At 65.7% G+C, this 54,641-nt stretch carries 58 protein-coding genes and 1 tRNA gene (2 of these 59 only partly in view); 36 read left to right on the top strand and 23 right to left on the bottom strand.

Annotated features, from left to right (window positions below):
- The 3 genes in view from AC0L6G_RS09875 to AC0L6G_RS09865 are tightly spaced (at most 17 nt apart) and all read left to right on the top strand, a layout consistent with a single transcriptional unit that may run on beyond the window.
- Positions 1-349 carry the 3' portion of a 7-cyano-7-deazaguanine synthase gene (locus AC0L6G_RS09875; protein ID WP_024896895.1) on the top strand. The gene continues 242 nt to the left of window position 1, outside the view, so the window shows 349 of its 591 coding nt (coding positions 243-591); its start codon lies off the left edge, out of view; its stop codon occupies positions 347-349.
- Position 350: 1 nt separating this feature from the next.
- A complete protein-coding gene (locus AC0L6G_RS09870; RefSeq protein ID WP_024896896.1) occupies positions 351-818 on the top strand; it encodes a TIR domain-containing protein in 468 nt (155 codons plus the stop codon).
- A 17-nt stretch (positions 819-835) separates the two neighbouring features.
- Positions 836-1,720, top strand: coding sequence for a DUF4231 domain-containing protein (locus tag AC0L6G_RS09865; protein WP_024896897.1), 885 nt, complete (start codon positions 836-838; stop codon positions 1,718-1,720).
- Positions 1,721-1,753: 33 nt separating this feature from the next.
- On the opposite strand, the gene AC0L6G_RS09860 is transcribed toward AC0L6G_RS09865, so the two are convergent.
- The 4 genes from AC0L6G_RS09860 to AC0L6G_RS09845 are packed head-to-tail and all read right to left on the bottom strand — an operon-like array spanning position 1,754 to position 5,564.
- Entirely contained in the window at positions 1,754-3,076 is a 1,323-nt protein-coding gene (locus AC0L6G_RS09860; RefSeq protein WP_003497293.1) for an AbiJ-related protein, read from the bottom strand.
- The gene (locus AC0L6G_RS09855) at positions 3,066-3,947 is read right to left on the bottom strand and encodes a hypothetical protein (protein ID WP_024896898.1); all 882 of its coding nucleotides are present in this window, start codon (positions 3,945-3,947) and stop codon (positions 3,066-3,068) included. The genes AC0L6G_RS09860 and AC0L6G_RS09855 overlap by 11 nt, the downstream gene beginning before the upstream one ends.
- 14 nt (positions 3,948-3,961) lie before the next feature.
- A complete protein-coding gene (locus AC0L6G_RS09850) occupies positions 3,962-4,978 on the bottom strand; it encodes a nucleotidyl transferase AbiEii/AbiGii toxin family protein (RefSeq protein ID WP_003497288.1) in 1,017 nt (338 codons plus the stop codon).
- The gene (locus AC0L6G_RS09845; protein WP_003497286.1) at positions 4,971-5,564 is read right to left on the bottom strand and encodes a DUF6088 family protein; all 594 of its coding nucleotides are present in this window, start codon (positions 5,562-5,564) and stop codon (positions 4,971-4,973) included. The genes AC0L6G_RS09850 and AC0L6G_RS09845 overlap by 8 nt, the downstream gene beginning before the upstream one ends.
- Positions 5,565-5,614: 50 nt before the next feature.
- Between AC0L6G_RS09845 and AC0L6G_RS09840 the strand changes: the two genes are divergently transcribed.
- The 7 genes from AC0L6G_RS09840 to AC0L6G_RS09810 all read left to right on the top strand — a co-directional run bounded on the left by AC0L6G_RS09840 (position 5,615) and on the right by AC0L6G_RS09810 (position 10,994).
- Entirely contained in the window at positions 5,615-6,112 is a 498-nt protein-coding gene (locus AC0L6G_RS09840) for a helix-turn-helix domain-containing protein (RefSeq protein ID WP_318255152.1), read from the top strand.
- 12 nt (positions 6,113-6,124) lie between these two features.
- Positions 6,125-6,493, top strand: coding sequence for a type II toxin-antitoxin system RelE/ParE family toxin (locus AC0L6G_RS09835; protein WP_003497284.1), 369 nt, complete (start codon positions 6,125-6,127; stop codon positions 6,491-6,493).
- A 1-nt stretch (position 6,494) separates the two neighbouring features.
- Entirely contained in the window at positions 6,495-6,878 is a 384-nt protein-coding gene (locus tag AC0L6G_RS09830) for an XRE family transcriptional regulator (protein WP_003497282.1), read from the top strand.
- Positions 6,868-7,611, top strand: a complete 744-nt coding sequence (locus AC0L6G_RS09825) for an HNH endonuclease (RefSeq protein ID WP_003497280.1) — start codon at positions 6,868-6,870, stop codon at positions 7,609-7,611. Before AC0L6G_RS09830 ends, AC0L6G_RS09825 begins: the two co-directional genes overlap by 11 nt.
- Complete coding sequence (locus tag AC0L6G_RS09820) at positions 7,608-7,835, top strand: ABC-three component system middle component 6 (RefSeq protein WP_003497278.1); 228 nt, start codon at positions 7,608-7,610, stop codon at positions 7,833-7,835. Before AC0L6G_RS09825 ends, AC0L6G_RS09820 begins: the two co-directional genes overlap by 4 nt.
- On the top strand, positions 7,832-9,577 hold the full coding sequence (locus AC0L6G_RS09815; protein WP_003497277.1) for a DUF2326 domain-containing protein: 1,746 nt from the start codon (positions 7,832-7,834) through the stop codon (positions 9,575-9,577). The genes AC0L6G_RS09820 and AC0L6G_RS09815 overlap by 4 nt, the downstream gene beginning before the upstream one ends.
- A gap of 205 nt (positions 9,578-9,782) precedes the next feature.
- On the top strand, positions 9,783-10,994 hold the full coding sequence (locus AC0L6G_RS09810) for an AAA family ATPase (RefSeq protein ID WP_003497275.1): 1,212 nt from the start codon (positions 9,783-9,785) through the stop codon (positions 10,992-10,994).
- An 82-nt stretch (positions 10,995-11,076) separates the two neighbouring features.
- On the opposite strand, the gene AC0L6G_RS09805 is transcribed toward AC0L6G_RS09810, so the two are convergent.
- From AC0L6G_RS09805 to istA, 4 genes are all read right to left on the bottom strand, one after another.
- Positions 11,077-11,604, bottom strand: a complete 528-nt coding sequence (locus AC0L6G_RS09805) for a hypothetical protein (protein ID WP_003497274.1) — start codon at positions 11,602-11,604, stop codon at positions 11,077-11,079.
- Positions 11,601-11,990, bottom strand: a complete 390-nt coding sequence (locus AC0L6G_RS09800; RefSeq protein ID WP_473252060.1) for a hypothetical protein — start codon at positions 11,988-11,990, stop codon at positions 11,601-11,603. Before AC0L6G_RS09800 ends, AC0L6G_RS09805 begins: the two co-directional genes overlap by 4 nt.
- A gap of 166 nt (positions 11,991-12,156) precedes the next feature.
- A complete protein-coding gene (gene istB, locus AC0L6G_RS09795) occupies positions 12,157-12,885 on the bottom strand; it encodes an IS21-like element helper ATPase IstB (RefSeq protein ID WP_003170613.1) in 729 nt (242 codons plus the stop codon).
- Positions 12,872-14,383, bottom strand: a complete 1,512-nt coding sequence (gene istA / locus AC0L6G_RS09790) for an IS21 family transposase (protein WP_164952576.1) — start codon at positions 14,381-14,383, stop codon at positions 12,872-12,874. The genes istB and istA overlap by 14 nt, the downstream gene beginning before the upstream one ends.
- Positions 14,384-14,492: 109 nt before the next feature.
- On the opposite strand from istA, the gene AC0L6G_RS09785 reads away from it, so the two are divergent.
- From AC0L6G_RS09785 to AC0L6G_RS09775, 3 genes are read left to right on the top strand one after another with little or no spacing between them, the layout of a single operon-like run.
- The gene (locus AC0L6G_RS09785) at positions 14,493-14,864 is read left to right on the top strand and encodes a MerR family DNA-binding protein (protein WP_473253236.1); all 372 of its coding nucleotides are present in this window, start codon (positions 14,493-14,495) and stop codon (positions 14,862-14,864) included.
- A 41-nt stretch (positions 14,865-14,905) separates the two neighbouring features.
- Positions 14,906-16,150 (top strand): FAD-dependent oxidoreductase, encoded by a 1,245-nt coding sequence (locus AC0L6G_RS09780; protein WP_369522233.1) that lies wholly within the window; start codon positions 14,906-14,908, stop codon positions 16,148-16,150.
- Between the two features lie 29 nt (positions 16,151-16,179).
- Positions 16,180-16,395: a hypothetical protein gene (locus AC0L6G_RS09775; RefSeq protein ID WP_375797014.1), complete on the top strand. Its 216-nt coding sequence runs from the start codon at positions 16,180-16,182 to the stop codon at positions 16,393-16,395.
- Between the two features lie 48 nt (positions 16,396-16,443).
- Here the strand turns inward: AC0L6G_RS09775 and AC0L6G_RS09770 are convergent.
- The 6 genes from AC0L6G_RS09770 to AC0L6G_RS09745 form a co-directional block, all read right to left on the bottom strand.
- Positions 16,444-16,530, bottom strand: a tRNA-Leu gene (locus AC0L6G_RS09770).
- A 248-nt stretch (positions 16,531-16,778) separates the two neighbouring features.
- Positions 16,779-17,591, bottom strand: a complete 813-nt coding sequence (locus AC0L6G_RS09765; RefSeq protein ID WP_473252059.1) for a hypothetical protein — start codon at positions 17,589-17,591, stop codon at positions 16,779-16,781.
- Complete coding sequence (locus AC0L6G_RS09760; RefSeq protein WP_473252058.1) at positions 17,588-18,124, bottom strand: CcdC protein domain-containing protein; 537 nt, start codon at positions 18,122-18,124, stop codon at positions 17,588-17,590. Before AC0L6G_RS09760 ends, AC0L6G_RS09765 begins: the two co-directional genes overlap by 4 nt.
- 60 nt (positions 18,125-18,184) lie before the next feature.
- The gene (locus tag AC0L6G_RS09755) at positions 18,185-19,204 is read right to left on the bottom strand and encodes a fumarylacetoacetate hydrolase family protein (protein ID WP_473252057.1); all 1,020 of its coding nucleotides are present in this window, start codon (positions 19,202-19,204) and stop codon (positions 18,185-18,187) included.
- 55 nt (positions 19,205-19,259) lie between these two features.
- Positions 19,260-19,526 (bottom strand): hypothetical protein, encoded by a 267-nt coding sequence (locus tag AC0L6G_RS09750; protein ID WP_473252056.1) that lies wholly within the window; start codon positions 19,524-19,526, stop codon positions 19,260-19,262.
- Positions 19,527-19,926: 400 nt separating this feature from the next.
- Positions 19,927-20,979 (bottom strand): isoaspartyl peptidase/L-asparaginase family protein, encoded by a 1,053-nt coding sequence (locus AC0L6G_RS09745; protein ID WP_473252055.1) that lies wholly within the window; start codon positions 20,977-20,979, stop codon positions 19,927-19,929.
- A 248-nt stretch (positions 20,980-21,227) separates the two neighbouring features.
- Here AC0L6G_RS09745 and AC0L6G_RS09740 point away from each other — a divergent pair, with 248 nt between their 5' ends.
- Together AC0L6G_RS09740 and AC0L6G_RS09735 are read left to right on the top strand one after the other, a co-directional pair.
- Positions 21,228-22,892 carry an FAD/NAD(P)-binding protein gene (locus tag AC0L6G_RS09740; RefSeq protein WP_473252054.1) on the top strand — a complete coding sequence of 555 codons (1,665 nt, stop codon included), beginning with the start codon at positions 21,228-21,230 and terminating at the stop codon, positions 22,890-22,892.
- Positions 22,893-22,903: 11 nt separating this feature from the next.
- The gene (locus AC0L6G_RS09735) at positions 22,904-23,407 is read left to right on the top strand and encodes a DUF1543 domain-containing protein (protein WP_293827459.1); all 504 of its coding nucleotides are present in this window, start codon (positions 22,904-22,906) and stop codon (positions 23,405-23,407) included.
- A gap of 16 nt (positions 23,408-23,423) precedes the next feature.
- On the opposite strand, the gene AC0L6G_RS09730 is transcribed toward AC0L6G_RS09735, so the two are convergent.
- Positions 23,424-23,609, bottom strand: a complete 186-nt coding sequence (locus AC0L6G_RS09730; RefSeq protein ID WP_473252053.1) for a hypothetical protein — start codon at positions 23,607-23,609, stop codon at positions 23,424-23,426.
- Positions 23,610-24,710, bottom strand: a complete 1,101-nt coding sequence (gene hppD, locus AC0L6G_RS09725; RefSeq protein WP_473252052.1) for a 4-hydroxyphenylpyruvate dioxygenase — start codon at positions 24,708-24,710, stop codon at positions 23,610-23,612.
- Between the two features lie 220 nt (positions 24,711-24,930).
- Here hppD and AC0L6G_RS09720 point away from each other — a divergent pair, with 220 nt between their 5' ends.
- Genes AC0L6G_RS09720 through AC0L6G_RS09710 form a run of 3 tightly spaced genes read left to right on the top strand, consistent with a single transcriptional unit; the run spans position 24,931 to position 26,659 of the window.
- A complete protein-coding gene (locus AC0L6G_RS09720; RefSeq protein ID WP_473252051.1) occupies positions 24,931-25,506 on the top strand; it encodes a YqaA family protein in 576 nt (191 codons plus the stop codon).
- A gap of 39 nt (positions 25,507-25,545) precedes the next feature.
- Positions 25,546-26,091: a disulfide bond formation protein B gene (locus AC0L6G_RS09715; protein WP_473252050.1), complete on the top strand. Its 546-nt coding sequence runs from the start codon at positions 25,546-25,548 to the stop codon at positions 26,089-26,091.
- 4 nt (positions 26,092-26,095) lie between these two features.
- Positions 26,096-26,659 carry a demethoxyubiquinone hydroxylase family protein gene (locus AC0L6G_RS09710; RefSeq protein ID WP_473252049.1) on the top strand — a complete coding sequence of 188 codons (564 nt, stop codon included), beginning with the start codon at positions 26,096-26,098 and terminating at the stop codon, positions 26,657-26,659.
- A 163-nt stretch (positions 26,660-26,822) separates the two neighbouring features.
- Here the strand turns inward: AC0L6G_RS09710 and AC0L6G_RS09705 are convergent, their stop codons facing one another.
- Positions 26,823-28,025: an acetyl-CoA C-acyltransferase gene (locus AC0L6G_RS09705; RefSeq protein ID WP_473252048.1), complete on the bottom strand. Its 1,203-nt coding sequence runs from the start codon at positions 28,023-28,025 to the stop codon at positions 26,823-26,825.
- A 259-nt stretch (positions 28,026-28,284) separates the two neighbouring features.
- Complete coding sequence (locus AC0L6G_RS09700; RefSeq protein ID WP_473252047.1) at positions 28,285-29,193, bottom strand: SDR family NAD(P)-dependent oxidoreductase; 909 nt, start codon at positions 29,191-29,193, stop codon at positions 28,285-28,287.
- Positions 29,194-29,345: 152 nt separating this feature from the next.
- On the opposite strand from AC0L6G_RS09700, the gene AC0L6G_RS09695 reads away from it, so the two are divergent.
- The 5 genes from AC0L6G_RS09695 to aguB all read left to right on the top strand — a co-directional run bounded on the left by AC0L6G_RS09695 (position 29,346) and on the right by aguB (position 36,889).
- Positions 29,346-30,497: an OmpA family protein gene (locus tag AC0L6G_RS09695; RefSeq protein ID WP_473252046.1), complete on the top strand. Its 1,152-nt coding sequence runs from the start codon at positions 29,346-29,348 to the stop codon at positions 30,495-30,497.
- 299 nt (positions 30,498-30,796) lie between these two features.
- Entirely contained in the window at positions 30,797-32,158 is a 1,362-nt protein-coding gene (locus AC0L6G_RS09690; RefSeq protein WP_473252045.1) for a capsular polysaccharide export protein, LipB/KpsS family, read from the top strand.
- A gap of 179 nt (positions 32,159-32,337) precedes the next feature.
- Positions 32,338-34,857: a TonB-dependent receptor gene (locus AC0L6G_RS09685; RefSeq protein WP_473252044.1), complete on the top strand. Its 2,520-nt coding sequence runs from the start codon at positions 32,338-32,340 to the stop codon at positions 34,855-34,857.
- A 152-nt stretch (positions 34,858-35,009) separates the two neighbouring features.
- Positions 35,010-36,029: an agmatine deiminase family protein gene (locus tag AC0L6G_RS09680; RefSeq protein WP_473252043.1), complete on the top strand. Its 1,020-nt coding sequence runs from the start codon at positions 35,010-35,012 to the stop codon at positions 36,027-36,029.
- Positions 36,026-36,889, top strand: coding sequence for an N-carbamoylputrescine amidase (gene aguB / locus AC0L6G_RS09675; RefSeq protein WP_473252042.1), 864 nt, complete (start codon positions 36,026-36,028; stop codon positions 36,887-36,889). Before AC0L6G_RS09680 ends, aguB begins: the two co-directional genes overlap by 4 nt.
- Before the next feature lie 151 nt (positions 36,890-37,040).
- On the opposite strand, the gene AC0L6G_RS09670 is transcribed toward aguB, so the two are convergent.
- A complete protein-coding gene (locus AC0L6G_RS09670) occupies positions 37,041-37,781 on the bottom strand; it encodes an alpha/beta fold hydrolase (RefSeq protein WP_473252041.1) in 741 nt (246 codons plus the stop codon).
- A 102-nt stretch (positions 37,782-37,883) separates the two neighbouring features.
- Here AC0L6G_RS09670 and AC0L6G_RS09665 point away from each other — a divergent pair, with 102 nt between their 5' ends.
- The 5 genes from AC0L6G_RS09665 (at position 37,884) to rplT (ending at position 41,371) form a co-directional block, all read left to right on the top strand.
- A complete protein-coding gene (locus tag AC0L6G_RS09665) occupies positions 37,884-38,855 on the top strand; it encodes a glycosyltransferase family 9 protein (protein WP_473252040.1) in 972 nt (323 codons plus the stop codon).
- Positions 38,852-39,802: a glycosyltransferase family 9 protein gene (locus AC0L6G_RS09660; RefSeq protein ID WP_473252039.1), complete on the top strand. Its 951-nt coding sequence runs from the start codon at positions 38,852-38,854 to the stop codon at positions 39,800-39,802. The genes AC0L6G_RS09665 and AC0L6G_RS09660 overlap by 4 nt, the downstream gene beginning before the upstream one ends.
- Positions 39,803-39,927: 125 nt before the next feature.
- Positions 39,928-40,449, top strand: a complete 522-nt coding sequence (infC, locus tag AC0L6G_RS09655) for a translation initiation factor IF-3 (protein WP_201099872.1) — start codon at positions 39,928-39,930, stop codon at positions 40,447-40,449.
- Between the two features lie 261 nt (positions 40,450-40,710).
- Complete coding sequence (gene rpmI / locus AC0L6G_RS09650; protein ID WP_291536551.1) at positions 40,711-40,908, top strand: 50S ribosomal protein L35; 198 nt, start codon at positions 40,711-40,713, stop codon at positions 40,906-40,908.
- 109 nt (positions 40,909-41,017) lie between these two features.
- Positions 41,018-41,371 (top strand): 50S ribosomal protein L20, encoded by a 354-nt coding sequence (gene rplT, locus AC0L6G_RS09645; RefSeq protein WP_291536550.1) that lies wholly within the window; start codon positions 41,018-41,020, stop codon positions 41,369-41,371.
- Between the two features lie 141 nt (positions 41,372-41,512).
- Here the strand turns inward: rplT and AC0L6G_RS09640 are convergent, their stop codons facing one another.
- Entirely contained in the window at positions 41,513-43,111 is a 1,599-nt protein-coding gene (locus AC0L6G_RS09640; RefSeq protein WP_473252038.1) for an ATP-binding protein, read from the bottom strand.
- A gap of 173 nt (positions 43,112-43,284) precedes the next feature.
- Between AC0L6G_RS09640 and AC0L6G_RS09635 the strand changes: the two genes are divergently transcribed.
- From AC0L6G_RS09635 to pheT, 5 genes are read left to right on the top strand one after another with little or no spacing between them, the layout of a single operon-like run.
- A complete protein-coding gene (locus AC0L6G_RS09635; RefSeq protein ID WP_473252037.1) occupies positions 43,285-44,268 on the top strand; it encodes a polysaccharide deacetylase family protein in 984 nt (327 codons plus the stop codon).
- Between the two features lie 42 nt (positions 44,269-44,310).
- Positions 44,311-45,387 carry a phenylalanine--tRNA ligase subunit alpha gene (gene pheS / locus AC0L6G_RS09630; RefSeq protein WP_473252036.1) on the top strand — a complete coding sequence of 359 codons (1,077 nt, stop codon included), beginning with the start codon at positions 44,311-44,313 and terminating at the stop codon, positions 45,385-45,387.
- A gap of 12 nt (positions 45,388-45,399) precedes the next feature.
- Positions 45,400-45,813 carry a hypothetical protein gene (locus AC0L6G_RS09625; protein WP_473252035.1) on the top strand — a complete coding sequence of 138 codons (414 nt, stop codon included), beginning with the start codon at positions 45,400-45,402 and terminating at the stop codon, positions 45,811-45,813.
- Positions 45,810-46,205: a hypothetical protein gene (locus tag AC0L6G_RS09620; RefSeq protein WP_473252034.1), complete on the top strand. Its 396-nt coding sequence runs from the start codon at positions 45,810-45,812 to the stop codon at positions 46,203-46,205. The genes AC0L6G_RS09625 and AC0L6G_RS09620 overlap by 4 nt, the downstream gene beginning before the upstream one ends.
- Positions 46,202-48,625 carry a phenylalanine--tRNA ligase subunit beta gene (gene pheT / locus AC0L6G_RS09615; RefSeq protein ID WP_473252033.1) on the top strand — a complete coding sequence of 808 codons (2,424 nt, stop codon included), beginning with the start codon at positions 46,202-46,204 and terminating at the stop codon, positions 48,623-48,625. Before AC0L6G_RS09620 ends, pheT begins: the two co-directional genes overlap by 4 nt.
- A 102-nt stretch (positions 48,626-48,727) precedes the next feature.
- Here pheT and AC0L6G_RS09610 read toward each other — a convergent pair whose 3' ends face one another.
- Positions 48,728-49,198, bottom strand: a complete 471-nt coding sequence (locus AC0L6G_RS09610) for a hypothetical protein (protein WP_473252032.1) — start codon at positions 49,196-49,198, stop codon at positions 48,728-48,730.
- Positions 49,199-49,446: 248 nt separating this feature from the next.
- Between AC0L6G_RS09610 and AC0L6G_RS09605 the strand changes: the two genes are divergently transcribed.
- Entirely contained in the window at positions 49,447-50,058 is a 612-nt protein-coding gene (locus AC0L6G_RS09605; RefSeq protein WP_291536544.1) for a DUF1134 domain-containing protein, read from the top strand.
- 58 nt (positions 50,059-50,116) lie between these two features.
- On the opposite strand, the gene AC0L6G_RS09600 is transcribed toward AC0L6G_RS09605, so the two are convergent.
- A complete protein-coding gene (locus AC0L6G_RS09600) occupies positions 50,117-51,007 on the bottom strand; it encodes a Rossmann-fold NAD(P)-binding domain-containing protein (RefSeq protein ID WP_473252031.1) in 891 nt (296 codons plus the stop codon).
- A gap of 12 nt (positions 51,008-51,019) precedes the next feature.
- Positions 51,020-52,264, bottom strand: coding sequence for an NAD-dependent epimerase/dehydratase family protein (locus AC0L6G_RS09595; protein ID WP_291536542.1), 1,245 nt, complete (start codon positions 52,262-52,264; stop codon positions 51,020-51,022).
- 357 nt (positions 52,265-52,621) lie between these two features.
- Here AC0L6G_RS09595 and AC0L6G_RS09590 point away from each other — a divergent pair, with 357 nt between their 5' ends.
- Complete coding sequence (locus AC0L6G_RS09590) at positions 52,622-53,578, top strand: DUF4167 domain-containing protein (protein ID WP_473252030.1); 957 nt, start codon at positions 52,622-52,624, stop codon at positions 53,576-53,578.
- Between the two features lie 70 nt (positions 53,579-53,648).
- Positions 53,649-54,641 carry the 5' portion of a hybrid sensor histidine kinase/response regulator gene (locus AC0L6G_RS09585; protein ID WP_473252029.1) on the top strand. Its footprint extends 345 nt past the window's final position, so 993 of the gene's 1,338 nt are visible here — the first part of the coding sequence; the start codon lies at positions 53,649-53,651; its stop codon lies beyond the right edge, outside the window.

Here is a 54,641-nt window from a genome sequence, read left to right as displayed (position 1 = left end):
GCTGGAGGATGCGTTTACTCCTGGTCGAAATCTCCTCTTTCTGCTTGTAGCAGCAGCCTACGCATTTCAGCGCGACGCCGATGCGATATCGATTGGACTCCTCCATGAGGAAACCAGCCTGTTTCCTGACCAGACATCGGCGTTCTTGCAGGAGGCGGAGGCAATGATCGCAAGGAGCATGGGGCGTGAAATAAAGGTCCTTGCACCGCTCTCGTCGTTCCACAAGCAGGAAGTCATCGAACTCGCGACGCTTAAAGGCATCGAGGGCACTTATTCCTGTCATCTCGGGGGTGAAACACCTTGTGGAGCGTGCATAGCATGTAATGAATTCAAGGCTGAGGGGGTCTGATATGGGCGGCGGGAGTAGCGGGAGCTGGAGCAGGTTAGGCGACATTCGGTCCCTGGAGGAGAAAGCCAAGGCGGCGCTTCAGGGCGGCAAACGAAATGTCTTTATCAGTTTTGCAACCGAAGATATGGACGAGGTCAATCTTCTGCGCGCGCATGCGAAGAACGAGAACAGTGATATCGAGTTCAACGATCATTCTGTTCGCGAGCCCTACGACAGCGAACGCGCAGAATATATCAAACAAAAGATCAGCGAGCGGATAGAGCGCTCATCTGTTTGTGTCGTCTACATCTCCGACAATACTGCGCAAAGCCGTTGGGTGACTTGGGAAGTGGAGACCAGCCTCGCTCTTGGGAAAAAGGTGGTGGCGGTTCACCCCAAGGGGGGCGCCCCACGGCAAAATCCGCCTTGGGTGGCGAAGCACGGCGTGAAAGTCGTCCAGTGGAATCAATTGGCCGCTGAACTGAAATAGCCCGGAGATCCGTCGATATGACGCCTGATAGTTTTCCCGCCCTGTACCGCTCGGCAGACGGCTCCGCCGCCGATGCCCAGTCCACCTATCTAAGGCTTATTCGGCTGCAGTACCTTCTGCTCACTGTCGCAGCGACGATCTCTATTTGGTTTGGAGCGTCTCCTGATCTATACATCGCTTATGCGTTAGTTCTGGCCGCCTCTACGGGTCTCCTACTATATATGGCAGTCCAAAAACCTGAGAAAGAGTGGTACGGGTGCCGAGCGCTGGCGGAGTCGATCAAGACATCAACCTGGCGTTACATGATGCGAGCTGAGCCATTCGAAGATGCCCCGAAACTCTCAACAGTAGCAGAGAAATTCTCGGAGTTTCTGAGGGCGATTCTGGATGCCAACAGCCACGTCCGCGACTCGATAAGCCGTCGGCCGGTAACCGGCGATCAGATCACCAACGAAATGAATGCGGTTCGTGCTCTGCCTCTCGCAGAGCGTGTTCAACGATATAATACTGACCGGATTACGGACCAACGCGAATGGTATGTAGCAAAGGTTACCTGGAATAGGCAGCGTTTTCGCCTATGGATATTGATATGCGTCCTCGTTCAAGGTGCCGCAATCGCTTTAGCTCTCCTCCGAATCCGCCATGATCCACCATGGATGATTTGGCCAACCGAACCTTTGCTGGTGATAGCGTCTTCCGCCATAGGTTGGATCCAACTGAAGAAATTCAACGAACTCGCTTCTGCCTACAGCCTCACCGCCCACGAGATCGGCATCTTGCAGACGCGGCTTGGCACGATTGACAGCGAAGAGAAGTTTTCTGCCTTCGTAAATGAAGCCGAGCGAGCGTTCTCTCGTGAACATACCCAATGGGTTGCCCGCCAGATCGAGAATGCGCCCTGATTTGATCATACGCCAACCGATCAGCGAGTGAGTTCATTGGCGAATGCGATGCAGGCGAAAAAGTTTGTCGAAGAAATCCTTGATCTTCGCTTCGGCGCCGTCACCGACCAGTTCATTTGCACCGAACCGATAGACCTCATATCCCGCAAGGCGCAGCTCGCGGTCGGCCGACACCATATCGGCATAGACCTTCAATGAAGGAAGGTCGTTTTCCGAGAAATGGTGCTTACCGTCGACCTCAATCACGACGCGCTGACGGCTGGGTAACAGAAGCAGGAAGTCCATGCGTTGACGCGGCAATGGAAGCCGGTGACGCAGGGTTTTTACGACGGCAGGATCATAGTGAAGGTAGACCTGCGGCAGCAGCGCGGGCAGCGCCTCGCCGAGGGTAGACCGATAAGCCTTGAAGTAGGCCGCGAAAAGCTTGCGTTCCGCATCCGAGGCCAGGGATTCCTGGAGACGCGCTCCGAGTCTTGCGGCATCAGCACCGGGCGTAACGTCGCCCCACCAGGAAACGAGTTCCGACCACAGAAGGCCGCTCGCGCTGATCGGCCGGTCGTAGATCAGGCAGCTCTCTTCGCCGGACAGAATGACGATGTCGTTGTTGATCGCATCGGCGAAGCCGATTTCCGGCTTCGGTCCTCGTGACGCAAAGATCAGGTTTTTCGGCCGGCCGCCAACCCCCCGCACCAGAGAGCGGAAACTGAAAAGCGGATGGCCGGATACCTCGCCATCCTGCGCAAGCTCATATCCATCCCGCGCGAGCACCCTGTTCAACGCTTCGACTGTCTTCGTCTGCTCATCACCTGATCGGGAAAGGGGGTGAACAGCTTGTTCGAGCAAGGCGCCGAACCTGGCCCTGGAACAATCGAAGGCCCCGATTTCTCCAAACAGTTGTTCGACCGACCAATCGCCGGGATTGTGATCCATGTGCCGGGCGATGCGGTCGCGCAGGCTCTGGCCTTTGCTGCCAAAAAGGGCTTCGAATGGTGAGGAAAGCGGGAAGTAGCTCTCGACGACCTCCACGGTGCTACGCTCGCCGGCGAGGTCGTTGCCGAGAATCCGCGCGACGTCTCGTCGTGTGATCTGCGTCAGCGGTGGATCATCAGCCTCAAGCACCTTGCGGCCCGCCTCATCAAGCGGGATGTCGCTGCGAGCAGCAGCGAATTTGAGCGCCAGTCGAGCCAAGTCCGCCTGCGTGAGGTTTTCGAGCGCAAGTTCGATACGCTGCCGTTTTGAGAAGCCCTCTGGTGCCGGCACGACCAGCCCAGCGACCAGCCCCGGCTCCTGACTCATTTGGGCGTGGCTCATCCCGTGCAGAATTCCGAAGATAAGCCGATAAAGATCATCCGCCACGCCCGGTCCCTCTCAGGATCACACGCACAAATGCAAACATCCGCGTAAACAGATAATCCACCTGATCCAGAGAGGTCAGGGTTTCTTGGGTCGTCTCGGAATGACGAATGCGAAAGCTGTTCCCTATGGAGGTCAGCTCAGCGGCCTCCCGCCCAAGGGCTTCCCGGAATCCAGAGTCCGGCGTGGCGACACGGTCCAGCATCGCTTCGGCCTGAGCGCGCTTGTTGGCGCCGGGTTCCAGTGTCTTCAGCCGTTCAAAGGCATCCCACAGTTTCTCCAGCGCGTCCTGCCTGTCTTCAGGTTTGGGCGATAGAAACCGTTGGCGAGCGGCTTCGAGCAGGCGGTCCGTCTCCGCATCACCGGTATGAAACATCGCCCAACCGAGAACATCGGCGACCGGCTGTGGGAGAAGCCGGCGGGCCTGTCCGCTCGATGTGAGTTCATACGCAATCGCGTTCCGGCGAAACAGGAGGTTTACGTCGGCTACGAACCGAGCAAGGCCGCCGTCCCGGTTCCAGCTCAAGTGATGGTGACCGAAGTAGGAATGATAACTGCCTTGAATCGGCTCGCCGACGGCGCTGGCGCAAAACTCGAGCAGATCGAGGATCACCGGCGTATCGGGCACTTCGTTCACAGAGAACGGCCATTCGATCCACGGCACCTCGGCGCCCAGCACCCGGCTGAAGGCTTGGACGTCACATCCGCACGGACCATTCCCGTCGGGGCACTGTTCCGGAAAGCGAAAGCCAAACGAGCCATCGCCAATCCTCGTCTCGATCAAGGTGAAAAGACCCGCCCACAGACGGTCACCAATGACATCGATTGTTGCAGGGCGTGCCCCATATTCACGATCCGTAAAATAGCTCGACACCCTATCTCCCATCATCACTTCGCAGCACGGTTGGCTCGCCCGGCGATGTCCGCACATCGCATGATCAGCGCCTCGAAGGGTTCCGCGTCGTCAAGCAGCAACCCATCCTCGACCATGTGCGCATAGTCCGTTGCCAGCGCAGCGCGCGCATCTCCGTCCGGCACGAGTTGCAGCTTTCCACCGACGGCGGCTTCGTAGTCGATAACCTCGCCATCAACCGTCTTCGCCCCGAAGAACATGGTTTTGTGGCGGGCAACCGCGTCGGCGAGCTCACGATCCGATATTGCGGCGTTGGCGACCCCCGCATCATCCAGTCGGACGACATCGTGCCAATGACGGGCGAACCGATCGCCCCGCAACCGGCCCTCGAGGCAATAAACATGCATTGCCGTCGCTTTCTCCCAGAAGGTTCGCTCGGCATGCATGACCCGGGGACGAGCCGTTGGGAATTCGACGCCGTCGACCAATCCGGCCGCGTCGCATACAACATCGCGCGGGCTGGCCGGCTCCCCGGTCGAGCGGGCGCCGAATTCCAGCATCACGCTCGGAGCCACATAGCCCGATCCCGAAGAGGTCGCCTCATAGTCGATGAACAGCTTGTCGCCTTCGGCCCTGAACGTTGCAGGCAACGACTGCGCGTCGATCGCGCGGGCAAGGAGAGGTCGGACTGTTCCGTCGACCCATTCTGGCAGCCGGTGGCGGACTGCCTTCGACCATCGCTTCTCCTCACTCCGGTTTTTCGGCAGGCCCTCGCCGTTTTCGCCCACCAGGTCGGGGGCGATGGCGCGGATGTCGTAGGTGAGATCCACGTCCTCGGAAAAACGCCGGATGACGTGATAAGCCTTTGACAGTGATGTGCCGCCCTTGAACACGAGATGTTCGCCGAAATTTGACCCGAACAGCGTTGCGAGAGTCCAGACGACCCACACGTCCTTTTCAAGCAGATGGGCCGGGCGGCCGGATCGATCGGCGGCAACGGCAAGAGCCTCGCGCCGATCGTTCGCTGACAATGTGACGAAGGCTTCAGCCATGAGCGACCTTGCCGACCGATCTGGCGAGCCAGCTCGGTAGTTGCGGCGCGGCCGCGACAAGCTCGCCGAACGTAGAAGACGGCAGCTTGTGTTTCAGCGTCTTCAAGGCCGCTTCCGCCTTCTCCGGTCCCAGCCAGGCGAGTGCGCGCACGGCCTGCCCGGCAGGGCGATCGGCCAACGCCAACTGCCAGCGTGGCGCATGGCGCAGCTCAATAGTCTGCTGGCCCAGAGTCATGGTCCGGCTTCGGCCCGAGGTCAGATAGACCGACCGGACCGGTACTTGGGTCGTGAGCCCGAGCGCATTGGCAGCCGCCGCTCCGTTCGACACGATGATTTCACCACGCTGCGTCGCAAGGGCTTCAACGGCTTTATCGACGGAGGGCGCGCGAACGCCGAACCGGCTCGAAACCGGACGTAGGTAAACGCCGCGCCCGGCCCGTATCAGCCGGCCACGTTCTGCCAGTCGCGACAATGCCTGGTCCAATGCGGGGCGGTTGCCGAGATGGAGCAGGCTTTTCGCGGCGATCGGAGCGCCCTCGGGCAAACCCTCGGTATGCGCCAGAATCTGTTCGGTCAGTCGCTGCATGATAAATCTCCTGTCAGAAATATACGCAGTTTTCTGACAGTTTTCAATCTATGTGGGAACGCCATGACTCATGTTTACGCCCGCTCCCCGGACTGTCGCGCGGAGTCAGGGATGTTCGAATTATCTGCGGTCGGGGCGCTAGTCCCCCACCCGTCTCGGCAATTACAGACCCTATCGTCACCGCAGCGGCGAAAACCGCTCGGTTCCGCCTGGCTCGAAGCGCACCGAAGCGATGGAGGCCGGTCATGTCCGATAGAGCAAAGCCGGATCGCCGCTGGCCAACGCCGGACATCCTCAAGCGCGCCAGGTTCGTCGACGAGGCGGGACCAGTTCGTTTCGTCGACACTGAGGCGGCGGCGCGCTACCTCGCCCTCGAAGCACATACGTTGGAGTGCTACCGCTCGCGAGGAGGAGGCCCCGCCTATCATAAGTTCGGCAAATGGGTCCGCTATGCAGTCGATGATCTGGACGCTTGGGCTAAGAGCTGCCGTCGCACCACGACGGTATCGCCAGAACCGCCCCGCATCCTTCCCATTGACCGGATATAGGTTCTAACCTATATGGAATGGGAGGTCGAATTCCACTCCGCCTTCGAGGCTGAGGTTCTGACTTTTGAGCGTGATGTCCGGGTCGCGTTGATCGCCGCCACCAAGCTGCTGTCCGATTACGGACCGCAGCTTAGCCGGCCTCACGCCGACACGCTCAAAGGATCGAAACACGCCAATATGAAGGAGCTGCGCTTCGAAGGCAGCGATGGCGAATGGCGTGCGGCCTTCGCTTTCGATCCCGAGCGCAAAGCCATCGTTCTTGTAGCGGGTGACAAATCGGGCGTCAGTCAGAAGCGCTTCTACAAAACGCTGATCGCAAAGGCGGATCTACGGTTTTCCGAGCATCTGGAAAGCCTGAAATCCGCAAAGAAGGGCAAATGAGATGGGTCGGAGCCTGAATGACATCATTGCCGCGCTCCCTGCCGAAGAGCAGGCAGCGATCGACGCCCGCTATCAGGATTTGAAGCAGGAAGTCGAGGGCCTTCGCGAGTTGCGGCAGATTGCGGGTAAGGCCCAGGCTGAGATCGCATCCGCGCTCAACATCAAGCAGCCCTCGGTTTCTCAGATCGAGCGACAGACCGATATGTATCTCTCCACTCTCCGCAGCTATGTGGAAGCTGTGGGGGGAGAGCTCGAATTGACGGTCAAGCTGCCGCAGCGGCCCGCATTGCGGATTCACCAGCTCGGCGATGCCAGCGCTCCTCCACAGATAACGACCCGCCGTCCTGGCACGCGCGCGCAGATGGGCGGTCGGCGTGGGCGCTAGTTATCCGACGAGAATCATCCTGGCGTTTCGAAGCGGCGGCGTCTGCGCCTTTCCGAAATGCGGCAAGCATCTCACCTACGACGCCCAGGTGGGAGACGACACCTATGTCGGCGAGGCGGCACATATTCGGGGTGAAAAGCCGACCGCCGCGCGCTACGACGCCTCCATGACCGATGCGGAGCGCGATAACGTCCGCAACCTTATCTATCTCTGCACCGACCACCATACGATCATCGACAAGGTCGAGGCTGATTGGCCCACCGCGACGTTGCAGCAACTGAAGGAAAGCCACGAAGAGCAGGTTCGCCAGGCGATGGAGGCGGCTTTTGCGGACGTTGCCTTTCCCGAATTGCAGAACGCTGTGTCGTGGGTCGCCAGCCAAGCTCCTGTAGGCAATGGATCGTTCGATCTCACCGCGCCCGACGAGAAGATCAAGAAGAACGCTCTATCGAACGGATCTCGGCATATCATTGCTGCCGGTCTGACCTCGCGAGCTACCGTTGGCGACTATGTCGAGGCCGAAGCGCAGCTCGATCCGGACTTTCCCGAACGCCTGAAAGCCGGCTTCCTTGAGGAATATTACGCGCGTCGGAAGGAGGGCCATAAGGGCGACGAGCTGTTCGAGCTGATGTGCGCCTTTGCCCAACGCGGGTTGCGTCGGCAGGCGGACAAGACTGCTGGTATCGCGGTGCTGATCTATCTTTTCGAAATCTGCGACGTGTTTGAGAAATGATTCTTCCGACCAAACATATCCCGCAGAACGAGGCGCTGATCGGTGTCGGCGCGACGCTGCTTGCCCACCTCAGCATGCCCATGACCGTCTCGGGCCTTTGGGAGCGTCTGCGCACGGAGCCGAACGTCGGAACTTTCGAGCGGTTCGTGCTGGCCTCGAATCTCCTCTATCTCATCGGCGCCATCGACATTCGAGACGGCCTCATCGTCAGGACCGCCTCATGATCCGAGCTGTTCGCGCCAATCACAAAGGCTTCCACGCCGCTCTGCTTCAGCCAGGAGTCAATCTCATACTGGCCGACCGATCCACCTCGGCCGGCGACAAGGACACGACGAACGCACTTGGCAAATCGACGCTCATCGAGATCATCGACTTCTGTCTCGCAAGCAATACCTCACCCGGAAAGGGACTTCGCATCGAGGCTTTGCAGGGTTGGGCATTCACGCTGGAGCTTTCCCTGTCCGGCCGCGACGTCGCGGTAACGCGAGCCACCGACACGCCCGGTTTCTTCGCGATCGAAGGCGCGACCGACGACTGGCCTGTCCGCCCGACCCCTAACAAGGAAGGCGTGCCCGGTCTCGACGCGAAGAAATGGCGAGCGGTCCTCGCCTGGGCGCTGTTCGGCATCAGCGAGTTGTCTGCCGAGTCGGGCTACAAGCCCTCGGCGCGGTCGCTGCTTTCCTATTTCGTGCGTAACCAGACAGCCGCGTACAACATCCCCTTCAAGTATTTCGATAATCAGAAGACCTGGGATATCCAGGTCCACAACGCATTCCTTCTCGGATTGAACTGGGAGAAAGCTGCGACCTGGCAGCAGCTCAAGGATCAAAAGAACGCACTCGATGCGCTCAAACAGGCGATCAAGACCGGAGCGGTCGACGGCGAACTGGCGTCCCTCGGTGAACTCGAAGCCGAACGCCTTCGCCTGTCGACACAGCTCGAACGCGAGCGCGATGCTCTCTCAAGCTTCCGCGTGCTTCCCCAGTACCGTGAGATCGAGGGCCAGGCGAACGTCCTGACCGGCGAAATCCACGGCTTGGTCAACGCCAATATCGTGGATAAGCGCCGGCTCGATCGCTACCGCGACTCGCTGGTCAGCGAAGATGTCCCGACCGAAGACCGGCTGGAAGCTCTCTACGGTGAGGCGGGCATCGCCCTGCCTGGCGCCGTCAAGAAGACGCTGGAGGATGCGCGGGCTTTCAATGCGCAGATTATCGCCAACCGCCGCGAGTTCATCGCCAGCGAGATTGCCGCGCTTGAGGCTGCTGTCAGCGAGCGCGAGACGAACATAGCGACTCTCACGGATCGCCGTGCCGGCTACCTTAGCGCGCTTGCCGGACAGGGCGCGCTGGAGGAACTGACGCAGCTACAGGAGCTGCATGCCGCCACCCGGCTGAAGGTCGATGAACTGACCAACAGGATCACACAGCTTCGCCAGATGACCACGAAGGCGGACACGATCAAGGTCGAGACCGTGGAGTTGAAGCGAGCGACAGCACTCGATTATGAAGAACGGCGCGCACTCTGGTCACAGGCGCTCAGCCTGTTCTCTGAATTCTCCGAGAGTCTCTACAAATCGCCCGGTCGCCTAGTCATCGACATCGATGATACGGGCTACAAGTTCGACGTAGAGATTGCCGGTAGCCCGAGCGAGGGTATCAGCAAGATGAAAATCTTCTGCTACGATCTCATGCTGATCTCATTCGCGCGGCAGCGCGGTCTCGGGATCGACTTCCTGATTCACGACAGCACGATCTTCGACGGCGTTGATCCCCGTCAGCGAGCCCACGCGCTCGAACTAGCGGCAGCGATGGCCGCAAAATACGACTTTCAATATATCTGCACCCTCAACACCGACATGGTCCCGGTCAGCGACTTTTCGCCGGGCTTCGACTATGAAGCGCTCGTTCGGCTGCGTCTGACGGATACCGACGCGAGCGGTAGTCTGCTCGGATTCCGGTACTGATTGGGGGGCGCACATGGTCGGGTCTGGCTCTTCATTTTCGGAACGCTTCGGTTGCCACCGCGCCCATTCCGGGGGCGCACGCTCACGGACGGATATGGGCATATCGGAGAAATTCGCGTGAAAACGCGCGATTTTAAGTGAATGAAGGTAATTTGGTCTATTCAGTTGTGTATCTTAGGGCCTCGCAAATCGGAGTACGATCTACGTGACGCGGCACGGTTTTACATCAACGACGCGCCATGTCATCGCTTCCAGGGCAGGCTATCGTTGTTCCTATCCGGGCTGCCAGAAGTTGACCCTCGGGCCAGCGGTCGCACCTGACCAGTACGAGGACACCGGCTTCGCCAGCCATATTCACGCCGCCTCTCTTCGTGGCCCCCGTGGGCAGGGCGGGCTAAAGCCTGCGCAACTAAAACACGCATCCAATGGTATTTGGATGTGCGGAGCGCACGAGAACCTGATCGACAAGAAAAGCGGCGTGCGCTTTCCCGTCAATGTGTTGCAGAGCTGGAAAGCGCTCCACGAATACCGCACATCGTTTGAACATAGCGGAAATCAGGCAGCTTTCGGATTCGTGCGAACTCTAAGGCTTGAGCGTTCACCGCTCTTCACGCCCGGCACGCAGATCGATTTCGCCAAGACCACATTTCTAATCGGGCCTAATGGCAGTGGCAAATCCGCTATTTGCGAGTGGGTGAGCATACTTGAGGCGAGTGACAATATCCGGCGTTGGCTCGCAAACAACAACGTCCACTACGATATCATATTCGACGCCCCCGCCGAACATCGGCTCTCCGTTCAAACAGAAGGCATCCTCACTCTAGACCTTGATGGAAAAACGGTTAGCCGAAACCACGCCCGATCAAGCGCGGTTTATCTAAGCGGACGCGGTGACAACCGCATTGTGTGCGATCTTCGTCGAATCATGGACTTGCTCCAGATTGATGAGTTCGCGTTGCGCAGCTTGGGCACTCGCGTATCCGGTGATTTCGTAAAGAAAGTGGAATTTGTCCAGCGGACGCAGCAGGAAGACGACGAGGACGAGCTTCAGAGAGATGATCTTGACGCACCTGTCTACGTGTTGGAAAGTCATCTGACCAATGGTCGAGTGATGAGGTTCGAGCAATTATCGGGTGGCGAAAGGGGGCGCGTTCTACTTGAACTCGCGATGGCGCTAGCCCGTGAAGGAACCCAATTCGGGCCGACGCTGCTATTGGTCGAGCTTAAGTCGCTTGGAATGGATTGGGGTGCTATCCAGCCCTATTTGGACTTCTTCGGCAGTCCCGAGTGCCTATACCAAACTGTCTTGACATCTTGGGAACTACCCAGCGACGTCGAGATGCTCGGCTGGCAGATCTACATGGTGGACGGACGACCAGGAGAGAAAGGGACAGTAGTCGCATCACCGCGTGCGTGACCCAAGAAGTTTGGGTTCATCGCCTCTCTCAGTCTGCTGCAACCACCGACGACCACCCTGTCGGACAACCCTTTCGTCCTGGTCAGAAATCGACAGACCAGACCTCTATCCCATTGCGTTCGAACTGCGGTCGGCGTTCGTTGCCGGGGAACAAGGGTGACATGAAGAATACGTACTTATATCGCTCCATGCGAGATGCGAGCTTAACAAGATCGGCTGCCAGCTTGCCGTTGTTGCGTGGATTGACAGCCGCAAAGGTCTCGGCGCCGACATAGCCGGCTTCCTCACTCATGATGTCGAGTTCAAGCGATGCGTGCGCGCCAGGGGCGAGCCGAAACCCGCTCACGTCTGGATGTAGGTTCAACAATTGGCGGGCAGCCGCGATGGCGACGGCGAAGGTCCAAGTCTGATTGATTTGCTCGATCAGATTTAACGGCCGATCCTCGAGGGGATGGAAGCCAATTGGATCGAACTTCATCCGGCGCAACAGGTCCAGCGGGTCCCCCGATTGCGACGCCATCCATTGTTGAGCCCGTGCGGCAGAGGCTCGCACCATCTCCATCAAATTATCCGTCTCGACGGCGGTGCGGATGACAATATCCTTCGTCACTCTCGCATAACCTTTTCCCAGGTGTGAGCGCAGTAGCTGCACAAACCGGGATAGTCTGGATTGTACTCATGGACCGTGATGTCGGCACTGCATCGACTGCACTCGCCACCGATCGTTTCCTTACATGCAAAGCAAATGCTCATTTCTCCATTCTCGACATAGGCGTCGGCGCTGCATTCGGGGCATGTCGCGATCGGTGACGAGTCACCGTTCTTGGCGGCATAATAGGCGTCGATCTCGTAGCTCGCCGACACGACCATCTCAGCAAGCTGCCGCTGATCGTACTCATGGCCACACTGGAAGCATTTGGCATCGGCCGCTTCGCTCTCGATATTGTCGCGGTCGGTCTGACCGATAAGAGACGAGCCACAATTGGTGCAAGACATACGTGTCAATCGGCGTCTAAAAGGGACCCCCTATCGGCGTGCAATAGGGACCCCCTTTTGAGGTTCGGGATGGACGTCACGAGCGCACCGCTTGCGAGGGTTGGGGCGTAGGGAGGGCGTAGCCCGACCGGAGGCTCAACCCTCGCCTGGCGTTCTTCGTGGAGGGTTAGCTGCGGTGTTTGAAGCGCCAGCTGTCGTTGCCGGTCTCGACGATGTCGCAGTGGTGGGTGATGCGGTCGAGCAGGGCCGTGGTCATCTTGGGATCGCCGAACACGGTCGGCCATTCGCCGAAGGCGAGGTTGGTCGTGACGATCACCGAGGTCCGCTCGTAGAGCTTGCTGATCAGGTGGAACAGCAGCTGGCCGCCCGAGCGGGCGAACGGCAGGTAGCCAAGCTCGTCGAGGACCACGACGTCGAGGCGGCAGAGGTGAGCAGCCAGCGCACCGGCCTTGCCCAGGCGGGTCTCCTCCTCGAGGCGGTTCACCAGGTCGACGGTGTTGAAGTACCGGCCACGCGCCCCGGCCCGCACGACGTTGGCGATGATGGCGGTGGCCAGGTGGGTCTTGCCCGTGCCGGTCCCGCCGACCAGCACGATGTTGCGCCGGTTCGCCAGGAAGGCGCCGCTGTGAAGCGAGCGCACCAGCCCCTCGTTGATCGGCGTGTCGTCGAACACGAAGGCGTCGAGGTCCTTCACGGCGGGCAGCCTGGCCGCCGCCATCCGGTAACGGATGGAAGCCGCATGCCGGTGGGTCGTCTCGGCGCGCAGCAGGTCGGCGAGGATCTCCATGGTCGTGCGCTTGCGCTGCAGGCCCGTGGTGACCGCCTCGTCGAAGGCTCCGGCCATGCCCTTGAGGCCCAGGCCGGTCAGGGCCGCCATCATCTCATGCCGCTGCATGCATGCCTCGCAAGCTGTCGTAGCGGTCGCAGTCCGCCAGAGGCGGATGCCGCAGCGCCAGGTCATCGGGCGTGACGATGCTCAGCGGCCGGGGCGGTTCGCGCCGGCGCGCCAGGATGTTGAGGATGACGTCGTCGCTGACGGTCCCGGCGGCGAGCGCCTCGCGCGCCGCGGCCTCGACCGGCTCCAGGCCGTCTTCCAGCACCGCCGCCAGAACCCGCACGAACCGGCGATCGGCTTCGTCGCCCGCACCCAGCTTGCGCCTCAGGCGGGCCAGCCCCGGCGGCAACTCCCAGTCCTGGAACGGCGCGCCATTGCGCAGGGCTCCGGGCTTGGTCGCCAGCACCGGGAGGTAGTGCCAGGGATCGTAGAGGGTCCGGTCACGACCGAAGAACCGGCGATGGTCGGCGACGACCTCACCCTCGCAGCGCACGACGATCCGGTCGGCATAGGCGCGGACCTGCACCGTACGGCGCCCGGCCTTCGCCATCACCGAGTAGCGGTTACGGTCGAAGCTGATCAGGCAGGTCCCCGTCACCGCGTGCTCGCTCTCGTGGAAGCCGTCGAACGGGCCCAGCATCGGCTGCAGCGCCGGCCGCTCGGCGGCCAGGGCCTGAGCAACCGTCAGCTCTTTCTGCTCGGGGTGCTGACGCAGCTCGCCCCAGCGCCGGCACTCCGCCTCCAGCCAGCCGTTCAGCTCCTCCAGGCTGGTGAAGCGCAGGCGCGGCTGGAAGAACCGTCCCCGGGCCGTCTGGACCTGGTGTTCGACCTGGCCCTTCTCCCAGCCCGCCGCCGGGGAGCAGGCCGTCGGCTCCACCATGTAGTGGCTCGCCATGACCAGGAAGCGCCGGTTGAACACCCGGTCCTTGCCCGTGAACACCGTCGTCACCGCCGTCTTCATGTTGTCGTAGATCCCGCGCGTCGGCACGCCGCCGAAGAAGGCGAACGCCCGCGCATGCGCGTCGAACAGCATCTCCTGGGTCTCGCGCGGATAGGCCCGAACATAGATCGCCCGCGAGGCGCACAGCCGCATGTGCGCCACCTTCACCCGCATCGGCTTGCCCGCGATCTCCACGTCCTCGTGGCTCCAGTCGAACTGGTAGGCCTCGCCCGGCCGGAACATCAGCGGGATGAACGATGGCGCGTCCGCCACGCCCCGGCGTCGCTTCAGCCGCCACCCCGCCGCGTAGCGCCGGACCGCGTCGTACGACCCGTCGAACCCCTCGCGCACCAGCAGGTCATGAACCCGCGTCATCCGCAGCTTCTCGCGCCGCGGCCGCGCCTCGTCCTCTTCCAGCAGCTCATCGAGCCTGGCCTGGAACGGCGCCAGCCTCGGCAACGGCTGCACCGCCCGCCGATAGGCGAACTCCGCATCCGGCTCCCGGATCGCCTTGCGCACCACCTTGCGCGACAATCGAAGGTCACGCGCGATCGCCTTGATCGCCTTCCCGGACGCAAACTCGCGCCGAATCCTCAACACCGTCTCCAACACCAACATCCCGAACTCGCCGCCTGACATCCGCCAAGCCGCCACCGTTAGACCTCAGGAATGAGGGGTCCTTATTCGACGCCGATCACACCGCTAACGGGGTCCCTTTTCCACGCCGATCCACAGCGAGCGCTTGCGGAGCAAGGGAAACCAGCGACGCTATGACCACGGCGCGGTCCATCGCCTTCTCTTCATCCGCCGCGCCCGCGATCTCGGCTTCAGCATCGAGGCGATCAAGGACCTGTTTCGACTTGCCGACGTCTCGTTCTCAAGTCCGGCCGAAGCGCTCCGCATCGCAAAGGAGCAACTCGCTGCGGTCGAGGAAAAAATCGCTCAACTGGAAACACTCGAAAAGATGATCCAGCTCGTTGCCGAAAGCGAGAATGACGGGGATCTGATCCCGCTCGATATTTTGCCCTTGAAAGACACCAGCCGCGATGGCGATGCTGAGGTGAAAACTTCAAGCAAAGGCCGCGAATCGATTCACTAGCCTCATCCCAAGGACCGACGACGTTGAGATACTATTCCCATGTGAAAAGGAGCCAGAGCTGCGTCGTGGTCGGTGCGGGACCGGCGGGCCTGATGCTCGGGCTCTTGCTGGCCCGCTCGGGCGTCGATGTTACGGTCATCGAAAAACATCAAGACTTTCTGCGCGATTTTCGCGGGGACACCATCCATCCATCGACCCTCGAAGCGATTCATGAGCTTGGCTTGCTCGATGAGCTTCTTTCTCTCCCCCATCAGAGAGCCTACCATCTCCACGCTGAGATCGCCGGCCGCAAGGCCACGATCGCCGATTTCTCCAGACTACCGACGCGCGCTAAGTTCATCGCCTTCATGCCGCAATGGGACTTCCTGAATTTTCTTGCGCGAAAGGCAGGCGAGTTTCCGCGCTTTCGGTTGATCATGTCCACTGAGGCAACTTCGCTCCGTTGGGACAATTGCCGGGTTGTCGGCCTGAATGCTCGCCAGGGCGAACGTGAACTCGCCATGGAAGCCGCTCTCGTCATCGGGGCGGACGGACGCAATTCGATCATCCGCAAGGCGGCTGGACTTGAGGTTCAGAGCTTCGGTATCGCTACCGACATTCTCTGGATGAAGATCTCCAAAAAAGCAGGCGATCCGCAGCAGGCAATGGGCCACGCCGGTCCGAGCCAAGGGCTGGTCTTGATCGATCGTGGCGTTTACTGGCAATGCGGTTATGTAATCACGAAGGGAACCGTTGATTCGCTGAAAGAGCAAGGGCTTGAGGCGCTTCGCGCCAGGATTGCCGACGTAGCACCATTGTCGGCGGATCGATTTGAAGAAATCCGTTCCTGGGATGACATCCATCTGCTCAGTGTTCGCATCGACCGTCTCAAGTCGTGGTGGAAACCCGGCGTGCTTTGCATTGGGGACGCGGCCCATGCCATGTCGCCCATTGGCGGGGTCGGTGTGAATCTCGCGATCCAGGACGCGATCGCCACCGCCAACACGCTGGCGGAGGCTCTTCGCGAGGGGCGGCTGCAAACGCGCATGCTCGAAGCCGTACAGCGCCGTCGCAACTTCCCGACCAAGGCAACCCAGAAACTGCAATTGATGATGCGCAGCCGGAAGCGTGCCGGTGAAGCGGGCAACACGCAAATTCGAAGACCTCCGCTTTTCATGCGCCTGATTGCCCAGTCACACCTACTGCCGCGGCTGACCGGCCGCCTCATTGGGATCGGCTTCCGACCGGAACATGTGCGCACGCGGCTCGTCGATTGGACGTGTTCATTGAGAGCCCCGGCTAGGTAGATGCTACGCGATGAAGCGCCGGGAAGCCATTGAGGGCGATACCCCGAAGTCTTTTACACGCGCCACCGGCTTCACTCGTCCGTTCGGCAATGGCCTTGTCGCTGGCTGGACTATTCCTTGAAGCCCATCCCGATCCTGACCACGCATTGTGCGACGGTCCAAGCCCCTTGTGTCTCGCTGCACTCCCCGCGTCCCTTTCGCAGGAGAAGGCCGTCGATGATCTGGTGAAGTCCTTCGACAGGTAGTGCGAACTTCGCGTTATCAAGAAGCGCCTTTTGCAGTGAATGAGACAATGGTGCGGGCGGTCGGACTCGAACCGACATATCCGTAAGGACGGCGGATTTTGAATCCGCTGCGTCTACCAATTCCGCCACGCCCGCACTTTGCCGCCGATCTTACTCTAGGTCTCGGCTCCTAGCCGACCCCTAGCGCCATTTCGACGGAAACCTCTCACTTCACTTCCATACCGCCAGTCCGTTGAAAACACGACGCTTTCACTTCACCGTGATTTTCTGTGGATTGGTAGACAAATCCCTTTTTGAGTCCAGCGCGTCTACCAATTCCACCACGCCCGCAGCGGAAGGACCGCCTCATGCCACAGAGGGGCGAGACGGGTCCAGCCCTTGTCTCACCGCATGACGAAGTTGACGCGGAAGGCCATCATCCGCGGGGCGGCGGGCTGGTCGCCGTCATAGGCCACGGTGGCGCTGCGCACGGCGTCGAGGACCGCGCCGCCGAAGCGGCCGTCCGCCGGGTGTTCGGTTTCGATGACGCAGTCGCGCAGCTTGCCGTCGGGCTGGGCGACGCAGGTGGCCACGGCGAACCCTTCGGCATAGTTGTTGACGGGATAGCGGGGGCGAATCTGACGGTCCCAGCGCATGCCGACCTGAAGACCGTCCTCGCCGATGGCGTCCAACTCCTGATCGCGCGGATCGACCAGGGGGCGATCGCAGGCCCGAAGGGTCTCGTCGATGGCGGCGCCCGATCCGGGCAGGTTCAGATCGTAGCGCAGGTTGCGGCCGGGGGCGGCGCCGTCCGGCACGACGATCTGCAGCCGGCCGCCCTGGCGCAGTTCGCGCGCCAGCGGGGCGGGGAAGTCGGCGACCGCCCCGGTGCGGTTGGTCGTGACGTTGAAGCGCCATTCCTTCTGCTCATCGTCGCGGAAGGCGATCTGAAGGGGGCGGGTCTTGGCGCCGCGCGTCGCCTCGGGCAGGCCGACCAGCAGGGCGGAATAGGAGCCCTTCACACAGCGCATGGCGATGGACAGGCCCGGCGTCGTGGTGACGTAGGCCAGGGTGGTCCGCGTCTTGGCGTCGCGGATCAGATCCCAGTCCTCGCCGGCGGGGGCGGTTTCCTGGCCGACGGACTGGCCGACGGACTGGCCGGCGCCGGACAGGGCGGTCAGGGCGACGGCGGCGGCGGCGACGAGGGAACGGGTCAAGCGACCACCTCCACATGGCTGTCCAAACGGCCGGACTGGATGCGGCGGGCGCGGATGTAGATTTCGACGCGCTGCAGGACGATCAGCCCCAGGGCGAAGACCAGGAAGGCGTCGGTGACGGCCAGGGCGTTCAGATGCCAGTCGGCGGCGTGGCTTTCGATCAGGTCGCGCAACAGAGACCGGCCGGCGAACAGCACGACCAGCAGGATCAGGCCCAGCGGCGAGGCCTGGGCCATCAAGGAGCCGTCGGGCTCCTTTTCGATGGTGACGGTCTTGCCGCGATACCAGCCGGCGACCCCGCCGAGGACGCCGCCGATGGCCAGCACCGCCCAGGCGGCGGGGCCGAACGGGGCATGGGCGACGTGCGGGGTCTGGGCCGCGCCCCACAGACCCAAGGCGATCAGCGGCACGACGATGGCCGGCATGATCCACAGCAGATGCGGACGCAGTACCCGCTTCCTGCGGTTCTTAAGCAACATGACCACCAGCATGATCGGGATGATCGCCAGCGGGATCAGTTTTTCAGGCGGCACGGCGCGTCTTCCCCAAGGATGATCGCCTCCCCCGAGGCGAAGGCGATCAACCTAGCCGTGTCAGGCGTCGCTGGGAAGCGGCTCCACGGTCTGTTCGATGGCGCCGAAGATGGTGTGGTGGCGGTCGTCCAGCATCTCGATGCGAACCGTGTCGCCGTGGCGCAGGAAGGGCGTCTCGGCGGCGCCGCGCAGGATCGTCTCGACCGTGCGGACCTCGGCGATGCAGGAATAGCCCAGGCCGCCTTCGGAGACCGGCCTGCCGGGGCCGCCGTCGGCGTCCTTGTTCGACACCGTGCCCGAGCCGATGATGGTCCCGGCGACCAGCGACCGGGTCTTGGCCAGGTGGGCGATCAGGGTTCCGAAGTCGAACGTCATGTCCACCCCGGCGTCGGCGCGGCCGAAATCCTGTCCGTTCAACTGGACGGTCAGCACGCCATGCAGCTTGCCGTCTTTCCAGCGGTCGCCCAGCGCCTCGGGCGTGACCAGGACGGGCGACAGGGCGCTGGCGGGCTTGGACTGGACGAAGCCGAAGCCCTTGGCCAGTTCGGCCGGGATCAGATTCCTGAGCGAGACGTCGTTGACCAGGCCGACCAGGCGGATGGCGGCCAGGGCTTCCTCGCGCGTCGCCCCTTGCGGCACGTCGCCGGTCACGACCACGATCTCGGCCTCCAGGTCGCAGCCCCAGGCCTCGTCCGCCAGTGGGATCGGATCGCGCGGCGACAGGAAGCCGTCCGAGCCGCCCTGGTACATCAAGGGGTCGGTCCAGAAGCTTTCGGGCATTTCGGCGCCGCGCGCCCGGCGCACCAGCTCGACATGGTTCACATAGGCCGAGCCGTCGGCCCACTGATAGGCGCGGGGCAGGGGGGAGGCGGCGTCGCGCTCGTGGAAGCGGCCGCGCGGCACGCCCTCGTGCTCCAAGCTGTCGGCCAGGGCCTGAAGACGCGGGCCGCAGACGTCCCAGTCGTCCAGCGCCGCCTGCAGGGTGGGGGCGATCAGAAAGGCGTCGGTGAACCAGTTCAGGTCCTTTGAGACGACCACGAGGCGGCCGTCGCGGCCGTGCTTGAGCGAGGCGAGTTTCATGACTTGGGCCTAGACGGATTTGATTCGGTTGGAAACCGGGCGGCGATCACGCGGCTCATTCGCCGGGCGTCAGCAGGGCGCGGGCCTCGGCCCCCGTGCGGGCGGCGCGGTCGCGCACCTCGACCTCGACGACGACGCCGCCTTCCGGCTCGACGGCCCAGAGATAGCGACGCTCGACCTCGACCGTGCGCCCGGAGGGGGCGAACCCCTCGTAGCTGTCGCCCCAGGGGGTGATCTTCTTCAACTCCACGAAGGGCATGGCGCAGGCGGCGTCCAGCTCCTCGTTGGCCATCACGGTCAGTTCGTCGTCGAGGGCGGGCATGGGCTCGGTCTGAAAAAGAGGGTGTGAATAGTATGAATGGTGTGAAATCGGCGAGCGGGCTTATCGGCGGCGGCGGAAAAACAGGGTGCAGTTCGTGCAGTCGCTGTCTGGCCCGGCTCTCCGACCGGGCATTGTAACCCCGTGCGGGGTCATGTCAGGTCGATTGGACGGAAAACCTGAAAAGGCGAATTTTTTCAAAGTATGTAGCGACGTGAATAGGAGGGTTCGGCCCATCCTTTCGTCATCCCAGGCCCTGTGCATGGGATCCATATTCCCGACTTGGAAGATCGGGTCCGCTGCGGAAGCACTTGGCGTAGGGATCCCCGGGCAAGCCCGAGGATGACGGGGATGGAAGGGAAGGCGGCGTGGGTCGGCCTGGAAAACGAGAGTCTGAAGCGGCTCAATCCTCATCGGCGTAGATGGCGACGCGGGCGGGCTCCGAGGCGGAGACCGAGCCGCGATACATGCCCGAGGTGGACAGGGCGAAGACGGGGGCGCCGGCCGGGGTCATGACGATGACGCCGCCCAGGCCGCCCAGCGTCCTGGCTTCGTCGATCTCGACCTGGGCGGCGGTCTGCGCCCGCGTCGCCGCGCCGATCCGGGCGCAGATGTCGCGGGCCACGGTCGCGCGGATGAAATATTCGCCGTCGCCGGTGGCGGACACCGCGCATCCGTCGGCGTTGGAGGCGTAGGTGCCGGCGCCGATCACCGGCACGTCCCCGACCCGGCCCCAGCGTTTGGCGGTCATGCCGCCGGTCGAGGTGGCGGCGGCGAGGCGGCCCTGGCTGTCCAGCGCCACGGCGCCGACCGTGCCGAACTTCTTCTCGTTCAGGGGCGGGGCGACCTCGGCGCCCTGATTGTGGGGTGAGGGGGCGCCGGCGGGCCGGTCTGGGATGGGCTGGCCGGCCTCGGTCAGGGCCTTGACCAGGCCCTGCCAGCGTCGCTCGGTGAAGAAGAAGGCCGGGTCGACCTGCTCCAGCCCGACCGAGGCGGCGAAGGCGTCGGCGCCGGGGCCGATCAGCATGACGTGGGGCGACTTCTCCATCACCGCGCGGGCGGCGGCGACGGGATGGCGGGTGGTGGTCAGGCCGGCGACGGAGCCGGCGGTCAGGTCCGCGCCGTTCATGACGGCGGCGTCCAGTTCGTTACGGCCGGCCGCGGTGAAGACCGCCCCGCGCCCGGCGTTGAACAGGGGATCGTCCTCCATGAGCTGGACGGCGGCCTGGACCGCATCCAGCGCCGAGCCGCCGCTGGTCAGCACCGCCGAACCGGCGTCCAGCGCGCCTTGCAGCGCCGCGCGATAGGCGGCGTCCTGCTCGGGCGTCAGGCTCGACCGCTCGATCACGCCCGCGCCGCCGTGGATGGCCAGCGACCAGCGCGGCGTTTCCTGCGCCTGGGCCGATGCAAAACACAGGGCAAAGAGTGCAGTCGGCAGGGAAATGGCCGCGCGCATCACGAAACTCCTCCGGGCGCCGTCGTCGGCAGGACGTGGCCTCGCCACTGTAGCCCAAGGCTCTTGCGTGTCAGGCCGATCATGCAAAGAAAAAAGCGGATCGGCGACGACGACGCCTGCGCGGCCCTGGCGACGTTCCGTGTGCGATTATCGTGCAGATCGGACGCGCTGGCTGGCCCGAGGCGGCTGTTCGCGCTGGAAAAATCATTCGCCGTGGCGCCTTTGCGCGTGTCGCGCATTGTGGGGCCATGACGCCATCAATCGCCTTTGTCGGCGCGGGACCGACCACCCTCTACGCCCTTCACGCCCTGCTGTCCCAAGGCGCCGTCGCGGCGCGCATCACCGTGATCGAGGCGCGTAGCTCCGCAGGCGCGGGCAGCCCCTATAGCGCCGAATGGAACGACCGCGCGATGCTTTCGAACATCGCCAGCGTGGAGATCCCTCCCGTCACCGAAACCCTGGCGGAATGGCTGGCTTCGCGCACCCGGTCCGAGTTGCAGGCGCTTGATGTGGACGCCGCCTCGCTGGACGAACGCAGCTTCGTGCCCCGTCTCGCCCTCGGCCGCTATTTCGAGGACCAGTTCGCGGCCATCGTGAAGCGGGCGAGGGCCGACGGCGTCGTCATCGAGGTCATGACCGACTGTCGCGTCGTCGACGCCGCCAATACGCGCGACGGAATCGAACTGACCTTCGTCTCGCCGCCCTCGCTTCGCGCGACCAAGGCGGTCTTCGACCATGTGGTCCTGGCCACCGGGCACCAATGGCCAACGCGCCAGCAGAGACGACCCGGCTATTTCCTCAGTCCGTGGCCGGCCTCTGCGCTGGCGGACGTTCCGGCGACAGACATCGGCATCCGCGGCTCGTCCCTGACGGCCATCGACACCGCCGTCGCACTGGCGGGATCGCATGGGGCCTTCGTGCGCCGCGGCGGCAAGCTGGTTTACGAGCCTGCGCCGGACGCCCAGGCCTTCCGCCTGACCATGATGTCGCGCAAGGGCGTCCTGCCGGAAGCGGACTTCTATTTTCCGCTCCCGCACGCGCCGCTCGAAATCTGCACCCCAGAGGCGGTCGCGGCCCTGGAGGCCCAGGACACGGGCCAGCTGCTGGACCAAGTGTTCGATCTGTTTCGGCGCGAGTTGAGCCATGTCGATCCCGATTACGCCGCACAGACCGGACTGGGCGAGGCGACGCTGGAGACGTTCGCCCAGGCCTATTTCGCGCGGCGTGCGGCCAGCGACCCGTTCATCTGGGCCGCTCTCAACCTCGAGGAGGCGCGGGCCAATCACGCCGCCAAGGTCACGGTTGCGTGGCGCGACGCCATCCTGCGCATGCATGAGGTGGTCGCCGTGATCGTGCCCCATCTGGATGCGGCGCAGTTCGACAGATTCAATCGCGTGTTCAAGCCGGTCTTCGTCGACGTCTACGCCGGGGTCCCGCACGAATCGATCGAGCGGATGCTGGCCTTGCACGAGGCGGGCAAGCTGGAGGTTCTGGCCCTTGGCGAAGACTACGACATCGACATCCGCAATCCGCAAAGCGGGGCTGACGTGACGATCGCCGGACGGACCCGGCATTTTCCGGTGTTCATCGAGGCGACGGGTCAGCAAGCCTTGGCCGCGATCCAGTTTCCCTTCCTGTCGTTGCTGGAACAGGGCATCGTTCGCGACGAGATCGCCAACGACGCCCCGGATGTGGTCCGTGGCATCGCCGTCGACGAGGTCTTCCGACCCGTCGATGCGCCTCTGCCGCCGGACAGGCTCTTTTGTCTGGCGCTGCCGTTCCTGATGGGCCGCCACCCCTTCGCCCAGGGGATCACCAGCTCCTTTGAAATGGGCGGGATCGTGGGGCGCCGGCTGGCGTTGGTGGTCGAAGGCGACAAGCGAGCGCCCCTTCCCGCCGCCTCGGCGGCCTGAAGCGAGACCTGATGAAGCTGTTTGCGATCTACATCGGCGGCGAGCACCCCGGCGCCAACATCGAAGTGCACGACATGCGCTTTATCGCCGCCCCTTCGATAGAGGCCACCTACGACACCCTGCGTGCGCAATGGTGGGGCAGGGCCGGCAGTCTGCACATCGACTGCTGGTCGGAGATTTCGCACGCGGACGGCTATGACGTCAGCCTGCGTCCCGAGCCGTATGCAGGCGAGGAAAAGCTCTATTACGTGAACCTGGGCGGTTACGACGGCGTGGCCTTCGCCGAGCAGCACCGCAACGTCTTCGTCGTCGCCGCCACGGTTCAGTCCGCCAAGTCACGCGCCATAAAACTGGCGTCGGGCTGGAGCGACGCCCATCGCGACGAGATGTACGAGGCGGAACAGGCTTTCGCGCTGGACGCCGCCGCCCAGGCCCGACGGATGCATATCCACCTGACGCCGCGTCCGATGTCCGGCGATCCGAGCTTCACCTGTCGCTACACCCCGCTCCGCTGATGCGAGAGGGCGCGCGTCACCCCCGGTGATGCAGCCGCTTCCACACCTGATAGCCGACGATGGGGGCGAAGCCGCAGAACAGGGCGGCGATCAGGACCATCCAGAAGCCGCCGCCCAGCCAGTATTCGCCGGCCAGGGCCCCGGCGCCGGCCGCCAGGACCGGGCCGAGCCAGGGCAGCCAGGCGGGCGGCCGCATCTTCATTCAGGCGTCGACCTTGATGACGCCGCGACGGATCTGGTCCAGCTCGATCGAGTCGAACAGGGCCTGGAAGTTGCCGTTGCCGAAGCCTTCGTTGCCCTTCCTCTGGATGATCTCGAAGAAGATCGGGCCAAAGGCGTCCTGGGTGAAGATCTGCAGCAGCAGGCCGTCCTCGTCCGAACCGTCGATCAGGATGCGGTTCTTGCGCATCCGCTCCACGTCCTCGCCATGGTTGGGCAGGCGTTTGTCGATCAGTTCGAAATAGGTCTCGATCGTGTCCTGGAACTCGACGCCGCGCTCGCGCATGGCCTCGACCGTCTCGAAGATGTTTTCGGTGGTCAGGGCGATGTGCTGGATGCCCTCGCCGTTGTAGCGGCGGATGAACTCCTCGATCTGGGAGTTCTCGTCCTGGCTTTCGTTCAGCGGGATGCGGATGGCGCGGTCGGGCGCGATCATGGCCTGGGAGAAGAGGCCCGTCGCCTTGCCCTTGATGTCGAAATACTTCTGCTCCTCGAAGTTGAACACCGAGCCGTAGAAGCCGGACCAGGTGCGCATCTGGCCGCGACGGACGTTGTGGGTCAGGTGGTCCAGCACCTCCAGCCCGACGTTGTTCCTGCGCTCGGCCTCTTCCCAGCCCTCGATCTCGTCCCAGGCGTCGTACAGCGAACCGGCGTCGCCGTACTGGTCGATGACATAGAGCAGGCTGCCGCCGATGCCTTGCAGGATATAGGGATAGTCGTCCCCCAGCGCTCCGCCGTCGACGCCCTGGGCCGGCCGGGCGCCGCGTTCGACCGCGCCCTCGTAGGCGGCCTTGGCGTCGGTGGTGCGGAAGGCCATGCCGTTGGCCGAGGGGCCGTGATCGCGGGCGAAGTCGGCGGCCTGTCCCTTGGGCGTCCGGTGCACCAGGAAGCTGATGTCGCCCTGCTTCAGGCGCACCACGTCGGTCCTGGGATGCACATGGGTCTGGGTGAAACCCATCGTCTCCAGGCGCGCGATCATCGCTTCGGGCTCGGGGCCGGTGAATTCGACGAATTCGAAACCGTCGACGCCGAGGGGGTTTTCCTGGTCGAGCTCTTCCACCTGGGCCTGGGTCATGTCGTTCATGGCGCGTCTCCCGCACGGATTTTGAGGCGGTCTTAACCGAAGGCGCCGCCGATTGGCGCGGAACCTAGTCGCGGATGACGACGGAGCCAAGACGCGGCCACAGGGACGTGATGAGGGTGGGCCAGCGACGGTTTGCATCGGGCGCGGGCGGATGACGCGGCGGCGGGCGGCGTGGTATCGGCCTGCGCGAAGGGCGCCGGTGTCGACGCCGAGGATTTTCATGCTTCGCAAACTGTATGACCGCGTGTTCGAACTGGCCCGCAGCCGGCACGCGACCAAGGCCCTGGCCGTGGTCTCCTTCGCCGAGAGTTCGTTCTTTCCCATTCCGCCGGACGTGATGCTGGCGCCGATGATCCTGGCGCGGCCGCAGAAGGCGTATTTCTACGCCGCGGTCTGCACCGTCGCCTCGGTGCTGGGCGGCGTGCTGGGCTACGCCATCGGCTATTTCCTGACCGATCTGGGCCTAGCCATCATGCGGGTGCTGGGCCATTCGGACGGGCTGGATCAGTTCCGCCAGTGGTTCGACCAGTGGGGGCTGTGGGTCATATTGATCAAGGGGCTGACGCCCATTCCCTACAAGCTCGTGACGATCGCCTCGGGCCTGGCGGCGTTCAGCTTCCCGGTCTTCATCGCCGCCTCGGTAGCGACGCGGGGCGGGCGGTTCTTCCTGGAGGCATGGATATTGAAGACCTGGGGCCCGGCCATGCTGGCCCAGGTGGAGAAGCGGCTGGCCCTGTGGACCGGCGCGGGCCTGGTCGCCCTGATCGCGCTGATCGTCGTGCTGAAGGTTCTGTAAGTCGACGGACGGGTCGGGGCGGGGTAAGAGCGAAGCACGATGACAGACGCCTATCGCCTTCTGACCCGTTGGTGGACCGCCTTCGCCCTGGCGGCTTCGCTGGCCATGCTGGGCGCCGCCCATGCGTTCGAACGGTTCGGCGGGCTGGAGCCGTGCAATCTGTGCCTGAAGCAGCGCGAGGTCTACTGGGCCGCCGTCGCGGTGGGCGGGGTGGCCACGGCCTGGACCCTGTTCAGCGGCGGACGGCGCGGCACGCCGCGCATCGCCGCCTTCCTGCTGGCGGCGATCTTCGCCACCGGCGCGATCACGGCCGTCTTCCACATGGGCGGCGAATACAGATGGTGGGCCCTGCCGGCGACCTGTTCGTCGGCCGGCGGCCCCATCGACATGGACGGTCTGGCCGCCCTGGCGCTGGGGACGGGACCGGCGGTCAGGGTGATCGGCTGCGGCGACGTGGCCTGGAGCTGGCTGGGCTTGTCGATGGCGGGCTGGAACGCGGTCATCAGCGCCGCCCTGGCCGTCTTCAGCCTTCTGGCCGCCAAACGGCCCAAGGACGCCCGCGCCCCCCGGATCGAAAAGGCCTGATACGATGAGCGGCTCCATTCCCCTGCCCAGACCCGGTCGCGGCGCCGACAAGGCCCGGATGGACGAGATTCTGCGCGTCGATCACGCCGGGGAATACGCCGCCGTTCTGATCTATCGCGCCCAGAAGGCGGTGTTCGAGGGGCGCAAGGCCCATGGCGACATGGTGCGCGACCTGTCGGAGATGCAGGATCAGGAGGCGGCGCATCTGGCGCGGTTCGACCGGCTGCTGAACGAACGCCGGGTGCGGCCCACGGCGATGACGCCCCTGTGGCGGATCGCGGCCTCGGCCCTGGGCGCCGGCACGGCCCTGATGGGCGAGAAGGCGGCCCACGCCTGCACCGAGGCGGTCGAGAGCGTGATCGAGAAACACTATGCCGACCAGATCGCCGAGATCGGCGAGCGCGACCCCGAACTGGCCGCCGAGCTGAAACAGTTCCGCGACGAGGAACTGGCCCACCACGATCACGCGGTCGAACACGGCAGCCGCGAGGCCCCGGCCTATCGCCTGCTGTCGGGCGTGATCAAGGCGGGGTGCCGGGTTGCGATCAAGGTCAGCGAGAAGGTGTGACGGCGACGCCCTTCTTCCCTTCGTCATCCTCGCCCTTGTGGCGAGGATCCATACGCCCGGTGTCGCCGCAGGGTGCGACCTGCCCAAGGACCGGGCGTATGGATCCTAGGGACAAGCCCTAGGATGACGGCTTGAAAAGTATGGGCGCGGCTTTCGGGCGTTCTCAGAAGATTTCGAACAGCCCGGCCGCGCCCATGCCGCCGCCGACGCACATGGTGACGACGCCGTATCTGGCGCCGCGACGCTTGCCCTCGATCAGGACGTGGCCGGTCATGCGGGCGCCGGACATGCCGTAGGGGTGGCCGATGGAGATGGCGCCGCCCGAGACGTTCATCCGTTCGTCGGGGATGCCCAGCTGGTCCTGGCAGTACAGGACCTGGGCGGCGAAGGCCTCGTTCAGCTCCCAGATGCCGATGTCGTCCACCGTCAGGCCGTGGCGCTTCAGCAGCTTGGGCACGGCGTAGACCGGGCCGATGCCCATTTCGTCCGGTTCGCAGCCCGCCACGGCCATGCCGCGATAGGCGCCGAGCGGTTGCAGGTTGCGCTTCACCGCCTCGCCCGCCTCCATGACCACGGCGGCGGAGGCGCCGTCGGACAGTTGCGAGGCGTTGCCCGCCGTGACGAACTCGCCCTGCTGGATTTCCTCGCCGCCGCCGAACACGGGCTTCAGCGCCTTGAGGCCCTCCAGCGTGGTGTCGGGACGGTTGCCCTCGTCCCTGGACAGGGTGACTTCCTTTGAGGACGTCTGACCGGTGGCCTTGTCCATGACCAGCATGGTCGTGGTCATGGGCGCGATCTCGGCGTCGAAGCGACCAGCCTCCTGGGCGGCGGCGGTCCGTTGCTGGGATTTCAGCGCATATTCGTCCTGTCGGTCGCGCGACACCCCGTAGCGGCGCGACACCACCTCGGCCGTCTCCAGCATCGACATGTAGATGTGCGGCGACAGCTTCAGCAGCGCCTCGTCCTTCATTCGATACAGGTTCATGTTCTGGTTCTGCACCAGGGAGATGCTTTCCAGGCCGCCGCCGACCGCCATCTTCTGCTGGTCGAACACCACCTGCTTGGCCGCCGTGGCGATGCCCATCAGGCCGGACGCGCACTGGCGATCCAGGCTCATGCCGGGGACCGAGGACGGCAGGCCGGCGGCCAAGGCGATCTGGCGGGCCACATTGGTCCCGGTCGAACCCTGCTGAAGCGCCGCGCCCATGATCACGTCCTCGATCTCGGCCGGATCGACGCCGGCGCGGGCGACCGCGTGTTTGACCGCATGGGCGCCGAGCTGCTGAGCCTGGGTGTCGTTGAAGGCGCCGCGATAGGCGCGGCCGATGGGCGTGCGGGCGGTTGAGACGATGACGGCTTCGCGCATGGATGCTCTCTTCAGCTTGGCCTATCGCGCATTCGCGCTACTTGAGGCCGTTGTTTCCTCTGAGACGACGTTAGGCGCCTGCCGCCGCGTCAACGCAAGGCCGTATGCATTGCGGCCTCAAGTCGCGCGAATGCGCGATAGGCCCCTTAAGAATATAGCGGGCCTCAAGTAGCGCGAACGCGCGATAGGCCCCTTAAGAATATAGCGGCCTCAGTCGAGCGAACGCGCGATAGGCCCCTTAAGACCCTGCGATAGGCCCTCAAGAACCATGCGCCGTCTGCGCCTTGGTCAGTTCGATCATGCCCTGGGCGGCGCCCATGTCGGGGACGATTTCGCCGGTGCGGTCCGAAATGGCGTCGAAGCGGGCGGCGACCTGTTCGGGGGCGTCCTCGCCCGCGATGAACGCGCCTTGCGTCAGGGTGACATAGGCGCGTTCGAACCCGCCGGCGCCCGCGGCCAGGATGGCGCGGCTGGGGGCGTCCTGGCTGACCAGATACAAAAGGCCCGGCGTGACCAGGGCCGGGGCCAAGGCCTCCAGCGGAAGCGCCGCGCCCAGATCCTCGGTCATGCGGGTGTGGGCGGTGGGCGCCAGGCAGTTGACGCGGATGTCGTTCTTCTGGCCCTCGATGGCCAGGGTCTGCATCAGCCCGACCAGCGCCATCTTGGCCGCGCCATAGTTCGCCTGGCCGAAGTTGCCGTAGAGGCCCGAGGACGAGGTGGTCATGACGATGCGGCCGTAGTTCTGGCCCCGCATGATGTCCCAAACCGCCTTGGTGCAGTTGACCGCGCCCATCAGGTGGACATCGACGACGAAGCGGAAGTCGTCCAGCTGCATCTTGGCGAAGGACTTGTCGCGCAGGACGCCGGCGTTGTTCACCAGGATGTCGACGCGGCCCCATTTCTCCGCGGCCTGATCGACCATGGCCTGGACGGCGGCGAAATCGGTGACGGAGGCGGCGTTGGCGATGGCCTCTCCGCCGGCCGCCTCGATCTCTGCGACCACGGATTCGGCGGCGGTCGCCGATCCGCCCGAACCATCGCGGGCGCCGCCCAGGTCGTTGACCACCACCTTGGCGCCGCGCGCGGCCAGGGCCAGGGCGTGCTCGCGCCCCAGGCCGCCGCCCGCGCCGGTCACGATCGCCACCTGTCCGTCGAACCGTATCGTCATCGTCTTCTCCCTCGCAGGCGCCCAATGTGTTGAAACGGCGCCACAGTCGCCGCAATCCTAACCTGAATGCGGAACCGCTCGCCAGCCACGTCGTTCGGCTCGGGAATGCTGTGCTAGTGCGCAGCTTCGCGCATTCACACAGTGAGGAAGCCATGAAGCTCAAACTTCTCGCCTCCGTCGCCGCGGCCGGGCTGTTCGCAGCCGGCGCCGCATCGGCGGAACCCAATGGTTGGTACGGCGCCATCGACGCCGGCTATCACATGATCGACGACATCAACGCCGAGTCGTCGACCACGGGTGCCAACTGGAACTATGAAGTGAACGACGGTTGGGCCGCCTTTGCGCGCCTGGGCTATCGTTTCAACCCCAACTGGCGCGTGGAGCTCGAGGGCGGCTATCGCTCGGGCGACATCGGCACGGTCCGCGCCGTGTCGGGCACGCAAGGCCTGTGCAACCTGACGCCGGCGACGGGTCCTTGCCACTCGCCCGAAGGCGACATCGAATCCGCCACCCTGATGGCCAATGTCATTTATGACTTCGGCTACGAAGCCTGGGGCATCCGCCCGTTCGTGGGTCTGGGCGCCGGCGTGAACCGCGTCAACGTCGACACGATCGGCGCCCTGCGCGCCAACCGTGGGGCCACCTTCACGGCGGACGACACCTCGACCAAGTTCGCCGCTCAGGCGATCGCGGGTCTGGCCTGGGCCATCGGCGACCGCGCCAACATCGACCTGACCTACCGTTATCTGACGGGCGACGCCAAGTTCGCCTCGACGACGGCCGGGACGGGCGTGGGCGCCACGTCGTTCGGCGAATGGGACGGCGACTACGACCAGTCGCACACCGTGACCCTGGGCCTGCGCTACAGCTTCGGCGCCGAAGACGCGCCGCCGCCTCCGCCCCCGCCGCCTCCGCCTCCGCCGCCTCCCCCGCCGCCCCCGCCGCCGCCGGCCCCGGCCCCGGCCCCGGTCGCCCGCCAGTTCGTGGTCTACTTCGACTGGGATCGCTCGGACCTGACGGCGGAAGCCCGTTCGGTGGTGACGCAGGCCGCCAACTACGCCAAGTCGGGTCGTCCGACGCGCGTGCTGATCGTGGGCTACACCGACACCTCGGGTTCGGCCGCCTATAACGTCGGCCTGTCCAACCGTCGTTCGCGCACCGTCGCGGACGCCCTGGTGGCTCAAGGCGTCAACGGCAGCGTGATCGCCCTGGACGGCAAGGGCGAAACCAACCTGGCCAAGCCCACCGCCGACGGCGTGCGCGAACCGCTCAACCGCCGCGCGACCATCGACATCAACTTCTAAGACCCGACGGAAAGCCGGTCTGGACAAACCAGACCGGCAGACCGGGGACGATGACAATGTCGATCCAGAGACATGGAGCCGCCGTCGCCTCAACAGCGATGGCGGTTTTTGTGCGTTCGGGCGACGGCCCCCCGCCCCATTTCGGGAAACGTCGCCGGGGCCGATATTTTCTGTTGATCGCGCGCAAACGTAGCGACACAAGTCAGGTGATGACCGCCTGCCTTGAACGTCCTGATTGCATCGGCCGCGCCAGCGGGCCGGCCCTGAAGTCTGGACCGTCGGAGGCCAAGACGATTTAGATGTCGGACCTCAGATCGTCCTCCAGACTATTGTCGGCGCGGCGTCGCCGCCGTTACCGCCTGCGCGCGGAACCGCCTCAGCGCGGGCCGGCCTCTCGCGCGCGCGTCCCCCAGTCCGGCGTATCGGCGACGATTTCCACCTTCCCGTCGACCCCGCCGCTGCATGCGCGGGCGGGTCTGACCGGCCGTCGTTTTCTGATCGTCACGGCGCCCTTCGGCGCCTTCGGCATGGCCCTGGCGGGGGTGCTGGAAGGGCAGGGCGCCCAGGTGAACCGCATGATCTTCAACGCGGGCGACGCTTTGAACTGGCGGCGCGCGGGCGGGATCGCGTTCAAGGGCGCGGCCCAGACCTGGGCCGATTCGATCTCGGCGCTTGACGCCTACACCGACGTCATCGTGTTCGGCGAGGCGGGACCTTACAATCGCGCCGTCCTAGCGGCGGCGGACGGTCTTTCGTGCCGCATCTGGGTGCTGGAGAACGGCTATTTCCGCCCCGACTGGGTCACGGTGGAGCGCAACGGCGTCAATGGCTCCAGCGCCCTGCCGCGGTTCCGCGACGGCTATCCCGAACCGGCGCCGCTTCTGCCCGAGCCGCATCAGGTCGGCAAGATCCTGCCGCACCACGTCGCCAACATCAGCGCCTATCATACGGTGCAGATCCTGGGCGGCCCGCTGTTTCCGAACTACGCCGCGCCCTATGTCTTCTCGCCCCTGAAACAGTGCTGGGGCCATATTCGCCGCTACATCAGCCTGGCGTTCCGCCGGCCCGAGAACTGCGACGCCGACGTCATCAAGGCGCGGGGCGACTTCTTCATCGCCTGCCTGCAGCGCGAGGGCGACGCCCAATTGCTGCGCTATTCGCGTTACGCCGACAACTGCGCCTTCCTGGCGGCGGTCATCGGAAGCTTCGCGCGCAAGGCGCCCGTCGCGACCCGGCTGGTGGTCAAGAACCACCCGTTGGACCCGGGCGTCATCGACCTGCGAAAGATCACGCTTCGTCTGGCCCGGGAGCACGGGCTGGAGGGGCGCGTCGATTTCATCGACGGCGGCAATCTGGCGGCCCTGTGCCGCGCCTCGCAGGGCATGGTGGTGAACAACTCCAGCGCCGCCCTGTCGGCCCTGGGGTTCCACACGCCGGTCAAGGTGATGGGCGACGCCTTCTTCGATTTCGAAGGCCTGACCGATCAGAAGCCCCTCGACGACTTCTGGTCCGCCCCCGAGGCGCCGGACGCGGCCCTGTTCACCCGATTCCGCGCCCACGTCATCGCCCAGAGCCAGGTGAACGGCAACTTTCACGAGCCCCACGCCATCTTGCCCACCGCCCGCGGCGTCGCAGAGGTCTTCGAACGCGCCGGTCGCTAGGCGCTCAGGGGCCTGATCCGCGCAGTGTGTCGCGCGCGCCACCCTCGGGCGCTGTCATATTGTTGTTACATAACTGTCGCCCCACGGTCCGACATGGGTCCTAGAGGGGGCTGGATTGCGACGGGCGATGGCCGCCTGTCGTCCTGGCCCTATGCCGCCGACCATCTGGGGATAGATGAATGAACACTCGTAAAAGCCTGATATGGGCGACCACCGCCCTTGCCGGCTCACTGGCCTTCGCGGGCGCCGCCTCGGCGCAATCGTCTGGAACCACGGCTGCGGAACTGGGTGAAATTGTCGTCACCGGCGCGCGCGGCCCGCGCACGATCGACGGCGCCATCGTGGCGGAAAGCGTCGCCAAGAGCCGCTCGACTGTCACGCAGGAGTTCATCGGGACGCAAGCGTCGGGTCAAACGATCAACGAGATCCTGAACCTCGTGCCGGGGGTGAACTTCACCAACAACGATCCCTACGGTTCGTCAGGCGGCAACATTCGCCTGCATGGTTTTGACGGCAACCGCATCGCCCAGACCTTCGACGGCATGCCGCTGAACGATTCGGGCAACTACGCGCTCTACACCAACCAGCAAGTCGATTCGGAGCTGATCGACAGCGCCACCGTCAACACCGGCACGACTGACGTCGACAGCCCGACCGCCTCGGCCTCCGGCGGCACGATCAACATCTCGTCGCTGACGCCGTCCGAAGACTTCGGCGGCTGGGTCAAGGGATCGCTCGGCGATTTCAACTATCAGCGCGCCATGGCCTTCGTGAATACCGGCGCCTTCGGTCCTTGGGGCACGCGCGCCTGGTTCGCCTATTCCGACCAGTCCTATGACAAGTTCAAGGGCATCGGCAGCCTGAACAAGATTCAGTACAACGCCAAGATTTACCAGCCCATCCGCGACAACGGCGACTTCGTCTCGGTCGGCTTCCACTGGAACCGCAACCGCAACAACGCCTACAACGGCCCGAACCTGTACGCCGACGGAAACGGCGGCTTCACTTCGGACGCAGACACCAGCCCGTTCGGCTGGAACGTCGATCTGGCGCCGACCTATACTGCTCCGGCCCCTTGCGTCGTCAACGGCGCGGTGCCGAATCCACAGGCCCAATGCGACACCAACGGCAACACCTACTGGGGTCTGCGCATCAACCCGTCGGACACGGGCAATATTCGCGCCCAGTCGCGCTTCACCCTGGCTGACGGGCTGCGCCTGACGATCGATCCGTCGTTCCAGTACGTCCTGGCCAACGGCGGCTCGCAGCAGACCGTGCTGTCGGAAACCAACGCTCTGCTGCGTGGTTCGAAGACTTCGGGCGGCGTCGACCTGAACGGCGACGGCGACACCCTGGACAATGTCCGGGTCATGACGCCGTCGAACACCCACACCCAGCGCTATGGCCTGATCTCGTCGCTGCTGTGGGACTTCGCCGAAGGCCAATCGGTCCGTCTGGCCTACACCTACGACCGCGCCCGTCACCGTCAGACCGGCGCCTATGGCACGATCGACTTCTCGAACCCGACCGAGCCGCGCTTCAGCAACCCGTTCGGCGGCCGTAACGGCGAGACCATCACCAACCTGGACGGCTACGACTTGCGTTCGCGTGATCGCCTGTCATACGCCGAACTGAACCAGGTGGCGTTCGAATATCGCGGCCGCTTTTTTGAAGATCAACTGCGCCTGAACCTGGGGGTCCGCGCGCCGTTCTTCAAACGCGAGATGAACCAGTACTGCTACTCCGCACGTGGTTCGAGTTCGGTGCTTTGCACCACCCAGACTCCGGTCATCGCCGACACCTCGACCGCCAACTACACCTACTATCGTTTCGGCAGCGCGACTTCGGGCACCCAGTACATCGCCCCCTACAGCCGCGAAGCCAAGTTTGACGATGTCCTGCCGAACGTCGGCGCTTCCTGGCGGTTCGACGACGCGAACAGCATTTACACGTCGTATGCTGAAAGCCTGACGCTGCCGCGTACCGATAACCTGTATACGGTGCTCTACAACGCTGACGGCGAACTGTTCAGCCCGGAAATACTGCCCGAGAAGAGCAAGACCTGGGATCTGGGCTACCGCTACCAGTCCGGCACCCTGATCGCCTCGGCCAACGTTTGGTTCACCAAGTTTGAGAACCGCATCCTGTCGGCCTACGATCAAGATCTGGGCATCAGCACCGACCGCAACGTCGGCGATGTGGACATGAAGGGCTTTGACGCCCAGATCGGCTATTCGCCGATCGAGCCTCTGTCCTTCTATGCCTCGGCTTCGTACAATGAGAGCGAGATTCAAAGCGACTATGCCGCTTCGTTCGGCACCATCCCGGTCGGCGGCAAGACCTTGGTCGAAGTGCCGGATTGGACCTTCGCTCTGAGCGCTCGCTACAACGCCGGCCCGTTGGACGCGGGCATCCAGGCCAAATACGTCGGAGAGCGCTGGATCACCGACGTCAACGACCTGAACGTGCCGTCATATACGGTCGTCAACGCCGACGCCTCGTTCGACCTGGGCTACTTCGGCATGGAAGGCACCGAGCTGCGTGTGAACGTGATCAACCTGCTTGACGAAGAATATTTCGGCTCGCTGGGCACGGGCACCAATGCGCTGCCGGTCACGGGCATCAGCGGCACCTCGGGCATCTATGCCTCTCAAGGCGCGCCGCGCACGATCCAAGCCTCGGTTCGCTACAGCTTCTGAGGCTTAGCCGAAACTGACAACGAAGGGCGGTTCGTTCGCGGGCCGCCCTTTTTGTTTGTCTGGAAGCGGCGACGTTGAAGTCGGCGGGACTTGGGGCCATATGGCGCGGCTCCGTGTTTCGCCCCCTGTCGCCGCCTGTCTAGGACGCCCGCATGACCGCCCCCATCCCTGCCGCCGTCCCCGCCGAATGGGCTCCGCACCGCGCCATGTGGGTGGGGTGGCCCAGCCATGCGGAATACTGGTTCGAGGCGCTGGAACAGGCGCAGGACGAGGTCGAGGGGCTGGTTCGGGCGCTGGCCGGGCCGGGGCGGGAACGGGTCAGGCTGATGGTCGGCAAGCCCGAACTGGCGGCCGGGGTTCGCGCGCGCCTGGCGGGCGTGGACAATGTCGAGGTCGTGGCGGGAACCTTCGGCGATGTCTGGCTGCGCGACACCGGACCGATCTTCGGCGCAGGGTCCAGGACGGCGGCGGCGTTCCGGTTCAACGGCTGGGGCGGCAAATACGACATGCCGGGCGACGATCTGGTCGCGGCCCAGATCGGCGAACACGCCGGCGTGGCCCTGAGTTGGAACGACTTCGTCATGGAGGGCGGGTCCCTGGATCACGACGGGGAGGGCACGGTCCTGACCACGCGCCAGTGCCTGTTGAACCCCAACCGCAACCCGGCCTGGAACCAGGATGAGGCGGTCGCGGCCGCCGCGCTTGGAAAGGCGATCGGCGCCAGGGTCGTGCTGTGGCTGGGCGACGGCCTGCTGAACGACCACACCGACGGCCACGTCGACAACCTGGCCCGCTTCGTCGCGCCGGGCGTCGTCGCCTGCCCCATCGCCTGGGGCAAGGACGATCCCAACGCCGAGGTCTATGACGCCACGGCGCGCGATCTGTCGGCCATGACCGACGCGGCCGGGCGGAAAATCCGTGTGCTGAGGATTCCGTCGCCGGGTCTGGTGCTGGACGAGGACGAGCGCCCGATCCCCGCCAGCCACATGAACTTCCTGATCGCCAACGGCGCCGTGGTCGTGCCGACATACGGCGACGACGAGGCCGCGCGCTTCGCCTGCGCCGCGCTGGCCGACGCCTTCCCCGATCGCGAGATCATCCCCCTGCCGTCCAACGCCATCCTGACCGGCGGCGGATCGTTCCACTGCATTTCTCAGCAGGAGCCCGCATGACCCGCAAACTGACCGTCGCCGGCATCCAGACCTCGTACGGCGAGGACATTCAGGCCAACATCGCCAAGACCATCGACTTCGTGCGCGAGGCGGCGTCCAAGGGCGCGCAGGTGATCCTGCCGTCTGAGCTGTTCCAGGGGCCGTACTTCTGCGTGTCGCAGGAGGAGCATTGGTTCAGCCACGCCTATGAATGGCGCGAGCATCCGTGCGTGACGGCGCTGTCGCCCGTGGCGAAGGACCTGGGCGTGGCCATTCCGGTCTCGATCTTCGAGAAGGACGGGCCGCAATACTACAACTCCCTGGTCATGCTGGACGCGGACGGCGAGGCGCTGGGCGTCTATAGGAAGAGCCACATCCCCGACGGCCCCGGCTACCAGGAGAAATACTATTTCCGGCCGGGCGACACGGGCTTCAAGGTGTGGAAGACGCGCTTCGGCAGGATCGGGGTCGGCATCTGCTGGGACCAGTGGTTCCCGGAAGCCGCGCGCGCCATGATGCTGATGGGCGCGGATGTCCTGATGTATCCGACCGCCATCGGCACCGAGCCGCACGACGCGACCCTGCATACGGCCCAGCCCTGGCGGCGCGCCATGCAGGGCCATGCGGTGTCCAACGCCGTGCCGGTGGTGGGCGCCAACCGCATCGGCCACGAGACGGTGACGGAGGTCGGCCAGACCTTCTACGGCCATTCCTTCATCGCCGATCAGCAGGGCGAACTGGTGGAAAGCCTGGGCGCCGAGGAGGAGGGGGTGCTGGTGCACGGCTTCGACCTGGACGAACTGGACAAATACCGCGCCGCCTGGGGCTTCTTCCGCGACCGGCGCACGGACCTGTACGGGGTGCTGACGGGCAAGGGCTGACCCGATCCTCCCCCGCCTCAGCGGGGGAGGGGGATCGCCGTAGGCGGTGGAGGGGGCGAGCCCCGCACCCTATGTGGAACGGTCGAGGTCTGCCTCGTTTCCGCCCCCTCCACCACTTCGTGGTCCCCCTCCCCCGTGAACGGGGGAGGGCCTAGACGCGCATCGCCTCGACCGCCGCGACCAGTCGGTCCAGGTCGGCGGGGGGCGACAGACGGTGGTCGCCGCCTTCGATCAGGTCCAGGCGCACGTCGCCGCCGGTCAGGCGCTCGACCAGTTCGATCTGATGGCGCCAGGGCACGACGTCGTCGGCGCGGCCTTGCAGGATGTGGACGGGCGCGGCGATGTGGATGGACCCGGCCAGCAACAGCCAGTCCCGCGCCTCCTCGAACATGCGCCGGGTCAGAACGTATTCGCCCAGCCCCTCTTCGACGACCAGGGTTTCGCCTTCGCGCAGGATGGCCTGGCGTTCGTGGTCGGCCAGGCCGGGCCACATCAGCCGTTCGGTGAAGTCCTGGGCCGGATTGACCAGCACCAGTCCCTTGATCCGCGCCGGACGCGCCAGCGCCGCCAGCAGCGAAACCCAGCCGCCCATCGACGAGCCGACCGGGATGACCGGTCCCGACAGGCTGTCGATCAGGGCCACGGCGTCCTCGCGCCAGCGGCCGATTGTGGCCTGGCGCCAGTCGCCCGAAGACCGGCCGTGGGCGAAATGGTCGTAGCGGACGAAGTTCCAGCCGCGTTCGCGCGCGGCGGCGTCCAGGGCCAGGGCCTTGGTCCCCTCCATGTCCGAGCGGAAGCCGCCGACCCAGACGGCGGTCGGGCCGTCGCCTTCGACGCGACGATAGGCCAGGGTTTCGCCATCGGGGCGGGACAGGGAGCGGAGATCGGTCATGGCGGCGTTGTGCCCGGACTTTCGGCCTCCGTCATCCCCGGGCTTGACCCGAGGATCGAGGGTGCAGCACACGGGGTGTCGAAGTCGATAAAGGCCGATCGTTTGCCCGCACCCAAGGTCCTGTTCATCGCGCCCAATCGCATCGGCGACAGCGTCATCGCCTCCGGCGCGATCCGCGAGATCCTGCGCCAGACGCCGGGCGCCCGGATCACGGTGGCCTCGGGCGGACCGCCGGCGCCCTTCTATCGCTCGGCGCCCGGGGTCGAGCGGGTCCTGGTGGTCGAAAAGCTGAAGTCCAAGATGCACTGGCCCAAACTCTGGGCCCAGGTGGTCGGGACCCGTTGGGATCTGATCATCGACGGTCGAGGCTCGATCCTGGCGTGGCTGACGCCCGCGCGGCGGCGGCGGGTCTATTCTCGCGCCATGGAACACGGCGCGCCGAAGGTGGAGATGATCGCGCGGCTTCTGGGCGCCCCCCGGGCGCTGGAGCCGGAACTGTTCATCGACGACCGCGCCCGGGCCGAAGCGGCGGCCGTCGTCGATCCGCAAACGTCTGCGGCGCCCGGCCCGATCCTGGCGCTGGCGCCCATCGCGGTGCAGCCGGGAAAGAGCTGGCCGGCCGAACGATGGGGCGAACTGACCCGTCGGCTGAGAGGCGAGCCCCGCTTCGCAGGCTGGCGCATCATGCTGGTGGGCGGACCGGGTCCGGGCGACCGGGCGGCGGCGACGCCCGCCCTGACGGCGGCCGGACCGGCCGGCATCGACTTCGTCGGCAAGGGCGACATTCTGGCCTCGGCGGCGGCGATCCAGCGGGCGGCCCTGTTCGTGGGCAACGACTCGGGCCTGATGCATGTGGCGGCGGCCGCCGGCGTGCCGACCCTGGGTCTTTTCGGTCCGACGGAATGGTGGCTGTACGGACCGCGCGGGCCGAAGACGCGCACCGTCGCCGCCAATCCGCGTCGGGGCGAGTTCGCGCCCATCGAGGCGCTGACCGTCGATCAGGTGTTCGCCGCCGTGCTCGATCTTCACGACGCCTTCGTCGCGCGGGGGCAGGGAACGGAGGCCGAGGCATGAGCGATGCGCCGCGCGCCCTTTTCGTCAACTCCGACCGAATCGGCGACTGCGTCATGTTCTCCGGCGTGATCCGCGAGATCGATCGCCAGCTGCCGGGCGCGCGCATCACCGTGGCCTGCGGACCGTCGGCGGCCGCCCTGTTTCGCGCGGCGCCGGGGGTGGAGCGGGTCGTTCCCCTGCCCAAGAAGAAGGCCGGCGGACACTGGCTGGATCTGCTGAAGGCGGTCGGGACGACCCGCTGGGACATGGTCGTCGACATCCGCGGCTCGGGCCTGGCCTATCTGCTGCGGGCGCGCGAGCGGCGCATCTACAACCGGCGCTGGGAAAAGGGGCGGCCCAAGGTCGAGATGGTTTCGGAGATGATGAGGGCGGCCGGAACGCTGGCTCCCGAAATATTCCCGGACGCGGCGGCGCGGCGCGCGGCCTGCGCGATCCTGGGCGAGGATCTCTCGCCCGTGCTGGCCTTCGCCCCGATTTCGACGGACCCGGCGCGCAGCTGGCCGGCCGAGCGCTGGGGGCGGCTGATCGAGCGGCTGGCGCGGGAGCCGGCGTTCGACGGGTGGCGGTTCATGGCGGTGGGCGGCCCCGGCGACCAGCCTGCGGCGGCGCCGGCCCTGGCGGCGGCCGGGCCGAGGGGGATCGATGCGGTCGGAAAAGGGGACATTCTGGCCTCGGCGGCGGCGATCCAGCGCGCGGCCCTGTTCGTCGGCAACGATTCGGGTCTGATGCATGTGGCGGCGGCGGCGGGAACTCCGACGCTGGGCCTCTTCGGCCCCAGCGAGTGGTGGCACAAGGCGCCCTGGGGGCCGAAGAGCCGCTTCGTGGCCTCGAGCCAGACGCGCGGCGAGTTCCAACCCATCGAAGCGCTGACGGTGGACCGGGTGCTCGCCGCGGTTCTGTCGTTGCACGCCGAGTTCATCGGCGGGGGATCGACGACCAAGCCTTGAAAAAACAGCCTCTCGGCGTCATATTGCCGGCCTTGAGGGGAACGTGGCGCTCGCCGCGCCATTTCGCTCATCACGACATACGCCTTCTTTGACCACATAAGGAAACGACGCCCATTCGCCGTCCCATGCAAGCGCCGCCCGTGAAAGACGGGCCGCGTATGAACCAGGATATCCGCGCCCCTCGCGTTCTGCTCATCGACCAGAACGGCGAAAAACAGGGCGTCATGCCCACCTCCGCCGCTCTGGAAGCCGCCGAGGAAGCCGGGATGGACCTGGTCGAGATCGTCTCCACCTCCGAGCCGCCGGTGGCCAAGATCCTCGATTACGGCAAGCACCGTTTCCAGGAGCAGAAGAAGAAGGCCGAGCAGCGCAAGCGCCAGAAGGTCGTCGAGCTGAAGGAAATCAAGCTGCGGCCCAATATCGACACCCACGATTATGAGGTGAAGGCCAAGGCGATGCACCGCTTCTTCGACGAGGGCGACAAGGTGAAGGTCACCCTGCGCTTCCGTGGTCGCGAGATGGCGCACCCCGAACTGGGCATGAAGCTGCTGCACAAGGTCCAGGCCGATTTCGACGAAATCGCCAAGGTCGAGTTCGCGCCCAAGATGGAAGGCCGCCAGATGATCATGATCCTGGCCCCGCGCTGATCGCGATTCCTCGCCGAACATGGAACGCCCGGCCGCAAGCCGGGGCGTTTCGTTTGTCGGGCGGTCGAAGGCGGCGGGCCAGACTCCGGGCCAGACTCGTCTTGCGTCGCGGGGCGTCTTGGCGTAGAAGCCGCGCCTTCGCGTACCGAACCGCCGGGCGAACAGGCATGCCTGGGCGGTTCTTAAACTCAGGAGGGACAACCGCACCCAATGGGCTCAAGTAGTCCGAAGGACGGTAGCCCCTCCAAAAAGGAGACTGAAATGCCGAAACTGAAGACGAAGTCGGGCGCCAAGAAGCGCTTCAAATTCACGGCCACTGGCAAGGTGAAGGCCGGCGTTGCGGGCAAGCGTCACCGCTTGATCAGCCACAACTCGAAATACATCCGCCAGAACCGCGGCACCGCCGTCATGGCCGACGCCGACGCCAAGAAGATCAAGTCCTACATGCCCTACGCCTGATCGGCGCCGGGTTCACAGACGATCTTCCGCACTGAATTTGAACAACAGTCCCTCAAGCAGCAAGCCGCCGCGCGGCGCGCGATAGGGACTTCCCGAAGGGAAAAACATCATGGCTCGCGTTAAACGTGGCGTAACCTCGCACGCCAAGCACAAGAAGGTTCTGGAGCAGGCCAAGGGCTTCTCCGGCCGCCGCAAGAACACCATCCGCACGGCCAAGGCCGCCGTCGACCGCGCCGGGCAATACGCCTATCGCGACCGCCGCGCCAAGAAGCGCAACTTCCGCGCCCTGTGGATCCAGCGCATCAACGCCGCGGCCCGCGTCGAAGGCTTCACCTACAGCCAGTTCATCAACGGCCTGAACAAGGCCGGCATCGAACTGGACCGCAAGGTCCTGGCCGCCATCGCCGCCGATGCGACCGGCTTCAAGGCCGTCGCCGACAAGGTCCGCGCCGCCCTGGCCTGAGGCTCGCGCTCAAGCCGCGCGCGACCGCGTCGCGAGCCTGGCGTAACAAGAACGACGCCCGCTCCGGTTCGCCGGGGCGGGCGTTTTCGTTTCTGGATGTCGGGTCCGTCCCGCCGGCGCCCCCGGAATGACGACCTGAATTCAGGCGGCCTGGCGCTCTGGGGCGGTTTCCGCGGCGGCGGCCAGCACCATGCGGATGGCGTTCAAGAGGGCGTCGGGCTGGATCGGCTTTTGCGCCACCCCGTTCATGCCGGCGGCGATATAGTCCAGCTCGTCGCGTTCGTCGGCGTTGGCGGTCAGGGCCAGGATGGGCACGGCGCCGGCCGGGGCGGGCAGGGCGCGGATGGCCCGCGTCGCGGCGGCCCCGTCCATCACCGGCATCTTGATGTCCATCAGGACCAGGTCGAAGGGCCGGGCGGCGACGGCGTCCAAAGCCTCGCGCCCATTCTCGGCCATTTCGCAGGTGCAGCCGAACATCTCCAGCAGCTTGCCGGCGACGAAGCGGTTGGCGGCGTTGTCGTCGACGACCAGGACGTGAAGCGTATCGTGCGGCGTCGGCGCGGCCATGTCCGGGACCGGCTTTCCGATCCCGTCCGAAAGGCGCAGCGGCAGGCGCACCTGGAAGCGGGCGCCGCCCTGGGGCGAGGTGGTCAGGGCGATGTCGCCGCCCATCCGCTCGGCGATCTGGCGGCAGATGGCCAGGCCCAGCCCCGCGCCGGCGCCCTCCCGGCCCGCCTTGCCGGTGTTGAAGGGCTCGAAGATGGTCGCCGCCGCCGCCGCAGGCACGCCGGGGCCGCTGTCGTCCACGGTCAGGACCACCTGGCCGTCCGCGCGGCTTTCGATCAGGGCGGCCACCTCGCCGGCCGCGGTGAACTTCAGGGCGTTGCCGATCAGATTGTTCAGGAGCTGTTTCAGCCGCATCCCGTCGGCCTGGACGCAAGGGACGGTCAGGTCGGTGCGCACGGTCAGGGACAGGGCCTTTTCCTCGGCCCGCGCGCGCCACAGGGCGTCGATGTCGAAGGCGACGGCCGACAGGTCCAGCGGCTCCTCCTCCAGGGTCAGCATCCCCGCCGAGGCGCGCGACATGTCCAGGGCGTCGGTCAACAGCCGCAGCAGGCTCTGGCCCGAATCGATCACCGTGCGGACGTAGGGGCGCAGTTCCTCCTGCTCCAGCTTCTTGTCCATCAGGGCGGCGACGCCCAGCACCCCGTTCAGCGGCGTGCGGATCTCGTGGCTCATCACCGCCAGGAATTCGGACTTGGCGCGGCTGGAGGCGACGGCCTCGGCCTCGGCCAGGGCCAGGTCGCGGGCCAGGGCGCCCATCTCCTCGGCGCGCTGGCGGTGCAGGGCCGCGCCGGCCTGGACGACCTGCAAGGCCGTGCCGACCCCGACGTAGCGGCCGTTCGAGACTACGATGAAGCCGGTCAGCAGCGCGCCCAGCTCCGCCGCCCCATAGGCCTGAAAGAAGGCCTCCGCGCTGGTCGACGCATCCGCGACGGGGGCGTTGCGGTCCATCAGGCTGTCGGCCGGTTTCCTGGCGTAGAGGGCGCGTCCGAACTCGGCCGCCATCCTCAGAGTGAAGGCGTTGCGTTCGATGATGCCGACCGGGCGGCCGTCCTCGTCCACGACGGCCAGGGCCAGGGTGTTCGGCTCGCTCTGGAACCGTTCGAACACCTCCGCGCCCGGCGTGGACGGCGCCACGGGCGCGATCAAGTCGACGAAATCACCGATCAGCGGCATCAAGGTCCCCACCTGTTCCGCCACCGCCTTAGCCACCGATGTTTAACGCCGGCTTTGCCGTTCATGAAGCTTTCGCGGCGGGTTTTCGACAGTCGATCCGTGGACGGACGGAAACGAAGCCATGGGCGACGATCTGCGTTTCCTTGCCCGGTTTTCGGCGCTAGCCTCGCCCCATGATGCGCGCCCTGATCTGCGGCCTGACGGCGGCCTTCGTTCTTGCACAGACCGCGATGGCGCAGGATCGGCGCGTCGCCGTCACTTTCGACGACTTGCCGTTCCAGGCGGACGCGGCGACGCTGTGCGATCCGGCGCGAATAATGACGGTGACGCACGATTTCGTCGCCATGCTGAAGCCGCTGAACACCCATGCGACGGCCTTCGTCAACGCCGGGCGGGTGTGCGAGGCGCAGCGCGACGCGGTGTTGCCGCGCGTGCTGAACGTCTGGCTGGATGCGGGGCTGGACCTGGGCAACCACACCTTCAGCCACATCGACATCCACCGCACGACCCCAGAGGCCTATCTGGCCGACGTCGATGCCGGGGCGCCGCCGGTGCGGGCGGCGCTTGAGGCGCGCGGGATGCATCTGCGCTGGTTCCGCCACCCCTATCTGTTCACCGGCGAGACCCAGGCCAAGCATGACGCCCTCGCCGCAGGCCTGGCCCAGCGCGGCTATGTGATCGCGCCCGTGACCCTGGACAACAACGACTGGATGTTCGCCGACGTCTATCGCAAGGCCGAACGGATCGGCGACGCGGCGTTGAAGCAGAGGATCGGCGCTGCCTATGTGGCCTATATGACGACAGTGCTGGATGTCATGGAACCCTATAGCGCCGAACTGACCGGCGGGCGCGAACCGGCGCAGGTTCTGCTGCTGCACGCCAACAGTTTGAACCAGGCCTACTATCCGCAGATTCACGCCCTGTATCTGGCGCGCGGCTATCGCTTCGTGCCGTTGGAGGCGGCGCTGGCCGATCCGATCTACACCCATGCGGATACGTTCGTGGCGGCCAACGGCGTGTCATGGCTGCATCGTTGGACCCAGACCGACGGTCGGCCGATCCGCTGGGGGCCGCTACCGCCCGCCTGGATTGTCGCGGCCAATGCGGCGCCAGCATCGGAACTGACGGCCATTGCGGCGAACCAAACCGCGCCTTGAAGGGTGACGAAACGGCTCGGGGCCGTTAAGGCGTCAGCCACAATGACCGATCTCGCCACACTCGAACTCGATCTGATCAACGCCATCGGCGGCGCGGAGAGCGTCGCGGCCCTGGAGGCAATGCGCGTCGCCGCCCTGGGCAAGTCCGGCTCGATCTCGGGCCTGCTGAAGGGCCTGGGCGCGATGAGCCCCGACCAGCGGCGCGAACAGGGGCCGATCATCAACGGTCTGCGCGACCGGGTGTCCGCCGCCATCGCCGCGAAAAAGACCGAACTGGAGGCCGCCGAATTGGATGCGCGGCTGCTGGCCGAGCGCATCGACCTGACCCTGCCGGCCCGGCCGCGCCGCAAAGGCGGGGTCCACCCCACCATGCAGACGATGGACGAGATGATCGCCATCTTCGCCGAGATGGGTTTCGCGGTGGCGGAAGGTCCCGACATCGAGGACGACTTCCACAACTTCACCGCCCTGAACTTTCCGCCCAAACATCCGGCGCGGGAGATGCACGACACCTTCTTCCTGAAGCCCGACCCCGAGACGGGCGAGCGCAAGGTGCTGCGCACCCACACCAGCCCGGTGCAGGTCCGCACCATGATGTCGCAGAAGCCGCCGATCCGCATCGTCGCGCCGGGCCGCACCTTCCGCAAGGATTCGGACGCCACCCACACGCCGATGTTCCACCAGATCGAAGGCCTGGTGATCGACCGCGACATCAACATGGGCCATCTGAAGACGACGCTTGAGACCTTCATCGCCCGCTTCTTCGAGCTGGACGAGGTTCAGGCGCGGTTCCGCCCGCACCACTTCCCCTTCACCGAACCGTCGGCCGAGATGGACATCCGCTGCGACAGGTCCGGCGGGAAACTGGTGTTCAACACCGGCGACGACTGGCTGGAGATCCTGGGCTGCGGCATGGTGCATCCCAATGTGCTGACCAACTGCGGCCTGGACCCGGACGAATGGCAGGGCTTCGCCTTCGGCATGGGGGTCGATCGTCTGGCCATGCTGAAATACGGCGTGCCGGACCTGCGCCCGATGTTCGAGGCCGACACCCGCTGGCTGGCCCACTACGGCTTCTCCGCCTTCGCCGCGCCCAATCCGGCCTCGGGCCTGAGCTGAACGAGTTCCACGATGACCGATCAAACCGAAACGCCGATGTCGCCTGACGAAAGGTCAGGGCGCGAACTGGTGGCGCGAGAGACCTTTGAAAAGGAGGCCGTGTGGCTGCCCTCGCTGGCGGTGCATCATATGAACGCCGGCCAAACCTTCATCGAAGGCAAGACCTTCACCGAGTGCCTGATCGAAGGCCCCGCCGTGATGGCGGTGATGAACGGCACGACGTTCGACGGCTGCAACATGGGCGTGGCGTCCAACCCCCGCACCCTGCTGCTGCAGCCGCTGGGGGACATGATCGCCGGCGTCGTCGGCATGTCCAATTGCAGCTTCATCCGATGCCGCTTCGTCCAGGTCGGCTTCACCGGATCGCCGGAAGTTCTGGAGCAGATCGAAGCGAATCTGCTCGGCGCACGGGCGGCTCAGGCATGAGCCGCCTGCCCATCAACCGCCCGATGAGCATCGCAAAATCTCTGACCCAGATGGATTTCATCGACGTCGACATCAATCTGTACGATCTCTACACCGCGCATCAACAGCAGGGCGCCATTGTCGGCCGAACCTTTACGGGATGTCGGCTTCAGGGGCCGGCCATCGTTCTGATCGGCGGGGGCACGACGTTCGACGAGACCAATTTCGGCGATTCGCGCGGCGGGATGAAGAACCTGCTGTTGCAGCCGATGGGCGACAAGGCGCTGGGCACCGTGCCCATGCACGACTGCGCCTTCGTCGGCTGCGAATTCTACAATGTCGGCTTCACCGGCTCCAAGGATATCCTTGAGCAGCTGGCGGCGGTGCCGACCGTGGCGGGGCCGCAAGGATGAAGTTCACCCTGTCCTGGCTGAAGGACCATCTCGAGACCGAGGCGGACGTCCATCAGATCGCCGAGGCCATGACCATGGCGGGCCTGGAGGTCGAGGCGGTGCTCGACCCCGCCGCCAAGCTGGCCCCCTTCACCGTGGCCCGGATCGTCTCGGCCGAGCGTCACCCGAACGCCGACCGGCTTCAGGTCTGCCAGGTCGAGACGGTCGATGGAATGAAGGAGATCGTCTGCGGCGCCCCGAACGCGCGGGCGGGCCTGACCACCATCTATGCGCCCATCGGCGCCTATGTGCCGGGCCTGGGCGTGACCCTGGTCGAGAAGCCGGTGCGCGGCGTGGTGTCGAACGGCATGCTGTGTTCGGCCTCGGAGCTGGAGCTGTCGGAAGAGAGCGACGGCATTCAGGAACTGCCGCCCGAAATCCCGGTGGGAACCCCGGTCGCCGGCCTGTTCGGGGCCGAACCCGTGATCGATTTCGAGGTGACGCCGAACCGGCCCGACTGGCTGGGCGTCGCGGGCATCGCCCGCGATCTGGCCGCCGCCAGCGTCGGCAAGCTGAAGCATTTCGACATCGCCGTGGTGCGCGGCGGCTTCCCCTCGCCGATCTCGGTACGGCTGGAGGCGCCGGAGATGTGCCCGGTCTTCGCCGGCCGCGTGATCCGTGGGGTCCAGAACGGCCCGTCGCCGGCCTGGCTGCAGAAGCGGCTGACCGCCATCGGCCTGCGTTCGATCAACCGGCTGGTCGATGTGACCAATCTGATCGCCTACGACCGCGCCCGCCCGCTGCACGTCTATGACGTGGCCAAGCTGGTCGGGACCGAGATCGTGGTGCGCGCGGGGCAAGCGTCGGCCGAAACCGGCGAGGCGGAACGTCTGATCGCTCTGGACGGCAAGACCTATGCGGCGTCGCCGACCGACTGCGTCATCGCCGACGCGGGCGGCGAGCGGCCCATCGGCCTGGGCGGCGTCATGGGCGGCGAGAGCACCGGCTGCGACGAGGCGACCACCGACGTCTTCCTGGAAAGCGCCTGGTTCGACCCGCTGGTGGTCGCTCAGACGGGACGCGCGCTGGGCATCCATTCCGACGCCCAGTACCGGTTCGCGCGCGGCGTCGATCCGGTTTCGGTGACGCCGGGGCTGGAGCTGGCCACGCGGCTGATCCTGGACCTGTGCGGCGGCGAGCCGTCCGACATCGTCTTCGTCGGCGAACCGCCCGCCAGTCCGGCGCCCTTCGCCTTCGACCCCGCCCATGTGAAGCGGCTGACGGGCATGGACCTGGCCGACGACCGGATCGGGACCATCCTGGGCCAGCTGGGCTTTCTGGTTCAGGCCGCGCCCGCCGGACAGGGAAAGCCCTGGATCGTCACCCCGCCGTCGTGGCGGCGCGACGTCGAGGGGCCGGCCGACCTGGTCGAGGAGGTGGCGCGGATCGAGGGCTTCGACAGCCTGCCCGACCTGGCCCTGCCGCCGGTCGCCCGCCCCGCCGGCGGCGTGCTGAACCCGCGCCAGGCCCGCGTCCGCACGGCGCGCCGGGCCCTGGCCGCCCTGGGCTACGCCGAAGCCGTCACCTGGTCCTTCACCAAACAGTCGACGGCCGCCCTGTTCGGCGGCGGGGACGAACGACTGGTGCTGGAGAACCCCATCGCCGCCGATCTGGACTGCATGCGGCCCTCGGCCTTGCCGAACTTGATCCAGGCGGCGGCCAGGAACGCCGCGCGCGGCCACGCCGACGCCGCCCTGTTCGAGATCGGCCCCATCTACCTGGGCGACGGCCCGGCGGATCAGCGCACCGTCGTCGCCGGTCTGGTCGCGCCGCATCCCGCCCGTCACTGGGCCGGCGCGGGCGAGGACGCCCTGTTCACGCTCAAAGGCGATCTGACCACCCTGCTGGAAGAGATCGGCGCCCCGGTCGCCGCGCTGCAACTGGTTCAGGGCCAGAACCGCGACTGGTGGCGCCCCGGTCGTTCGGCCCGGCTGCAACTGGGCCCCAAGAACGTGATCGTCGAGTTCGGCGAACTGCATCCGCGCGTGTTGAAGGCGCTGGACGCCGTCGGCCCCATGCTGGCCTTCGAGATCGTGCTGGACAATGTGCCCGAACCGCGCGGCAAGGGATCGAAGGCGCGGGGCTCGGCCGACCTGGCGCCCCTGATGCCGCTGACCCGCGACTTCGCCTTCGTGGTCGATGAGGGCAAGCCCGCAGGCGACCTGGTCCGCGCGGCCGCCGGCGCCGACAAGGCCCTGATCGCCGAGGTCCGCGTCTTCGACGTCTATCGCGGCAAGGGCGTGGAAGACGGCTTCAAGTCCGTCGCCCTGGAGGTCGTCATCCAGCCGCGCGACGCCACCCTGGCGGAAGCCGAGATCGAGGCCCTGACCAGGAAGGTCGTGGCCGCGGTCGAGAAACAGGGCGGCAAGTTGCGGGCGTGACTATCAGAGCGGCTTTGAGACGCGATGTCGAAGCCCGCTTTGATCCATCGGAGACATTCTGAATGTCGGCTTCGTGATGGCCCATGCTGAAACGCGCGTAGCTTAACGATCGCGCTGACCGAAACCCATGCGCTGGCTTGAGGGAAGATTGAGCGACACGGACGCCTCTTCGATTACATGATTTCGCGAAGCGATAAAGACCCCCGTTCCTGAGATCGCCAACACGACCACAAGCCCGAGAACAGGTTCGCCAAAGACAACAAGCGCAAGACCTGCTGGAAGGATACCAGCAGCAAGCGTTGCTAAAATAAGCAGGATAAGCCGCGATGGGCCAGAGGTCGAGTTGGCGCGCTGGACGATGAGCCAAGCACCGAACGAAACAATGACAGCTATCGCGAGAACCATGAACCAACCAAGCGTAAGTTGCTTGGCAATGATACCGAGAGATTGTTCGACCAATTCCGGCGTGAAGCCACGAAGCAGACAAGTCGCGAGAAACGCGACGATGTGTATCGCAGCGAGGTTCGCCAGAGGGACAGCGAGAGAAAACAAAAGCCCGCGCGCGAACGGCATGCAAAGACTCCCTAGCGGTGGGTTTCAAAGTCGCGCGCCTTAGTTACATTTAGGTTTAGACTGCAAACATTTGCGGGCTAATCGCCCATGGCGAATCCACGCAACATTGCATGCTGTTGGCTGGGTGGTGCCTGTTCGGTAAGTTCCCGTTAACCTTAGAGCCGCAAGGCTGCCGCAAAGGTCGGGGACGGTGCGACAAGGGCCGGCGCGCCGGCCGGCTGTCCTCTCGCCGACTTCGGAGCGCCCCCATGCATCGTCGCCAACTGATCCTTTCGGGCCTCGCCACCGCCGCCGGCGCATCGTCGCTGGGGGCCTGCGCCTCGACCCCGGCGCGCGATCCCAACTATCCCATCGCCTCGGATCAGACGGCCCAAGCCTATAGTTTCGACGAGCTGGTGGCGGCCGGTTCGCGCGAACTGGGCATCGCGGCCGAGGTCGTGGGCGGCGCCATCGAGCGCGTCTTCGCCGACCAGGGCGACCGTCCGACCGCCTATATCGCGGGCGAGGAGGGGGCCGGCGCCGTCGTGGTCGGCGCCCGCTACGGCCGCGGCGCACTGCACATGAAGGACCTGTCGGCCTCGCAGGAGGTGTTCTGGCAGGGCGCGTCGATCGGTTGGGACTGGGGCGGCAACGCCAGCCGCGTCTTCACCCTGGTCTATGGCCTGTACCACCCCGACATGATCTATCGCCGCTATCCGGGGGTCGAGGGTTCGGCCTATCTGGTCGCCGGCCTGGGCGTGAACTACCAGCGCGCCGACGGCATCGTCCTGGCCCCCATCCGCACCGGCGTCGGCCTGCGCCTGGGCGCCAACGTCGGCACCATGAGCTACAGCCGCCAGCGGAATCTGCTGCCCTTTTAAGCGCGCTATGCTCGCGACGCGGTCGCTCTCGGCTTGAGCGCGCGATCATCGCTTTACATCAGCCGACCAACCGCAACGGCGGCGGGGCGTCCAGCAGGGCCGCCAGTCCCTCGCGCCAGGTCGGATAGCGCGGCCGCCAGCCCAGTTCGGCCTTGGCCAGGGCGTTGGAGACGCGCTTGGAGTCCAGGTAGAAGCGGCGCATGGCCTCGCTGACGCTGTCGTCGGTCCAGTCGACTTCGGGCGGGCGGGGCAGGCCCATGCGCGCGGCGGTCCATTCCATCACCACGTCGGACGCCGCCGGTTCGTCGTCGGTCAGATTGTAGGCCGCGCCCGGACGCGGCCGGGCCATCGAGGCGAACAGGCCCGAGACGACGTCGTCGACATGGATGCGGTTGAAGATCTGGCCGGGCTTCCTGACCAGCCGGGCGCTTCCGTCGCGCAGCCGCTCGACCACGTTGCGGCCGGGGCCGTAGACGCCGGGCAGGCGGAAGATCTGGACCGTCAGGCCCATGCCCTGCGCCCCGTCCAGCCAGTCGCGCTCGGCCCGCACCCGGCGCGCCCCTTCCAGATTGGCGGCGTTCAGCGGCCCGTCCTCGAACACCCAGCCCCCCGCCCGGTCGCCATAGACGGCGGTGGAGGAGACATAGCCCATCCAGTCGGGCCAGGCGTCGCCGGCCAGAGGGGCCAGCGCGCGCAGGGCAGGGCACCCCTGGGCGTCGGGCGGAGCGGTGATCAGGACGGCGCTGGCCGCCTCAAGCGCCGTCTTCAGGGCGGCGGCGTCGGCGGGGTCCAGGGCGGCGATCCCTTCGGCCTCCAGCGCGCGCCGCCGTTCGGGATCGCGCGCTGTCGCCACGGCCCGCCCGCCGCGCCGGACGGCTTCCAGCGCCGCCGCCTCCCCCAGATAGCCGCCGCCGAAGACCAGCAGATTCAGGGCGGGGGCGTCGGGCATCGGGAGGGGAACTCAGGCGGCGGAGGAACGGGCGGAAGCGATCGGAACGGGCGCGGCGGCGGCCGACGGCGTCTCGTTTTGCAGCGCCTCGGCCCGGCGTTGGTTCCAGGCCGAGACGCAAGGGACGCGGTCGAGGTCGGCGCGGTCGGCGTAGCGGCGGGCGATGTCGGTCACGTCCTGCATCAGCCCCTCGGCCAGGGTGATGGGCTTCAGCCCCAGTTCGCGGAATTGGTCGTTGGCGACGACAAGGTCGTTCTCGTCGGCCTCCTGGCGCGGATTGGGCACGTTGTGGATTTCCGCTCCGGTCATGTCGGCGACCATCCGGGCCAGGTCGCGCACGCGCCGGCTCTCGGTCATCTGGTTCAGGATCTTGACCCGCTCGCCGCGTTTCGGCGGGTTCTTCAGCGCCAGTTCGACGCAGCGCACCGTGTCCTGGATGTGGATGAAGGCCCGCGTCTGGCCGCCCGATCCGTGCACGGTCAGGGGATGGCCCAGGGCCGCCTGCATCAGGAAACGGTTCAGCACCGTGCCGTAGTCGCCGTCGTAGTCGAAGCGGTTGATCAGACGCTCGTCCGCCCGGGTCTCGCGCGTCTGGGCGCCCCAGACGATGCCTTGGTGCAGGTCGGTGATCCGCAGCTGGTCGTTCCTGGCGTAGAACTGGAACAGTAGGGCGTCCTGGGTCTTGGTCATGTGATAGATGCTGCCCGGATTGGGCGGGAACAGGATTTCCTGCTCGGCCGGGCCGTGGTCGGTGTCGACCGTGACCTTCAGATAGCCCTCGGGGATGCGCAGGCCGGCGGTGCCGTAGCCATAGACCCCCATCGTCCCCAGGTGGGTCAGATGCACGTCCAGGCCGCTCTCGACGATGGCGGCCAGCAGATGGTTGGTGGCGTTGATGTTGTTGTCGACGGTGTAGAGCTTGTGCCGCGCCGACTTCATCGAATAGGGCGCGGCCCGCTGTTCGGCGAAATGGACGACGCTGTCGGGGGCCAGGTCGCGGATCAGGGCGACCAGGCGGTCGAACTCCTTGCCCGCCGTCATGTTGACGAAACCGATGTCGCGGCCGGAAATCTCTTTCCACGCCCTGATCCGCTCGCCCATGGTGCGGATGGGCGTCAGGGACTGGACCTCCAGCTCGTTGTCGATGTTGCGGCGGCTGAGGTTGTCGACGACGGTCACGTCCCAACCTTCGGCCGACAGATGCAGGGCCGTCGGCCAGCCGCAGAAACCGTCGCCGCCCAGAACCAGAACGCGCATGGAATGAAAGCCTCTTCGTCGTCTCGAAGGCCATGCCTAGCCCACCCGCGGGCCCTCGGCAAAGCGGCGCCGTTGACAGGCGGGTGCGACGCTTTGACGAATCCCCCTTGGAAAGGCGTCTCACACAGGCTAAGTCTCGCCTGTCTCCCACTCAAACGCAGCTTTACGGGCGCATACCCGGCTGTTCGCGGCTTGAGCCGATCATGACGGTCGGTCCCGAAAGGACCGGCGCACCATGCGGGCGGCAAGGCATTCCGACAGATCGACAATCGGGGATCGGCCCCGGGCGAAACGGAACCACGAAACGGACGGCGCCGGCCCCAGGGCTCAGGCCCGCCCCTGCACACGGTAGCGCGAATGAGAGATTTCAAGGGCATGAAGCGTCAGCGCGGACGCAATCGGAACAAGGCGGGCGCCAACAACGCCAACAACGCCAATCCGAATCGTTCGTGGGATTCGCAAGGCCCCGAGAACATCAAGGTCCGGGGCAACGCCCAGACCGTCTACGAACGCTATCAGCAGCTGGCCCGCGACGCCTCCTCCGGCGGCGACCGGGTGCTGGCCGAAAACTATCAGCAGCACGCCGAACACTATTACCGCGTGCTGAGGGCGCTGCAGCCCCAGCGGTCCTTCTCCGACATCGCCGCGCGCGAACAGTCGAACCAGGGCTTCGACATCGACTTCGAGGACGAATCCGGCGTCCAGGCCGCCGCCTTCCTGGCCGCCCAGCAGGCCGCCGAACGCCAGGCCCAGGACGCCGCCGAACGCGCCGAGCAGAACCAGGCTCAACCCCGTGACTACAACCGCGACCGCGATCAGAACCGCGAACCGCGCGAACCGCGCGAACCGCGCGAACCCCGCGAGCCGCGTGAGCCGCGCGAGGACGGCGAGGCCCGCGCCGAGGGCGACGGCGGTCGTCGCGAAAGCCGCCGCGAACGCTGGGAGCGTCGCCGCGAGGAACGCAACCGCCGCTTCGACAACCGCGAGGAGGGGGTCGAGGATGTCGCCGCCCGCGCCGATGCCGCCCGCGCCGATGCCGACAGCGCCGAGACGGCGGCGCCCGCCGTCGAAAGCCCTCCGGCCGAGCCCGTCCTGGAGGCCGGCGAGCCCGTCGCCGAGACGCGCCCGGCCCGCCGTCCGCGCCGCGCCGCCCCGGCCGCTGCGGACGAGGGCGAGGTCCCGACCGCCCTGCCCGGTTTCCTGACCCGTGCGCCCGCTCCCGCCGCTGCGGCGGCCCCCGACGGCGAGGCCGAGCCGCCTGTCCGCCGCCGCGCGCCGCGCCGCAAGGCCGAGGCCGCGACCACCGAGGATTGACGACAACCCAAGCGCGCGTTTTACGATATCGCAACTCTGACGCGTCATCGGTGGCGCGTGGGAGGGCGTCATGGATATCGTCTTGCTGGTTCTGTCCCTGGCCCTGGCGGCGATGTGCGCGGGCCTGTGGCTGTGGCTGCACGCCCATGCGGCGGTCGTCCGGCTGACGCAGGACAGGGCGCGGCTGGAGCGGCGCCTGGCCCAGGCCGCAGAGACCCAGCGCCAGGCTCTGGCCGCCGCCGAGGCCGAGGTTCGCCGTCTGACCGCCGAGGACGCCGCCAAGGCCGAGGTCGCCCTGGCCCTGGCGCGCGAACTGCGCACGCCCCTGACCACGGTGATGGGCTTCGCCCAGCTGCTGCAGACCCATGCCGAGGCCGATCGGCTGACGCCGCGACAGTCGCAGGGGCTGCGCCGGATCGAGGCCGCGGGCGCCGTGCTGCTGGCCCTGGTGGAGGAGGCGGACGATTTCGTCGCCTCGGGCGACGCCGGCGCCGCGCCCTTCGTCCAGCGCGTCGATCTGCGTCTGGCCCTGCGTCAGGCGTGCGACGGACTGGAGCCTCAGGCGCGGCGGGCGGGGGTGACGCTGGATTGCCCGGCGGCCCAGTGGGGGCTGGCGGTCATGGCCGATCCCGTCGCCGTGCGACGCATCCTGCGCCGTCTCGTCGAAAACGCCTTGGGCCATTCGCCGCGCGGCGGCGCGGTGCGGATGACGGCGACGCGACAGGACGACCATGTCGTCGTCGCCGTGCACGATCCCGCCAAGCCGCCTGAAGAGCCGGCGACCGCGCGGCCGTTTCAGCCCCTGGACGGCCAGGACGCGCGGGGCGGCACGCGCCTGGGCCTGTCGACGGCGCGAAGACTGGCCGAGCGGATGGGCGGGCGGCTGGACGCCGCGCGCGACGCCTGGGGCGCGACGACCTATTCCCTGGGCTTTCCGGCGGCGGGCGCGGGCCAGGCGCCCGATCTCCCGGCGCGGGATCGGCCGACGGCGACGGCGCTCTATGTCGAGGACAATCCGGCCAATGTCGCCCTGATGCGCCAGGCGGCCGGGGCGCTGGGCCTG

The organism is Brevundimonas sp. D3-1P (assembly GCF_055809335.1).
The sequence above is the reverse complement of the archived record's forward strand: the minus strand, read 5'-3'. Positions and strand labels throughout refer to the sequence as shown.

Coding starts and splice junctions, on each gene's coding strand:
- AC0L6G_RS09870 (WP_024896896.1), top strand. CDS start 351: ATGGGCGGCGGGAGTAGCGGGAGCTGGAGCAGGTTAGGCGACATTCGG.
- AC0L6G_RS09865 (WP_024896897.1), top strand. CDS start 836: ATGACGCCTGATAGTTTTCCCGCCCTGTACCGCTCGGCAGACGGCTCC.
- AC0L6G_RS09850 (WP_003497288.1), bottom strand. CDS start 4,978: ATGGCTGAAGCCTTCGTCACATTGTCAGCGAACGATCGGCGCGAGGCT.
- AC0L6G_RS09845 (WP_003497286.1), bottom strand. CDS start 5,564: ATGCAGCGACTGACCGAACAGATTCTGGCGCATACCGAGGGTTTGCCC.
- AC0L6G_RS09840 (WP_318255152.1), top strand. CDS start 5,615: ATGTGGGAACGCCATGACTCATGTTTACGCCCGCTCCCCGGACTGTCG.
- AC0L6G_RS09835 (WP_003497284.1), top strand. CDS start 6,125: ATGGAATGGGAGGTCGAATTCCACTCCGCCTTCGAGGCTGAGGTTCTG.
- AC0L6G_RS09830 (WP_003497282.1), top strand. CDS start 6,495: ATGGGTCGGAGCCTGAATGACATCATTGCCGCGCTCCCTGCCGAAGAG.
- AC0L6G_RS09820 (WP_003497278.1), top strand. CDS start 7,608: ATGATTCTTCCGACCAAACATATCCCGCAGAACGAGGCGCTGATCGGT.
- AC0L6G_RS09815 (WP_003497277.1), top strand. CDS start 7,832: ATGATCCGAGCTGTTCGCGCCAATCACAAAGGCTTCCACGCCGCTCTG.
- AC0L6G_RS09800 (WP_473252060.1), bottom strand. CDS start 11,990: ATGTCTTGCACCAATTGTGGCTCGTCTCTTATCGGTCAGACCGACCGC.
- istB (WP_003170613.1), bottom strand. CDS start 12,885: ATGCAGCGGCATGAGATGATGGCGGCCCTGACCGGCCTGGGCCTCAAG.
- istA (WP_164952576.1), bottom strand. CDS start 14,383: ATGTTGGTGTTGGAGACGGTGTTGAGGATTCGGCGCGAGTTTGCGTCC.
- AC0L6G_RS09755 (WP_473252057.1), bottom strand. CDS start 19,204: ATGAAACTCGCCTCGCTCAAGCACGGCCGCGACGGCCGCCTCGTGGTC.
- AC0L6G_RS09750 (WP_473252056.1), bottom strand. CDS start 19,526: ATGCCCGCCCTCGACGACGAACTGACCGTGATGGCCAACGAGGAGCTG.
- AC0L6G_RS09745 (WP_473252055.1), bottom strand. CDS start 20,979: ATGCGCGCGGCCATTTCCCTGCCGACTGCACTCTTTGCCCTGTGTTTT.
- AC0L6G_RS09740 (WP_473252054.1), top strand. CDS start 21,228: ATGACGCCATCAATCGCCTTTGTCGGCGCGGGACCGACCACCCTCTAC.
- AC0L6G_RS09735 (WP_293827459.1), top strand. CDS start 22,904: ATGAAGCTGTTTGCGATCTACATCGGCGGCGAGCACCCCGGCGCCAAC.
- AC0L6G_RS09730 (WP_473252053.1), bottom strand. CDS start 23,609: ATGAAGATGCGGCCGCCCGCCTGGCTGCCCTGGCTCGGCCCGGTCCTG.
- hppD (WP_473252052.1), bottom strand. CDS start 24,710: ATGAACGACATGACCCAGGCCCAGGTGGAAGAGCTCGACCAGGAAAAC.
- AC0L6G_RS09720 (WP_473252051.1), top strand. CDS start 24,931: ATGCTTCGCAAACTGTATGACCGCGTGTTCGAACTGGCCCGCAGCCGG.
- AC0L6G_RS09715 (WP_473252050.1), top strand. CDS start 25,546: ATGACAGACGCCTATCGCCTTCTGACCCGTTGGTGGACCGCCTTCGCC.
- AC0L6G_RS09710 (WP_473252049.1), top strand. CDS start 26,096: ATGAGCGGCTCCATTCCCCTGCCCAGACCCGGTCGCGGCGCCGACAAG.
- AC0L6G_RS09705 (WP_473252048.1), bottom strand. CDS start 28,025: ATGCGCGAAGCCGTCATCGTCTCAACCGCCCGCACGCCCATCGGCCGC.
- AC0L6G_RS09700 (WP_473252047.1), bottom strand. CDS start 29,193: ATGACGATACGGTTCGACGGACAGGTGGCGATCGTGACCGGCGCGGGC.
- AC0L6G_RS09695 (WP_473252046.1), top strand. CDS start 29,346: ATGAAGCTCAAACTTCTCGCCTCCGTCGCCGCGGCCGGGCTGTTCGCA.
- AC0L6G_RS09690 (WP_473252045.1), top strand. CDS start 30,797: ATGTCGGACCTCAGATCGTCCTCCAGACTATTGTCGGCGCGGCGTCGC.
- AC0L6G_RS09685 (WP_473252044.1), top strand. CDS start 32,338: ATGAACACTCGTAAAAGCCTGATATGGGCGACCACCGCCCTTGCCGGC.
- AC0L6G_RS09680 (WP_473252043.1), top strand. CDS start 35,010: ATGACCGCCCCCATCCCTGCCGCCGTCCCCGCCGAATGGGCTCCGCAC.
- aguB (WP_473252042.1), top strand. CDS start 36,026: ATGACCCGCAAACTGACCGTCGCCGGCATCCAGACCTCGTACGGCGAG.
- AC0L6G_RS09670 (WP_473252041.1), bottom strand. CDS start 37,781: ATGACCGATCTCCGCTCCCTGTCCCGCCCCGATGGCGAAACCCTGGCC.
- AC0L6G_RS09660 (WP_473252039.1), top strand. CDS start 38,852: ATGAGCGATGCGCCGCGCGCCCTTTTCGTCAACTCCGACCGAATCGGC.
- infC (WP_201099872.1), top strand. CDS start 39,928: ATGCAAGCGCCGCCCGTGAAAGACGGGCCGCGTATGAACCAGGATATC.
- rpmI (WP_291536551.1), top strand. CDS start 40,711: ATGCCGAAACTGAAGACGAAGTCGGGCGCCAAGAAGCGCTTCAAATTC.
- rplT (WP_291536550.1), top strand. CDS start 41,018: ATGGCTCGCGTTAAACGTGGCGTAACCTCGCACGCCAAGCACAAGAAG.
- AC0L6G_RS09640 (WP_473252038.1), bottom strand. CDS start 43,111: ATGCCGCTGATCGGTGATTTCGTCGACTTGATCGCGCCCGTGGCGCCG.
- AC0L6G_RS09635 (WP_473252037.1), top strand. CDS start 43,285: ATGATGCGCGCCCTGATCTGCGGCCTGACGGCGGCCTTCGTTCTTGCA.
- pheS (WP_473252036.1), top strand. CDS start 44,311: ATGACCGATCTCGCCACACTCGAACTCGATCTGATCAACGCCATCGGC.
- AC0L6G_RS09625 (WP_473252035.1), top strand. CDS start 45,400: ATGACCGATCAAACCGAAACGCCGATGTCGCCTGACGAAAGGTCAGGG.
- AC0L6G_RS09620 (WP_473252034.1), top strand. CDS start 45,810: ATGAGCCGCCTGCCCATCAACCGCCCGATGAGCATCGCAAAATCTCTG.
- pheT (WP_473252033.1), top strand. CDS start 46,202: ATGAAGTTCACCCTGTCCTGGCTGAAGGACCATCTCGAGACCGAGGCG.
- AC0L6G_RS09610 (WP_473252032.1), bottom strand. CDS start 49,198: ATGCCGTTCGCGCGCGGGCTTTTGTTTTCTCTCGCTGTCCCTCTGGCG.
- AC0L6G_RS09605 (WP_291536544.1), top strand. CDS start 49,447: ATGCATCGTCGCCAACTGATCCTTTCGGGCCTCGCCACCGCCGCCGGC.
- AC0L6G_RS09600 (WP_473252031.1), bottom strand. CDS start 51,007: ATGCCCGACGCCCCCGCCCTGAATCTGCTGGTCTTCGGCGGCGGCTAT.
- AC0L6G_RS09595 (WP_291536542.1), bottom strand. CDS start 52,264: ATGCGCGTTCTGGTTCTGGGCGGCGACGGTTTCTGCGGCTGGCCGACG.
- AC0L6G_RS09590 (WP_473252030.1), top strand. CDS start 52,622: ATGAGAGATTTCAAGGGCATGAAGCGTCAGCGCGGACGCAATCGGAAC.